Below are 57,671 nucleotides of genomic sequence, written 5' to 3'. Positions count from 1 at the left end.
GGATATTGCGTGTATGCCCCAACAAATTTGCCACTAGAGTGTTATTCTCTACATCCCACAACTTTATAATGTTATCTAAACCTGCGGAAACTAAGAATTTATCACCGAAAGCCAATGTAGTTATTTCTCGGTCGTGCCCCTCAAAAACGGCTATCTTCTTGTTGTTGAAAGTGCTCCATACATGAATGGAATTGTACTGTGCTACGGCCAAGTTTTGGCCATTTTTGGAAAAAGCCATGCTACACACAATATTGTCTGTTTCGAATGTGGATGTTGTATTTCCAGATACATCCATCAGGCGAACGGTTTTGTGTTGTGCCATAGCAATACTTTTTGCATTAGGGGCGATTGTGATTGCACTATGGTCGACAGCAGGCAGCGATTTTTCTTTTCGCAACTTGTTCCACATCGCGATTGAGCCGTCATTGGCAACCGAAAAGAAAGTGTTGTTTTCACCACAAAACACTTTTTGTATATTTGCATCGTGTGCTTTTAGGGTCATGACTTTTTTACTAATGCGCGCATCCCACAGTCTTACACTATGAGTACTTGTTCCCGAAGCGAGCAATGTTCCATCTGGGCTAAATGCGATACTTGTTACTGGTGCTTCATCCATGACCACTGCAACTAGACGTTGAGTGTTCACATCCCACATCTTGATACTTTTGTCTTTACCACCACACGCCAATATTTTACTGTCGGGACTAAAGGCCAAACACAATACGTTCTCGGAGTTTGCGCTAAAATCAGCAATTTTTTGACCTGTCAGTGGATTCCAAATGAAAACTTTTCCCTCGCTATCTGCGGAGACAAGCCATTTTCCGTCAGCACTATATACAAGAGCATGTATATAACCAGAATGGCCCCACAAGGTCGCAATTTCATGTCCGTTTTTCGTATTCCATAGACGAATAGTTTTGTCCATACTCGCGGAAGCCAATGCATGGCCACTGGGATCAAATCTTACATGATGTATAGGAGCACTATGCCCTTTTAGGGCTGCCATTATAGAACCCAGTACAACATCCCGTATTTTTATGGTGTTAGAACTCGCGTAAGCTAGCATTTCTCCATCGCGACTAAACTCCACAGCGTTTATTTTACCGCTTTGCGAAGATCTATTGCGCAAAGTACATTTTTGTTCGCCGATCTCCCATAGATCAAGTGCGTTCTTTTTTCCTACAGCTAAAAGACGTCCATCATAACTACAAGTTGATACTAGCATTTGCGAATCGATCAACAGTTGTTGTAAATTTCTTTTTGGCGTGAAGTTCTGTCTTTGTATTGTGCCGTTTGCTGCTTGAAATAGAAAGTGTTCTCCGCTCGGAACAAAATTTATATAGGTGATACCATCAGTGCTAGGGTTATTCATTTGGTAAGTCGTAATATTCCATAATTTGATGTTCCCTTGTTCGCTGGCGGAAATTAATTTGCCACCATCTGCGGAAAAATTCGTACTAAGCACTTTACTGTAGTGTCCATACATAGTTTTTATACTAATACCATTTGTTATATCCCAGAGCTTGACAGAATAATCATCACTTCCTGAAACAAAAGTTTTGCCATCAGGACTGTATGCTATACTGTTTACGGCACTGTGTTCGGTACACGATAGAATTTCTTTACCGGTTTTGGCGTTCCAAATTTTGATAGAGCGGTCATCACTTCCTGAAACAAAAGTTTTGCCATCCGGACTGTATGCGACGCTGTTCACCGCCCCACGGTGCGCGATACATGAGCGTATTTCTTCTCCTGTTGCAGCATCCCAAATTTTGATAGAGTGATCATCGCTTCCTGAAATAAGCATCTTGCCATCTGGACTATACGCAACACTATTCACTGCCGCACTGTGCGCTATACACGAAAGTATTTCTTCTCCTGTTGCAGCATCCCAAATTTTGATAGAATGGTCGTCGCTTCCCGAAACAAACGTTTTGCCATCCGGACTGTATGCGACGCTATTCACCGCCCCATGGTGTGAGGTACACGTGAAAATTTCATGGTTCGTTTTTATATCCCAAAGTTTGATAGAACGGTCGTCACTTCCCGAAACAAACGTTTTGTTATCTGGGCTATAAACAACGCTGTTCACCACTGCACTGTGTCCAGTAAATGTTTGTAAACGTCTTTGATCTTGAAAGCCTAAGCTATTAATATTCCACAGTTTTATCGTTGCATCTTCTCCTCCGGAGAGAAACGTATTTCCGTATCTTCCAAAGCAAGTAGCTAAGATGCTGCCTTTGTGTCGAAACGCCTCGTATTGCGTATTTTCATCTATATAGCTACCACTTTCTTCCACAGTTCCATGAGACATTTTAATATCTAGATCGACGGGAATTTGCATCATAAGCTGTAAATTCGGGCCACGAGCAATTAAGTTTTGTGCTGTACGCCATGACGGTGTATTTTTCTTCAATAGGGGACGCTGATTATTTTTAGAACGGATGGTTCGCGCAGCGAGAAGCTTTGATTCAAAAAATCTTTTTTCCTTTGCCAAGCTTTGCGACTTTTCAAGAAGAGCTTTTCCCATTTCATGGTTTTTATCCGCTTGCCGTTCGTCTTCTTCAATTAATTTAATACCTGTGGTCAATAGCCATTCACATGTTTCTCTTGTCAACTCCAGATTTTCAATAGTTAGATTTCCACGCGTATTTTCAATGGATGTACGTCGTGCTTTGACTTTTACAGGAAGAAACCGCCCTCTGCTAATCTTTGTCCATTTTTGTAGTAGCGCTTCGTTATACTCATGTATTGCCAACAAAGATTGTTTGGTGCTATATTTGGGTAACTTTCCTAAACAACGTGCGGCAGCAGATTTTAAAAACTCTGAGCTACTTTGTGCCCCTAGGAGCTTTGTCATAGGCACAACTACTTTGCTAAATTCCTCTATTTGATTTCCATGGATACTAGCCCAATCCGCCAAAACTTCGCAAGCCGCTAACCGAGGACTGCTCTGCATATCTTCCAATAGTTGAGTAAGATGAACGATGACACTACGCATGAAAAAAGCTTGTTCTTGAGAAGAACTAGCCTCGATAAAATCTCGCAAGGCGTAGCATGCCGACATCCGTAACTGTTCGTAAACTTTTCCCTCTTGATATAGTGGAGCTATCAGCTTTGGATTTATTACTTTGTAAGCGGGAATAAACAAAAAATCCCCCTCCCCCCCTAAGTTCGCATAACGCGGTACTTGTGATGCCGCCACATCTTCATCATTTACAAGTACATCCGCCATGTAATAACCAAGCTGTGAGGTAAGAATTATGCCATCACTTCTTCCAATAAATCCATATAGCGCTTGCAAGAGAACAGCGGTAAATGGTGAGTGTCCACGACTATTTTTAAACTTTTGGGCATACTCGGTCGAAGCTTGTATTTTATCCGCAACGGCCTCGTCACTAGAACCACTGGTAATTACTTGAAATACACGGCGTTTGAATAGACGACTAAGGTTATTGCCTCCCGGGGAAAAAAAAGACTTATTAGTTAAGTGAGAAAAACTGGGACGATACTTTGCCTCGAACATAGACCCGCTAAAACAACTATCTAGTATCATCAAAGTATGGCGTGCGGACATTGACTCCAACTCTTGGGCTATTTTTGAGAGAGAAAACATCGTTGTTGTTGAATCTTTGCTATCAGCAGCGACCAAATACCCAGGAATTCCATGTCCCGCGTAATAGAACAATAAGGCATCACCAGGTTGTACTTTTCTCTTAAGTTTTTGCAATTCATCAACTATTACTTGTCTGTTTATACGCGGCAAGACTTTGCGTTTTACATTTCCCAAAAAAACACGCGGCGGTTGATCGACCAACAAGACGATATTATCAAACTTATAGCGTAAATCGAGAACAGATGCCACTTCTGCGGCATCAAAATTAGGTGCTGTAAGATTGGTAAAGTTATCGTAGCGGTTAATACCCAAAACCAAGGCGTGATATTTATTATATTTTAGACGTGTTCCAAAATCATGACTGTGTCCCAAAATACTTATTCCACCTAAATTTTTGGTGTACTTAACTATATGGTGTTTATCTTTTGCTTTTCGGTGTGGCACATGCTGCATGTTATGTTGTGCTGTCGCAAAAGTTAAGACGAGCCAAAAAAGAATAATCGCTCTCACTGTGACCTCTCTGTAAAATTTTGAGGGATATAATGCCGAGATATACATACAAAAGAATAAAAATAACAAAAAGCAAGATATATCATCTTCACAAGAAAATATTAGAGTAAATCCGGCACGAACAACTTATCCGTAAGTAAATACAATTTTATTTAAGAGAAAAACAAATGCATTTAAACTCTAGGAAATTTATAAAAGGGTATGGTTAACAGCTTTCCGGCTTCGCCAAAAGTCCTCAATAGAAAGCAATAATAAGTAACAGCACACACAATACCAACCAGGAAAGTACGCGAGTAGAAGGATAAGCATTCCACAATGAAATAGGATATTCTGTTCTATTTCGAGAACCACCTTACACAGCCACACGCAAGAAATGACAACTAACACGGTGTAAGACATATCGATGTAATATCGGAGAAGAAAAGATGCAGAGCCGTAAGATACTATGTGTAACAAAAACAACACGATTGTGAAGAGTAAAGACTTCTTTTTTGAGATAGAATACTTTTTTTGATACCACTTACACAGCATAAATCCATAAACAAAACACATAATAATAAATGCAGCCGCGGCAGGTGTTATTCCTCGAGAAAAAATCAAAATAAAATCTCGAACGTACGAAAATATAAAATACACCAATAAATACCTATAAAACGCATATTTGTGATCGAAGGGTATTCGCAAAAAGTAAAAATAAATTTTTTCCCAAAATAGATTACAACAAATGATAGCTGGTAGTATAAATTTTGACGTCATCGTGAGAGAAAACATAAACCACCAAGCCAAATACGGGAGTGTTTGTTGCATGGAAACTTGCATTCGCTGGAAAAACTTAGCTTGTGGCAACCACAACCACGAATAACAAAGCATCACCGTAAAATAAAGTAAGTATGACCAATACGGGTTCCATTTTGAGTACATCGTAATGCTAAACATTACGATCGTCAGAAAAGCGGCTACTACGGTATTTCGCAATGGAGCACTGTTTTCGATTTTTCGCGCAATGAGTTTTTCAATACGGTAACATATCACAAAAAACAAGACGAACATTGGCAAGTAATTTATTCCCATTGGCAACAATAGCAACAATAGAGCCAGAGTAAACCAATGACCATGGTTTCTTTTATTTAACGCCATTTGCTGATGAATCTTTTCTTCTAATCGTTTGGGAGACACAACACTGCGATCAATTTCTTTTAACTGCAACTGGGCAAGTTTTACGTCTCCCATATCGAACGCCGTTTGTGCATAACGAAGATACGTATTCTGTAATTCTTGATAAGCGTCTTTGTTACCGTCCCATATCCTTAGAGAATTTTTATAAAGAGAAATGACTTTCTGGAAATTTTCGTAAATGGATTTGGAAGTATTTGTACGGTAATTGGTAAACTCTCTCCATAGGTGAAGGAATTTGCTCAAAAACGCCGTTATGATTGGTAAATAACGTGCGACTACTGTAGCCTGCGTTTTATTGTAGGATAGAACGTCTATTTTTCGCGCTTTTTGTACCAGCGCAAAACTCTCTTGGTGACGTAAAAACATTTCAATATCGTCCTTGAAGTCTGTTACATTTTGATAACGCTGAGAAATGTCTTTATGCAATGCTTTTTTACAAATCGTTTGCAGATATGGCGCAAGTGATTTGTCTATTTCGGAAAATATTCCTTCCTTTGCTTGACAAATAATACTCCAAAGATTACTTCCATTACGAAGCGGTTTTTGATGTAAAATTTGGTATAAAATACCTCCTAAAAGATACGTGTCCGTTGCCGGACAAATATCTAACCCACTACCCGTCGCCAATTCTGGAGGCATGTATGTAGGTGTTCCCAACGGTTTATTGATATCCCCCTTATAAATGGCATGTTCATTCTCTTCCATGCTAACGGCGATCCCCCAATCCATCACCAGGACTTCGTTAAAGTCTCCCAACATAACATTTTCAGGCTTGAGGTCGCAGTGGATAATGTTTTTGCTATGAGCATACTCTACAGCCTTACATACATTTAATAAAATTTGTAAGTTTTTGTTTAAATCCATATCCTCTGTTTTAGAATAAATAGATTCGCGCCATGGTATTCCATTGACAAGTTTCATTGCAAAAAAGATATTACCATTCATATCTTTTTTCAGCTGGTATATAGGGACAATATTCGGATGATCAAGGTAAGCTGTAACCAAAGCTTCGGCAACAAACTGTTTTCCCTGCCGCGCATCCAAGATTTTTTTTAGCGCTACTTCGCGATGTAGTTTTCTCTGAAAAGCTTTATAAATGATCCCCATGCCACCGCGATTGATCTCTTGAATATTATTGTAATCCACATCATGAATGTCGCATGCATTTACGATGGTTTTACGACTATAAGTTTGCCCGTCTGAAAATGTTTGTGTCTGATGAGAAAAATTTTTGTCTATGTCTGTGGGCTTATATGTTTTTTTTATCTCGCAGTTACTTAAATTGTCACCAACAGTTTTTGTCCACAATTCTCTAAACTCAGTTTCATTCATTATTTTATCCATGCATCAAAGCTATTATGAAATAGTAAAACAGAAATAAAAAACTGTATAAAAAATTCGGTAGGCAGTGCGAAAATACGTACTCAACGTCTCTTCGGAAAGACTTCTGTTTCCTGTTGACAAAATATAGAAACATTGGATACACAATAATAAATACAATAAATACACAATTGGAAATTATCCCAAAAAATCGATATAAATGAATAGATCTTGGCATATATAGTTCCGCATAAAGAAACGGTATGCCTATTAGTAAGGTAAAAAAAATACTGGTATTTAAAATCTTGCGATTAAGAGGTCTGTATTTATGCATGTTTGCCAATGTATATGGAACTAGTATAGAAACGAGGAGCAACAACATCGGAATCGTATTTGTCATTGCTAAAATGATAAACATTATCGTAATTCTTCGGATTGTTTTTTTCACTTTTTGGATATTTCGCAGTTTTTCCCGCAGTTCATCATAGTTCGAGGTTTCGCTATCTAATTTTGCAAGTTGATCTGCTGCGAGATGAAGGTCATTATTGTACAAAGCAACTGTTGCATAACGCGAATAGCTGTTTTGCATCTCGATATACGCCCGAGAATTCTCTGGCCACATATCGAGAGCACTTTGCAACTTTTCAATGGCTTGTGGAATCTTTTGGTAACTACGCTGTACCAAATTCTCATCGAGACCTCCCATTTCGGTATCGCTTTCTATCCGAAAATAACACTGTTGTAAAATATTTATCGCACTCTCTGTTTGAAGGATACTCTCGTGATGCACCAGAAAAGACTGTAGGTTTTGTTGAAACTCCTGAACGTTTTGGTAGCGATCTTCTGGATTTTTACAGAGAGCTTTCATACAAATATTTTTAAGTTCTTGAGGCAGATCTTCATTAAAAGTCGCCATCTTTCCCTGTTTTGCTGCAAGAAGAGTTAACCAAGTGCTTTTTTCCATATGTGGTGGTCTTTGGTGTAAAATTTCGTATAGAATACCACCTAGTAAATAAATATCTGTTGCTGGACAAATCTTGTCCCCCTGACCTTCAGCAAGTTCTGGTGGAATATAACATGGAGTTCCCATCGGAGACTTGACATGCGATTTGTGAAGAGCCCATGCCGTTTTTGATTCACTTATATTGACAGCAATTCCCCAATCCATTAATAAAACTTCGCCAAAATCTCCAATCATCACATTTTCAGGTTTTAAATCGCAGTGTACAATATTTTTGCTATGAGCGTAAGCAACAGCGTTACAAAGATCAATGAGAATTTGTAAATGCCTTTCGATATGTTTGTAACAAAAGGCTTTTTGATTTTCCTTGTACAATAACTCTCGCCAAGAAACTCCTTCAACGAGCTTCATTGCGATAAACATCTCACCTTGTTCATCATAGTCCAAATCGTATACACTAACAATATTTGGATGTTCAAGATAGGCTGTTACCAACGCTTCGGCCATAAACTTTTCTTGCTGTGCCTTACCAAGTACCTTTTTAATTGCAACATCGCGATTGAGTATCGTCTGACATGCCTTGAAAATAACTCCCATTCCCCCTTGATTGATTTTTTCTAAATCATCATACTCTTTATTTTTGTTCGCGGACGGCTCATCTACATTCAAAGATTTTTGCGACGCAATAGTTGCATTCTCTGAGAAGGTGCTCGTTGAGGCCTGCGTTTCTTCTTGTGAAAATGTCTCTGGCGCCAGGGTTTCTCCCTCAGAGAACGTACTTTCCGAGTGTAACGTTGCTTCTTGTGAAAAAGTATGTTTTAGCGTCGAAAAATTACTATATGTTTCTTGTGGTGGTCTATACGTATGGTAAATTTCTTTTACGTCTTCCAAATTGTCATCGTTGGCTAATTTTTGCCATATATATCTAAAATTGTCTTTCATACAAATTTCCTTGTATTTACTTTTCTGGCCACCTATCAAATTTCTACCCAATTCAAGCACTTTCTGACAAAACAAAATCGACAAGAGTAGAAAGGTAAATGGTAGCAAAAACACATAAAACAAAATCACACCACACATTTTGGTAAAAGCTTTGATAAAATTATCTACTTTTTGTTCTATTTCGATTTAATGCAACTTTTGGTATAGTACTTTTTCGCTGCTCGGATCAACTTTTTTCAGCGCATCAATATGTATTTGTGCGTCGTATTGAAAAATAAACAATGCACGATGGGAGTAGTTATGAAAAAGTTTATATTCCGATGTTCAGGGTGTCGTAGCCTCATTCGTGCTACAGGCATTTTTAAAGGAAATTGTCCCAAGTGTGACAAACCTTTTACCTTAAAAACAACAAAAACAACAAAGAAAAAGCGTAGCCCAAAATCGACAGTGATTTCGACTATTGCAGTTCTTTTTGTCATTAACTTTGTTATTTTTTGGTTACACTCAAATAGTATTTTTATTGGCATTCTAATTGGTTTATATATGACCGCACAAATAACAGAACCACTTCTACCTTACATAATAGCTTACACAATGTAAAATTTTTCTACAAGAAACGAGAAATTTTATCATGTCCCTTCGAAAAAAGAGTAGGTGTTAAGTTAATAAGTACGATAGTATAGAGCTTACAATTGCGGTACAGTTGTGCTACGAACTGTGACATTAAATTACTATAGCAGTCCGGAAAATAATGACTAACTGCTGGGGGAATCTATCATGGATATATCTTTTCCATTTTCATTTGTATAGAAAAAATAAAAAGTCTTGTAAAATTCTTCCGCTTGGGTGAGATCTTCAAAAACAAGGGTTTGTTTTATTTTCTCTTTGTTAACTTGAACCTCAATCACTATTTCTGCGTTATTTCCTAATAATTCTTTTCGAGGAGTGTTTATTTTGGCAAATGAAGCCAATGGGACGGTTATTTCGGAGTTACTATTTCGTAAAATCTTACTTGCGCTTAACGCAAAACTAACAAATAAAAAAATCCAAAAACTTCCAATAGATTCACTGAGAAATAAGGAAAAACTTGCAAGCAGAATTAGAAAGTCTAGTAACAAAAATGATCTACTTTGCAATAATTTTTGTCCTTGTATTACTACTCCCTCATCGAGAAAAGTAAAATTTATCTTTCCGAAAAAACCATATAGTTTATAACGGGCAAATTGTAATGAGAGACGATCTTCGTCTGGTATTTTTGCAGTAAACTTATTAGCATAATTGCATGAACCTAGCTTTGAAAGTTTTTTGTTCTCTAATTCTGTGGAAAAGAGATTCTCCTCATTCCTGTTATTAGCAATATCTTCATCGATTTTTAGAAAAAATTCCTCCATACTTTGTAATTCATTCAGTAAAAAGTCACCTTTAGCTATTGTTTTTGCATAAATAGTTAACTTATATGAGTTGATTGCAAATTCACTGTAAAAAGCCCCAATATTTTTCACCCCTTTCCTTTGAACTTCATTGAGAGAATCTTCCAAAAGTACTTCAAAAAAAAAGTCTTGTTGTTTATTATGATTTAATGATATTCGTTTTACAAAAGAAGGAGGAAAGCTAATGGGTAGATATGCTAAAAGATATAGTTTATCACGAGGAATAATTTTAGTTTTTTTTCCTTTTTTTATCTTTATGCTGTGAATTGGAGCAAGAAGCGGAACACTAAGCATACAAGTCACGACAAAAAAAATAAATAAAAGTATTCTCATTAAATAGGAAATATCGTTGATTTGGCAAACAAAAATAAAGTAGCATGCCCATAGAATAAAAAGAGCAAAGTTTGCAACCCAACGTTGAAGTTCACTATGTACCGCGTATTCTAGAGATTCAATTTTAGATATATTTCTTGATAGTTTTTGGTATTGCTTTATCTGAGGATAAGAAAATCCCTCTCTTTCTACTTGAATATGAAAGCCGGTATTAGCATGTAGTTCAGCGGTTTGTTCTTCAAGTCTTTGTTTATAAAAACTCGATGAAAATCTTGCCTCGTGAAACCAAAAAACGCCTTTATTTTTTTTTATAGCACAAAAATCGAATACAACCTCATCCTCTGTTGCATCAACTAGTTTTATTTCAATATGAGAAATATCAAAATAAGGAATAACGTATCTATTATCGGGTACTTTGTTATGACGAAAAATAATTTGCTGTTTAGTATTGTCAAAAGTAACATTTTTTATAGTATTTTTCGAAGTAACAAGCAAAGTTTTTGCAAAACAGAAAACACAAGCGAAGAAAAATGTACACCTAAAAAGTGGATTTTGCCATTCTTGGGATACTAAGAACAGAAAAAGTAAGGAAAGAAAACCTAATATTGCCTTTTTGATAAACATTTTACAATCATCAAGTAGCGAATAAGTTCCCATAGAATAGTGAAGCTCTGACTTTGAATTCATTTTCCCTCCGTATTAGTGTACAGTTAACAATGTATTTCACAGTAAAAATAAGCAAATGATCCTAACTTTTTTATCTCTTCTAATTCCATAATAACAGATTAATATCGGAAGGTCGCAACTTCTTAATTATTTTTTCTGATTAACCAGTCAAACACTTACATATACTAAAACAGCGAACGTCCACTAATTACCGTCAATCAATTTTGCATATTGATATACCCAGTTTGGTGTAAAGATACCAAACCGTTTAGCCATTGCTGTATTGATGTACAACTCGCCCTTGCCAATGTCTCTCAATGGGAGCTTTTGCGCAACGATTGATTCGGTACTCAATTGCATATTTCACAGCAGCTTTGCCTTGCTCAGTACCGGTGTCACAACACCCAATATCACACCGTGTTCTAAAAATTGGTGTAGACTCCGTGTATTTTTGTGGTTGCGATGAATACATGACGGAAAACAAAAGTTTCTCATTTTAGCATCGAACGGTTTTTATCGTTTTTGTAGAATATAAAATGATCTACATCTACAAAATTATCTACATATAATTTTACAAAATAGTGGGAGAGTGTAGAATGAAAAGATGTGTATTCATTTTTATTACGGCAATGCTCATTTGCATTTCTTGTCAGGATAACAAGCCACAAACAAATGTAGTACAGGATATCAACTGTGCCGGCAATTACAAATCCACCTGCAAATCAACAAGTGGCGAATACGTCTAAAAAAGCGTTGGCAGCGCAACTTATTGAATTTTATAAGAGCAGACTTCCGAAACAAAACTATGCTGTTGCTATTGACAATATTGTGCAAAAAGGCACGAATACCCCGGCAGAGTTTTCTGAATTTTTACATGTGCAAATCTCAAAGGAGATGAGCAACCACTCTTTTATAAAAGAATATCCACGTAGACAGTATCAACAGAGAATTATAGAGGAACAACCGTTACGAAAAACGACAAATATTTAACGGTTGCGAATGATCTACAAACACAAGTTTGAGACGTTGTCTCTGAAAAATTGCTGTATGACTTTCCTGAGGCCTGGTCGCATATTAGCGAGGATGGCAATTTACTTTTGAGCTATTCTTCTGGTGTTGAGATGTTGAATTTGGAATGGACCAGTTTGCGGTACGCTACAATCGCCCATTGCGAATATGGGACTGGGTTCAAAAGACATGATCCATTTTTACAAAGCACAATATCACAAACGATTGCGGAAAATGGGACTTAGCGTTGACGAGCTAAATTTAGATTTACATTATCCGCATTGTGAGATTATTTCTATCGAGAAACAGGAAGATTTTATAACCCTAAAAATAAAAATGTAAAGTTACCAGATTTATATCAACGATGTTCCGGTGTTTGGTGCCAAAGGAAAAGCGATTTACGGGAAAAAAATGCTTGCCACGGAAAAAATAGAGTTGGCAAATGGCTCTAACAAAATAGTTGCAAAATATAGCCCCCCGTAGAAAGCTATTTCTCATGGATACCTGTGAGTCTGGGGAGGTAGATGAAGAGACAACACAGGACTATTTTACCATGGCAAATACACGAGGAATCTATGCTCGTACGACACGAGGATTGAAGAAAAAAATGACAAAGAATAAACCCAAAGTAGCGCAAGTTATACAATATAGGCCTTTTATTTACAATCGCAACCGTTATATTTTTAATAATTTAACGCGCAGATCTGGAGCTGTTGTTTTTTCATCGTGTCGCGGAGGAGAGTTTTCGTACGAAAGTAACGCCATTGAAAACGGTTTTTTTACCGAAAAGATTATAAATGCCTTATCAGATCTCTCTGGCACAGATAAAAATCGCGACTACATGATTTCTATCGCCGAGTTACAAACGCGCATTGAGTCTAGGGTAGCAGAACAAACTTCTGACAAACAACATCCCACAATCGATCGCAATAATCTCCATCAACAGATATTGTTACCAGGATTACATGAATAATCGCTTTGTAAAGACGAGCTCTAACTTTTTAGTTCCGAGTGGTAGGGCAACTAGATCCTCAAGGATAAATCTCGAATTTGTGAGTAAATATGAAGCTTTTAAATAAAAGATACAAAATACAAAAAGTTTTCGGGCAAGGCGGAATGGGAAGAGTTTATCTTGCTGAAGATATTCAAACGCAGGAAATGGTTGCGGTAAAAGAGTGTATTGTACATGGCAAAGACCCCGAACAGACTATACGGCGAATTCAACGTGAATATTTCTTCTTAACCAAACTAGAGCATCCTAATCTAGTGAAGGCGCTAGATATTTTTTGCTGGCGAAATAACTATTATCTTGTGATGGAGTGCATCGCAGGAATTACTTTGTCGCAATTTATTCGAGAGAAACCAAATTCAATTGACTTTACAAAACAGCTCGAAATAGCCAAGCAGTTATGTAGCGTTGTTGCGGCGATCAATCAACAAGGGGTTATTCACCGTGACCTCAAGCCGTCTAATATTATTTTGCAAGGTGACAATTTGACACCAAGGCTTTTAGATTTAGGCATTGCAAAGTCGATCAACAGAGAACTTGCAACAATCACCAATATGGAAAGTATTGTGGGTACACCATCGTATATGAGTCCGGAGCAAATAGATCATCGTTTAAAAGTAGAGAAAAACACCGATGTGTTTTGTCTGGGTGTGGTGCTCTATCAATTTTTTTCGTGGTTACCACAGTCTCCTTTTTATGCGGGAAGTGCAATTGCTACGTTAGACAAAATTGTGCATTTAGAGCTACCACCTCTATTTTCGGATACTTCGGACATACAGTATCTGCGTGTTTCGGGAATGATTTCCCTCGCGCTGCGTAAATCTTGTGAGGATCGTCTCGATTCTGCCGATACTATGTTGGAAATGCTTCGTGGTTCTGCTGAAATAGATGGTGAACAAACAAAGGATGAGCCTGTTGTGGCGAAAAACTATATGGGGGTTATCGTTGCCTTGATTGTTTTCGTCATTTCCTTTGGCCTGTATCATTATTTTTATCAAGTGTATCCGACTGTACAGCATAACAAGTTGTATGAGGCGCAATACAAAAAAGCCATTATCTACGAAGAGCAAAAAGATTTTGCAAAAGCCATCGAAGAGTACACGAAACTACTAGAGATGAAGTCCTCTTCGCATGTGTATAAAAAAATCGGTGATTGCTATTTGGAGAGTAGAAATTATGCTCGAGCAATAGAGAACTGGCAATCTGCTCTAAGTTTAGAAACAAATCTGGCGATGAAAGAAGACTTAGAAATAGCTACAGAAGTTGCATTTTTTGTCATCTATAAAGATTCGCAGAAAACTTCTTATAATGATATTCAAAAAGCGAGAAAATTGTTTGACCAAGCGATTGATTACGGTACACAAAAAAAATATGGTGAGTCCCTTGCTCTTTTACAAGAGGTCGTTTCTTTATACCCGAAAGCTATAGATACTTATTATGCAAAAGCTCAATTGCATTATCGTCTGCGCCAATATAAACAAGCCATTATTAGCATCAAAAATTTTATACAATTAAAACCTCAAGATGACCGTAATGCATATGGTTTACAAGGTCTTTGCTATTTTTCACTTGCTAGGTACACGCAAGCGTTGAGCTATTACAATAAAGCGATTGAGGCAAACCCCGATCGTGCAGAAAATTATAATAATCGCGGTTATTTGTACGCTACTCTTGGGCAATATGAGAAAGCGTTGGTTGATTGCCATAAGGCAATATACATAGATTCCGCACAACAACAATTTCATAATAGCTTGGCTTTTATTTATAATAACCTGGGCTTTTACGAAAGAGCGACACAGGAAGTAGAGATAAGTCTTAAAATAAATCCGAACAATGCGATCGCATACCTGCATAAAGCTGTTAGTAACTATCAACTAGGTAAGCGTAATAAAGCGCTAGAGTATTTCCAGCGAGCAGCGAAATCAATGTCTCATAGCGAATTGCAAAAACGTTACAAAGTTCATAAAAATAGTAAGCTGAATGACAGTAACGAACGGATGTGGCGTTTTTTCCCGAGATCAGAGGTTGATGGATATAGCGAAAAAAATTTTGAAAGATAAATCATAAACCAGCTTCGAAATTTTCTTGTTGCTGATGGTACGGCTGTACATTGACAACACCACAAAGAATAGGATGTGTAATGAGAAATATAATTATAATTATTGGCGTTTGTTTTTTGCTAGCATGTTCTAATAAAACGCCAAAAGATACAACAGATATTGTGCAAACGCCCTCTGTAGGAAAGGAATCTTCACCAAATGTTGTAACAAAAGAGGTCGAAGATGAAATGTTGCCAGAAAACAAAATGGAAGGTGATGTGCCTAGTTCAGATCAAATAAATTTGTCAGAACAAAAGACTCCAAGGCAACAAGAAGATGAAAATAAAGTACCTGATAATTTACAAAATGCAACTGTTGTTGAAGAGATTTTAAAGGAAGACCAAAGCTCAAATTCTATAAGTGATGATAACACTGATAACAATTTACCACAGCCTGATGATGCTTTAGAGGATAATGATGCGTTAGAAGAAACACAATTGAATGAAAGCAATGTAGAGGAATTTTCGGAAGATGAAACCAATCTAGGGGAACTTTCGAAAAATGAAACAAGTCTAGAAGACGAAGTTTTAGCTAGTGATGAAGATTTGGCAGAAAATACAACGGTTGAAAATCCTATATCGGGTAACGATCCTGATTTTAGTGGCAACAACAACGAGCTGGAAGAAGATACTTCTGACCAAGCCGAAGAAAAAGACGAGACCCCTGCTGTCGATGTTCCCCAAGAGAATGCGTATGTAAGATGGACAAACAAGTATGGCAAACTTCTACAAGGAAATGTTGCAGAAGGTAGAGCACAAAATATACGTACTGTACTTGTTGACTACCAACGTATTAGTTCTGATCCTTCTTTGGATGAACTTTATCGTGAATTGGGTGCTCTACCGTCTTTTTCTAATGAAGAACAAGATATGCGTTTGGCGATGTGGATTAATGCTTATAACTTTTTGACAATATTTCGTGTGGCGAAGAATCCAGCGATCAAAACGTTTAACGATTTGCAACAAGGAGAAAAAAATGTGTGGAAACAACCAGCAGGGAAAGTTGCTGGAAATACATATACATTGGATGAAATTGAGCATGAAGTTATTCGTAAAAAATTTCAGGAACCACGTATCCATTTTGCCTTAGTGTGTGCAGCACTTGGTTGTCCTGATCTGCGTAATGAGCCATACACAAGTAAAAAGCTAGAGAAGCAACTACAAGAGCAGTTGATTCGATATTTACAGAATGACAAAAAGGGGATGCGCGTAGCAAACAATACTGTTTATTTGTCTCAAATATTTTCGTGGTTTAAAGAGGATTTTGCTGGCGATGATAAACAGTGGCTGATGAACGAAGGATTGTTAACAAAAAATGCGCGCCAATATCAAGTAGAGTACATCGACTATAATTGGGCATTAAACAACAGTTTGTTTGATGATCGGTTTATCCAAGAATATATCGCTGATCAGGATAAATCTTTGCTGTCTATTATCACTCACAAAGCCGGTGTGGCTGCGTATCTGGCACATGATCATATGATTTATGCCACCGCATTTGAATCTACTCTAAAATGTAATCCTAATTTTGTAAATAGCGTACAATTCTCCGTAAAAATCCCAGTGGATAAACTGTACAATGACTTGTTCAGCTTGCAAAAAACTTGGTATCCACGTCTGAAAACATTGGCTGTTCAAACGTCGAGTTTCTCAGAAGTTTCTAAGTCTGATCGTGAGAAGATTCGCACAAATATGTTATCTAGTTCTCAGTTAGATTCTAAAAAATATGCGGCCGTTACTGCGAAGGTACAAAAAATTGTTCTAAAGAACAGTGATGTCGGAAGCGTAAAGTTCCCATTTTTAGCCCGGGTGGCCGTAACAATTAAAGACAAAACTGTCGTACGTGATATGCCAACACGAATCTATTTTGAAAAAGGTGCTTTACGTATTGAGACAGTAGGCAAATTAAAATTTACTGATTTTGGAATTACCCCGTATTCAGCATTTTTTGGTGCGATTAAGAATGGAGATGAATTTCACTTATATGTAAATTTGAGAAGTAAGTAAATAGACAGTCCTAGCCAATAAATCTATGACCTAAAACAATCTACGCCAAAACCCGTATCAATTCCCATCAATTAATTTCGCATATTGGCAAACTTGACTCCGCCATCGCCTTGTAGGCTATATATTTCAAGTGCTATAGCGCATCTGCATTTCAACCAATTCAACCACGAGGCGAAAACGTGACAAAGAGGTTTTTTTGCGATATAGCAAAATACGGCAAAGTATATCGAATTCTAGGGCGTGTCATCATTCAAAGTATGAACTAGTTTTTCGAGCCCGAAGTTTTTATTTCAATTTTGACTTTGATCAAACGAGTAAGCATTGCAAAAAATCGCAAAAGAAATTCACAATTTAGAATATTTTCGGAAACGGGCTCGGGCTCGCAAGCGGGCTCGAAGCTATATGTACTATCATAATATTAAACAGTTTTACCAAAGATTAATTGAATGCACTGAATGATGACAGGCCCTAGATATTTAATGGCTATATTTTTTCGCTCTTTTGTTTACGATTTTGTAGATAATCTTCTATCTCGGAAGTGGTCATTTTCTCAATAATGTGGAATTCTCGTGGTAATTTTTTGAGCATATCTTTTACTTCTTGCTTTGTCTTTTGAGCTTTCTCTCGTTTTTCGATGAGTGTTTTGTTTTTGTCCATGTTAACGTCCTTCGCTTAATTGTTGTAAAACCAACTTTACAATTTCCATTGTTTCGTTCTGTTCATCCCAAAGCATTTCTAATTCACCACGTAAAACATTCATATCTTGACGCAACGTTTGATTCAGTTTGCAATTCATTCATACGCTTTTCAAGTTCTAACATACGCTGCAATATTTGTTCGTCCATAAAGGTTTCCTTACATTATACAACGAATTGCGCAGAAAGTAGCAACTGGTTCTGTAAAAAAGCAATAAAAGGTCTTTGTCTAAGATATGTCACAATTTTAACTGTAGTAGAAGCAGGAAACATGACAAAGAGGTTTTTGCGATAAGGCAAAGTCTCTATTTTGACGTAGGGGCTGTCATCAATTTAAAAAATATTTCCTTTGCGGTGTCTCTAAAACAACCTAAAAACAAGCGTTTGAGAGTAGTTTCAGAGAACCACCTGCTGAAGCTAGCTTCAGTTTTATTGAGACGAAACTACCACGAAGTGTCATTCCCGCGTAAGCGGGAAACCAGCAATGAAAAGCTAACTTGTAAGCGTCTGGGTCCCTGATCAAGTCAGGGATGACAGCCCGCGGTAGTTTTGTAGTTCCAGAGAACACCCATAGAAGGTTTCTTGTTACCAAACAAGCAAAATTCGCGAGGCGAAAACGTGACAAAAATCACCAAAAATCCCCCAAAAACATCAAATGTATTGGAAGCCAATAAAAACAGAACCCAAAACAACCTACGCCAAAACCCGTACTAATTTCCGTCAATCAATTTGGCGTATTGATAAACCCAATTCGGTATCTTTACGCCAAATTGTTTCGCTGTTGCCGTGTTGATGTACAACTCGCCTTTACCGATGTCTGTCAACGGAAGTTTCTCTGCGTCAATCGATTCGGTCAACAGCTTAATTGCGTACTTCGCAGCTGTTTTACCTTGCTTGCTTCCGGTATCGACAACACCCAATAACGCACCGTCTTCAATGTTAAATCCCAACGCGCCAATAGGTGGCTTGCTGATGTTTTTGAGTATCCATTTCATCACGGCCTTTGCGGGAACGAGCTTGCCTTCTTTGTCCTTTAGGTTTAAATAAATAGGTACCAAAACAAAGTCAATGTCATCTTCATATAGCTTCAAAAAGCTTTTCCATTCCTCAAAACTCGATGATCGCAAGGTAGCTTTTTTGTCGTAGTTCGGAAAATCTTGGTCGATATCTTTCGCGACGATCTTCGCAGATACACTGTCTTCGACAACTACAATGTAGTTTTTCGCCTTGGGCAAGAAATACGGTAGCATGTTGAAGGTTTGGTCTATCAGCAACTTCTCTTTCACCCCAGTGACATTTTTTTGAGGGAAGTTGTACTGTTTGGGGTCGTTGTTTACGCCGCAGAATACAAACTGTATGTCGGTATCGAAAAATGCGGGTATGACCTTTCCCGAGGCGTTGTCATCGGCGGTGATTACCAGGTGTGGTTTGTATTTTTTTATTTTGGCGATAGCCTTTTTTACCTGCTCCTGAATTTGCTGTGGAGAGCTGAGTTTTTTTGTGTTCATGTAGTGTTCATCTATTTTTAGGTGTTTGTCTACATTTACGAAATGGTCTTCGAATGACTTTATGATGGAGTCTTTGATTTGCGTATCCCAGACGAGATCTTGCTCGTAACTGAAAAGTAGTAACACACGTTTGGTACTGCTGTGGGGGAAGAATAGTAGTACGCTCATCATACTCGTTAAGATTAAGATTACTGTAGTTAAAGCGTAAATAATCGCAAGGTTTTTGTTGTGCCGCAGCCATTTGGCAAGCTTTAGAGGCAGGAATCTTTGGCGGGCGTTTACGGGATTTCCTTTTAGGAAACTTTTTAGATCATCGGCAAGGGCTCCGGCATTTTCGTAGCGTTGTTGCGGGTCTTTGGCGATTGCTTTTAAACAAATTGCTTCCAAGTCTTTGGGTACTTTGCGATTCCATTCTCTGGGGCGTTTGGGTTCTTCTTGCAGTATGCGGTAGATCATGGTGACGGAGTTTTCGGATTCGAAGGGCACTTTGCCGGTGAGTATCTTGTAGAGAACAGCGCCTAAGGCGTAGATGTCGCTAGTTGTTTGTACTTTGCCTTCGACTTGTTCGGGGGGCATGTAGCCTACGGTTCCCATGATGACACCTGTTTGTGAAAATTTTGTGGCGTCACCTTCTAGTTCTTTTGCTAGGCCAAAGTCCATTAGGCATGGTTCACCGTAGCGGTCGATCATTATGTTGCCGGGTTTTATATCGCGGTGGATGATGCCTTTTACATGGGCGTAGTAGACGGCGCGGGATATTTTTTCCATGATTTTTATGCCGTCGCGCATGCTTAGTTTTTTTGTTTTTAATAGTTCGCTTAGGGATTCACCTTCGATGAAGTCCATGGTGTAGAAGACTTGGCCGTCGTCTTGTTTTTCGATTTCGTGTAGTTTGATGATGTTTTTGTGGTCTAGTTTTGCGGTGCTTTGTGCTTCGCGTAGAAATCTGGATATACTTAGGTTGGAGTTGGATTTTAACAGCAACTTTAGGGCAACTTTACGTCGAAGAACAGGGTCGTATACTTCGTATACTTTTCCCATACCTCCACTACCTATTTCACGTACTAAACGGTAACGACCTATGTGCTTTGCTGTCATAACCTTTACTCCATGTAAACTCGTATGTGGTTCCTGAAACGTGGTGTTTTACTTACGTTTACAAGTCAACTTTGTGTTGTGGATTCCTGCGTACGCAGGAATGACACGTGGGGGAAATTTCGTTAATCAAACTGAAGTTACTTCAGGGGCTGTCCCCCCTCGGTAATAGAATCTCTTACCTAAGTAAGGGGGACGTTTTTTCGTAATGATTTGGTTTATTCTTGCTTCTCTAGTTCAGCGATCTTTTGCTTGAGCGCTTCGTTCTCTTGTTGTGCGTTTGTTAGTCTTTGTTCCATCTCGCTTATTTTCTCTGCGGCTTTGACTATGTCGTTTTCCATGTCGCTGGCTTGTTTTTGTGCTTGTTGTTCTTTTACTTTTAGTTCTTCTAGTTGTTTTTGCAAATCGGCAATAGCTTCTTGTGCTTTTTCTTGCTCTTGTTTCGCTGTGGCTAGTTGTGTTTTTGCTACGTCGGCTTCGTTGGAGCCTTGCGCTTTTGCGTCAGAGAGTTGTTGTTGTAGACTTTTTACCTGATCGTTGAGGTCTTCTAGGTTTTGTTGTGCTAGTTTTAGGGTTAGGTTTTCTCGTGTCAGGCTTTTTATCTTTTGTTCTAGCTTCTTTTTCTCGTTGGAGACTTCTACCACCTTGGCTTCTACGTTTTTGATTTTGCCGTTTAGGTCGTCGGCGTTTTGTTGGTTGAGCTTTAGCGCTTGGTTCTCGATATTTAGATTGTTGAACTTGCGTTGTAGGCTGTCTTTTGCTTTGACTACGTCGTCATAAATTTTTTGTTTTTGTTGTAGACTTGTGTTTAGGGTGGTTAGCGTGTCTACTTGTTGTTGTAGTTCTTGTTTTGCGGTTTCTAATTCGCGTAGTTTTGCGTTTTGTTCTTCGGGAAGGTTGCTGGTTAGCGCATTGTTTTGCTTGGTAAGCTCTTGCACTTGGCCTTGTAGGTCTGTTTTGGATTGTTCTAGTTGTTTTAATTGTGTTTCTAGTCTTTTGATGGTTTGGTCGGCGTTGTCTTGTGAGTCGGCTAGAAGTCTTAGGGCGTTGTTTTCTTTTTCTAGAACGGAAATTCTCTTTTGTAGGCTTTCACTAGAACTTTTATTTGCTTTGTGGTCTTTGTTTTCGCGTTGCAGGGTGTTGATGCGAACTTGTTGCGCTTTTTCCATTAGTTTTAGGGCTTTGATTTCTTGTTGCAGTTCGCTGATCTGTTGTGTGGCGTTTTTGTTGTTTTGAATTTGTTGCTGTAGTTGTTGTTGTTCTTTTTTTAGGGTGTCTAGCTTTTGTAGACTGCTGGCGAGTTTGTTGCTTAGGTCTTGTTTTTCGCGTAGTGTTTTTTTGTATTTGTCTTGTGCGACTTTTACGTCTTTGCTGTTGTCTAGAGATAGAGAGGACAGCTTGTCGTCTATGGCCACTAGTCTTTTGAGAAGGTCTTTCTCGAAGTTGCTGCTCACTGCTTTTGTGGGCTGTTTTTGTGTGGTTGTGTTGTTTTCTGTTTTATCGGTATTGTTCGCTGCTGTGTTGTTCTCGGTGTTGTTTTTTGCGGTGGTGTTATTCTCGGTGTTGTTTTCGGTATTTTGCGTGTTGTTTTCGGTGTTATTTTCGGTATTGTTGTCCACAATTTGATTATTGTTTGTTGGTACCAGTTCGCCTTTTACGAAAGGCAGAGTTAGGACCATGCATAGGATTCCTACCACACATGAGGAGCATAGGGCGATGTAGTCTTTGTCGTATTTTGCGGAGTCGGGCCATTTGCTGAATTGTAGTAGCATTTTTAGTGGTATTAGTAGCACCAGGGTTACGGTCATGGCAAAAAACGGGTTGCCGTAGGCTGGTATGGCGAAGGCCGCTAGAAAACAGGGTACTGCTAGAAATATCACTCTTTTGGATTTGGCGGTGAAGTGAAACCACGCTTTTATCTGTTGTTCATCCCAGTGGGGAACACGGATGATTTTTGGATCTTCGGCGGTGAGAGTTGCGGTGATGTTCCACAACACGACGAGTCCGATTCCTAGTAGGAATATTTGCCAATTGAATATAAAAATGGCAGCGGCTCCTGCTGCGACTAGCACGACGAGAGAAACCCATTCTGCGGGTAAAATTTTATGTTTTTGAGATGGTAGTTGTGCATCTAAAGCATTAAATTTTTCTAAGACATTTGTCAATGCAGATTTTTCACCTTCTTCGGGTGATGGATTGTTTTGGTTTGACTGTGTCATAATAATCCCTTTTACTTAAAAAACGTTGAGAGAATCCATGGAAAGGCAACTAGGGAGCCTATGGCGCTGCCTATGTTAGAAAATACAACCACTAGTAAAATGCGCGAGGCGGAGTTTTTCCAAAAGCCTTTGGCGGAGCTGATATCTTGGGGTAGACTTTCTAAGTCGGCGACTGTTGGTCGTTTTAGCCATGCCTGTACTAAGCCAGAAACCCAACCGGCAGCGATTAGGGGGTTGAGGCTGGTTAGGGGGGCGGCGACGAATGCCGAGATAATGGTTAGTGGGTGTCCTAGGGCAATGGCGGCTCCTATGGCAGAGAGTACACCGTTTACGACAACCCATATGTATACAGCGTCTTTAAACTTTTCGGTGTCGGCATAGGTGAAGAAGTAGATGAAGACTCCGATGATGGCTAGGGGGATAAACCATTTGGCAAACGTGGTGGCCCATGAGGTTTTTGGGATTTCACGGTAGGGATCTAGGGCGATGTCTTCTTGGATTTTTTTGGTGATCCCGGGAACGTGACCGGCGCCTACTACGGCAACGACTTTGTCGCCTTCGCAGTTGCGTATTTTTTGCGAGAGATAAATGTCTCTTTCGTCGATTAGTACGCGTTTTATGGTGGGAAATTCTTTGGAAAAAGCTTCTAGTACGTTTTCGATATTTCCCTTTTCTTTCATTTCATTGATGGTTTTTTCGTCGATGGTTTCGCTGACAAACAAACTTGCCCCCATCTGCGTCATGATTTTGAGTTTGTCGCGAAAGCGTAGGTTTCCCCATACTCTTTTCATGGTGATTTGGATATCGCGGTCGGCAAGAACTAGAGTGATTTTGTGTTCGTCTGCTAGGTCGCAGCCTGCCATCATCTCGGCACCTGGTTTTACGCCTAGTTCTTCCCCTATTTGTTTGTAAAAAGAGGTCATGACTAGCTGTGCTAGAAGTAATAAGGCTTTTTTTTCCTTGATGATTTGGAAAACGTCCATGTTTTTCCAATTTTCCGGATTGCGCAGTGTTTTAAAGCGCGCATCGCATAGTTCGACGCAAATGGTGTCGGGAGAGAGTTGTTCTACACTTTGGTGAACATCTTCTACGCTTTCTTTAGAAACGTGTGCTGTTCCTAAAAGATAAATATCTCGATCTCCCAACGTAACATGGGTGATGGAGTCAGGGAGTTTTGTATCATTTGTCATGTTTTATTCCACAATAATTTGAATTTTACTTGCTCTAACGGATTTGAGCGGTCATAAAGAGTGAAACCACAGAGTACACAGAGAAAGTTTTTTTATCTCTGAAGTACGTCAAAAAAGTTAGAATGGGACGACCGCCTCTAAAGATAGCTTTATGGAAACGGAACTTTCCCCGGGGGTGTCATTCCTGCGAAAGCAGGAATCCACAATATAAAGTTCACTTGTAAACGCCTGGATCCCTGATCAAGTCAGGGATGACAATCGGATTTTATTAAAAGCTGTCTTTTAAACCGCGAATCTTGCCAAATACTTCGGCGTTGGTCGCATTTTCCATATTTAAATGTTCGCGTATCAATTTATCACTGCAACGCATAAAGGGATTTACTTGTTTTTCCAGACCGATGGTTGTCGGAATGGTGGCCTCGTTATTGCTGCGTTTTTCACTTACCGTTTTTTCAAAGGCGATCAGATCCGCATTTTCGCGGTCTACGCTACGCGCAAAACGCACGTTGCTTGCGGTGTATTCGTGACCACAATATACTTCTACGTCGTCGGGTAGAGCGGCGATCTTGTCAAAAGAGTCCGACATTTGTTGTGGGGAGCCTTCGAATAGGCGGCCACAACCGGCGGCAAAAACCGTGTCGCCGCAGAAGAGTTTTTTGTCTGCGGCAAAGTAATAGCTTATGTGCCCTAGGGTATGTCCTGGGGTTGCGATGACTTGTGCTTTTGCGCTACCTACTGTCACAACATCACCCTCTTCTAGGGTGTGGTCGATGTCGGGAATTTTGTTTTTGTCTTTTAGTGCCCCGTAAATTTTACAACCACTTTTTTTCTTAAGCTCGGCGTTACCGGCGATGTGATCTCCGTGATGATGTGTGCATAGTATGGACGTTAGTTTTAAATTGTGCTGTTGCAAATAGTCCCATACCGGTTGCGCTACTCCGGGATCTACCACGGCAACTTCATTGTCACTTACCAGAATATATGTATAGTTATCACCGAGAATGGGCAACATATGAACAGAAAGTCCCATAGTATTTCCTTTAATTAAAATTGGGAACAAACGAATGTAGAGTGTTTATCCACGTCGGCCAATTGGCTTTGTATTGACGTTCATTGCCAAAAACAACCATGGCAAAATTGCGTCCGCCTCTTAGGACGGTTAGCATTAAGATATATTTGGTTCCCGAATCTGATTCGCATTTGATCAGGCTCTCGGTAAAGAGGCTTCTACCCATAAAAACTTTGCGATCTTCGCGAGATTCTATTTTGGAAAAGGGAAATGTGCTCGATCCTAACTTTTCTAGAAGTGACGAAATTAGGGCGTTGTTATTCGAAAATTTATTTGTCGATGTCCAGGCACCGATGGTACCACCTTTTCCTTTGTACGCGGTAGAGAACGGAGAAATGTCTGTGCGCTCCCAGTTACGTGGGTACGCATGTGAGTAGTAAATTTCGCGACACAGTACGCTGGCAATCGGTGCGATGGGTTTTACTTTGTCCGAAACCTCTTCTGTACTTTTGGGAATCTTTTGTATCGAGATATTGGGTTTGGAAATGCGTTTTCTCACAAAGTCTCTTTGTGACTTGTTGATGGAGTACACAATGGTACCACTTTTGTCATAGTACAAAACACGTCTATTGGCAACGGCTCCGGATTCTTTTGTTTCGGCGACAAAGTACAATTTATCGCTTCGCGAATTGGGTATTCTGGCTTTGGGCAAAACTTCCACTAGTAATTTGAGAACGGTGATTTCGCGTATGGGAACAGGAATCACTTGAATGTAAAATTTCTTGCCCTGCGTAAAAATATCCGGATGATTGTAAATACGCCCTGATAGCGGAAAGTAAACGTTTCCCTGTGGGCGATTCATCGTGTTGGTATTTTTGTTTTTTCCCACCACCACCTGGACATTGATTTTGTCTTTGGCCAACTGCAAACTGATTTTTTGTTTGTTGTTGTGGTTGTATAGAATTTGCTTGTACGCGTTACCGTCTTTTAATAAAACGCGGTGTTCGTAAAGCAAAATACAGGTGTTGGTACTTTTATCTGCCAATAGGTAGTAGCTCTCGGTAATTTGTTCCTGATTTTTCTTTTTTTTGAAAACGCATTTTTTGTATATAGGGCTTCCAATATCTTCGCGAAACCAAATGGTCGTTTCGGCTTGTAGAACAACGGTGAGAAATAATAAAATGACTATTTGCCACTTCATCCTACAGTCCTTCCTTATCATAAGAATTTTCGATTTCTTTGACCTTGGCTTCTAGCCGATCAATGGTTTTGCGCAGGCGTTTTACTTCGCTTTTTTCTGGTATATTTAGTTTATTTAAGACAGTCGAATATAGTAATTCAAGATGTTTTTCCAATTTCTCAATGGTCGAAGGCGCGTTATTTGTCAAATCTTGTTGTAGGGCATCACCTTCTTCTTGGGTAATTTCTCCCGAAGAGACAAGTTGTTTTACCTTGCCGCGCACTTCTTCTTCAATGAAGTAAGTGGTTTCTCCGATAGACTGCACAATTTTACTCGCATAGGAATACATGTTCCCCTTGCCTTTGCGAATAATTTGTGTGAACAGTGACGGAGAGAATTGATTTTCTTTTTTGGCCTGCTCCGCAATAATTTGCGATAAAACGCCGGTGGTGATATCTTGGTTACTGTCGTTGTCAAGGATACTGACAGATTCACCTTGTTTGATCAGAGCCTCGATATTTTCGAGCGTAACGTATTTTTTGTCGATTGTATCGTACAATTTGCGATTGGCGTAGCGCTTAATTAACCTCATTATGTTCTCCCTATAGACGGTAAACAAAACAGCGTATTCTTAAATTTTAGGTTTTTCATGAAGTTTCAAACGTGCGGTTTTATTTTCTGGAAATAACAACTCTAAGTACTTCGCAAGTTTACTATTCGAAACCTGACAACGATGGTCATGCAAAAATTTATCTATACTCTCTCCCATTTTCTTTGCCGATTGAAACCGCTCTTTTGGTGACAACGAAATGGCTTTCATAATGATATTACTCAATTCAGGCGGAATTGCCGTATTAACTTCGTGCAGTGGTGTGACAGGCACTCTCATTGCTTCGATAAGCTCAATATCATCTCTCACATTAAACACCATTTGACCGGTGAAAAGTTCGTAGGCAACAATTCCCAGAGAATAGATGTCGCTACGTGGATCTGTCCCTTCGAATTGTGCTTGTTCTGGAGACATATAGGGATATTTTCCCATAATCACCAGCCGTTCGTCGGGCGTTTTCATGGTCATCGCTTTGGCAATACCAAAGTCCGTGAGTTTCGCAATTCCACCCGTGGTGAGAATTACATTAGATGGCGAGATATCGCGGTGTACTATTTTTAAACGTTTGCCATGATGATCGCGTTTGCGATGAGCGTAATCCAAACCACGACATATTTGGCTGACAATGTATGCGGTAATATCAACGGGAATCGTGTTTTTCATAAAGTTATGGCGTTTGAGTAAATTTTCAAGGTTCACTCCTTCGACATACTCCATGATTAAGTAGTAAAAATTATCTACTTTTTCAAAATGATATACCTGTACAATATTTGCGTGAATCAAATTGGCAACAAGTTTTGCCTCGCCAATGAACATGTCAAGTGTTTCCATGTCACTGAGTAGCGAAGAACGTATTGTTTTGATTGCCACGGTTTTTGAGAATCCACGCGCCCCTAGTTGCTCAGCAAGATAAATATTTCCCATACCACCACTGGCTATTTTTTTGATGATTTTATAATGAGATAAATACTTTAAATCTTCCATAATATTAACCCTAGTAGTAGGCAAAATTTTTGGGGAATTCAATAATTGTTCAAGAGATAAATGACCGCCCAACAGTTCGCTGTTGTTTTATTTAAATGAAACCTCAAACTTGCCGTTGCAAGTGTACAATTTGGTCGTGTAATTTTTTTGAAGTGTTACTACACGGTCAAAATTACAAAACCATTTTGTTATTGTAGTTCCAGATAATCCAGGAAGGAATACTGTCTCTCAAACTTCGCTATGATATTTATACAACGAGTATTATAGACATTTTACCAAATATTCTATGTGGTCGTCTAGTAAGGGATGTTCAAAAAAGTAACTTTACTGCTATGTCGATGAGTTTTATCGCTACGCCACTACGACAAAATATATTATCGGAACAAGTAGCGGTATTGTGAGATAATTTGTACTATTTGTAAAATGACGACTTGTGAGAAAAGGTGTTTGTGGACGTATCGTGCGATACGTCCTTGCAGTTGACTACATACAAACTATGCTTTTTGAGCATCTTCTTCTGTTGCAATCCACTGAGAAATTACTGCGTTGTAAGAAAAGAAATCTTCGTCTTTGAAGAAAATTTTCAATTCGCGTTCTGCAGCACTTTTGTCTTCAGAACTGTGTATTAAGTTGTAGCTGGTAGATACACCATAATCTCCACGGATCGTACCTGGCTCCGCTTTCATTCCGAAAGTAGCTCCTGTCATTTTGCGGCAAATACCAACAGCTCCCGCACCTTCCATTGCAATCGCAATAATCGGGTGAGAGGTCATGAATTCACTCAAAGACGGGAAGAAAGGCTTGTCGACTAAGTCTTTATAGTGTTCTTTCGCCATGTCTTCGGTCATCTGCATCATTTTTAATCCTGCGATTTTCATTCCCTTATTTTCAAATCGCTGTAATATAGTTCCCACTAATTGTCTTTGAATAGCATCTGGTTTAATTAGAATTAGAGTTCTTTCCATTTTTAACCTTTCTAAATATCATGTTTGAGATTGTGGAGACTGTTAAGTTTTGTTTCGTCACGTCTTTATAAAGATTAACTTTCGAGTCTCGCAAAGTGTTGTTTCGCCAACAAAGATACATTTTGCAATAGCACAGCTGTCGTTACCAAACCAACACCACCGGGGACAGGGGTTAACCATGATGCGACATTCATCGCCGAATCGTAGTGCACATCCCCAACAATCAAACGCGATTTTTTTCCGTTTTGTTCTTTTTCTACCAGGTTAATACCCACATCAATAACAACAGCACCTTCTTTTAGCATTTCACCGTGAATTAGGTTTGCTTTTCCGGCAGCAACAATAACCACGTCTGCTCGTTTGGTGTGCAGGGCTAAGTTTTGTGTTGCGATGTGACAGCAGGTAGGTGTTGGAGACTTGTTCGTCGATTCAAGCAACATAAGAAGCAAAGGTTGTCCAATAATAGGACTTCGTGAAATAACAACAACTTCTTTTCCGGCAAGGTCGTAATCAATGCTCTTAATAAGAAGCATCACCGCTTTGGGTGTGCAAGGAACGATAGAGGAATTATCATAGAATAGTTTTCCCATATTTGTCGGAGAGATACCTTCGACATCTTTTAGATGTGAGATACTTGCTATTAAGCTATTTTTGTCAATATGATCGGGGACAGGTACAAAAACCATAATACCCGTGACATTTGGGTCGTTGTTTAATTTGACGATATAGTCGATGGCTTCTTCCTGAGAAGTCGAAGCGGGAAACTTAACCAATTCAAATAAAATACCCACCGCTTTGCAAGCAGACTCCTGAATTTTGGCGTACGATAATGCTCCGCTATCAGAACCTATAAGAAGCGATACAAGTCTAGGAGGAGAAGGAAAACAGGAAATATCTTTTTTGACCTGTTGCATAATACTAGCGGACAAAAATTTACCTTCCAACTGTTTTGCTACCATTCCTTTGTTTCCTTCCACACTTTAAATTTACGTAATTTTTCAGGTAACTGTCAAAGCATACAAATGCTCATCAAGCCATTTAGGTCATGTCTACCTCATCATCGTACACTCAAACTACGCGAAACAAATTGCAAATGAAAATAAGTAACGCTTAGTGTTTGTGAGGGCTTGACAGCGAATGAAGTTTGATGACATGCTCTAATGGTAAACTTCAAAGTATAACCTTACTTTCCCACATTGCAAGTGAATTTGACAAGTTTTTGTCGTGACAAACCAAACAAAATAAGTTAATATCCGTCACCTTATCCACGAAATAAATAATCAAGGCTTTCTTTGCCTTTGAAATAATAGTAAAATATTTGCTATACAACTGTAATATTGTATACATTTTTGCTGCGCATTCTATTACTACTACCCAAAAATTCCACTAGGAGTACAACATGTATTTTTTAGATATTATTTGGAATGTAGACCCCATTATTTTTCAAGCTGGTCCATTTCAAATACGCTACTATGGTCTTTTATTTGCCTCGGGCATTTTTATTGGTTATTTGCATTGGCGGCAGCAAATGATGACGCGTTTGGGTTATGAAGAAGATGTGGCCGAAGATTTTGTTATGTGGGGTTTTTTCGCCATACTCATCGGAGCGCGTTTAGGGCACTGTCTGTTTTATGATCCCGTATACTTCTTATCGAACCCTCTCGAAATTTTAAAAATATACAAAGGGGGATTGGCAAGCCATGGGGCGACACTGGCACTGATTTTAGTCCTATTTCGCCATCATAGGGTCTACAAAATACCATTTCGCGATGTTCTCGATTCGCTGACACTTTCTGCGGGAATTTGTGGTATCACGATTCGCCTTGGTAATTTTATGAATAGCGAGTTAGTCGGTCGTGTTACCGATGCTCCTTGGGGAATAAAGTTTCCCATACATGCCGAAATGATGAACGTTCCTTTAGAAGCGCGCCATCCTTCGCAGCTATACGAAGTACTTTTGGGGGTGATCGTATACATAACCTTACTTTTGATAGACCAACGTTACAAAAACAAGGGCAAACGTCCTCGTGGTTTACTCATCAGTGCCTTCTTTCTCGTGTACTTTATTGGACGCTTTATTGTCGAGTATTTTAAAGAGTACCAGGTTCTTACCTCGGGGTTAACCATGGGACAATGGTTGAGCGTACCGTTTGTGATTGCCGGTTTATACATGTTGCTAAACGTAATCACCGCTCCAGAATACGCAGAGAAAAAACTTCCCAAAGAGGAAAAGAAAGAACAAAAAGACACCAAAGACAACAGCAAAAAAAAGAAAAACAAAAACAAAAATAAAAAGAAGAACAAATCGTAGAGAACAAAATTAGGGTGTGTTGTAGCATACCCTATCACTATTTATAGAAAGTCACAAAATGCCTGCTACATTAGATCTATATAAAATGTATGAGACTTTAACAACCGAAGAACAGCAGATTTGGCAAGCGGCGCAGAATTTTGTCGACAAAGAGTTTATGCCAATCATTTCTGCACACCATCGCGACGCCACATTTCCCGTTGAGCTTATTCCCAAATTGGGAAAGCTGGGCTTTTTAGGCTCGCAACTTCCTGAAGAATATGGTTGTGCGGGAATCAACAACCGCGCCTATGGACTTATCATGCAAGAACTCGAACGCGGAGACAGTGCTTTACGCAGTGTTGCCAGTGTCCAAGGTGCACTTGTCATGTACCCCATTTGGCGTTATGGTTCGCAGCAACAAAAAGAGCACTGGCTTCCGCAACTTGCTGCGGGGGAAAAAGTAGGTTGTTTTGGTTTAACGGAGCCTGACTTTGGTTCGAATCCTGCGGGAATGCTCACCAACGCCAAGCCGCACAAAGATGGTTTTTTGCTCAACGGTAGCAAAATGTGGATCACCAACGGTAACATTGCCGATGTTGCGGTGGTATGGGCAAAATTAGATGGAAAAGTCCATGGATTTCTCGTTCCCAAGGATACTCCGGGGTTTACCGCTACCGAGATCAAGGGCAAATTTTCTCTTCGCGCCTCGATCACCTCGGAATTGAGCTTCAATGATTGCTTTATCCCTAAGGAAAATATGCTGCCGGAAGCGCAAGGTTTAAAAGCTCCGCTGTCGTGTTTGTCGCAAGCAAGATATGGAATTGCTTGGGGAGCGATCGGTTCCGCTTTAGCGACCTACCACTGCGCACTGGACTATTCCAAAACGCGTATCCAATTCGACAAACCCATCGCTAGCTTCCAATTGATCCAGCAGCAACTTGTGGAAATGGCTTCTGACATTACGCACGCGCAGCTCCTTGCATTTCGTCTTGCCGAACTCAAAGACCAAAAGCAAGTTCGTCCGGCGATGATTTCTCTTGCAAAGCGCAATAATGTTCGCATGGCCCTTAACACCGCCCGCACCGCACGTAACATACTTGCGGCAAACGGTATTGTCGACGAATATCCCATTATGCGTCATATGATGAATCTAGAGACTGTGATTACCTACGAAGGAACTCACGAAGTACACACATTAATTTTAGGGCAACATCTCACAGGAGTAAGTGCTTTTGAGTAAGCGTATCAGTAAACAAACGCTAAAAAAATTATTGGCGTGGTTTTGGGAAGTTCGCGAAGAGTATTTTTTCCGTGAAGAACGCAATCCATACCGCGTGTGGGTGTCCGAAGTCGTTTTGCAACAAACGCGTATACAGGCGGCTCTCAAACCGTTACAGCGTTTTTTTCACCACTTTCCCGATGTGGCATCGTTGGCAAATGCCTCAGAAGAGAAAGTGGTGTATGAATTTCGCGGTCTGGGATACTATTCACGTGCGCGAAATTTACGCAAAGGTGCTTTGTATTTAACGGAAAACTTCTCTGGAAAACTTCCCAAAACCTATGATGAATTGCTACAAGTACCGTCTATAGGCCCCTACACAGCAGCGGCAATTGCATCCATTTGTTTTGATTTGCCACACCCTGTGTGCGATGGCAACGTAAAGCGCGTTTTGCTACGTGTGAATAAATGGCCTTTAGTTCCTCGTGATCCGCAAACGGACAAAAAGTGTATACAGCAATTGCAAAAATTATACAAAGGTTTACCTGCCGGAGATACCAACGAAGCCATCATGGAGTTGGGTCAAAAAATCTGTACGCGCAGTAAACCAAAATGTGGCGATTGTCCAATCAGTGAGTACTGCAAGGCTTATGCTGAGGATGTGGTCAATGACTATCCCATGAAAGCGCAAAAGCCGCCCAAGGTAGATGTCAATTGGCATATCTTTATTGTCAAAAGAGGGGAAGACATTCTACTGCAACGCTGGAATGACTTTTACTTTTTAAAAAAGCAAGTGGCATTTCCTTCGTTACTGGAGTTTCCGCAAGACGGTATGCAAAAGTGTTCGTGGAGTGACAGCAAACACTCGGTATCGCAGTTGATCAAGAAATACGAGGCGCAACCACTAAAAACGCTGAAGCACGGTATTACCAAGCATCGTATTTCCATTTTCCCGCATGTCATTTCTAGTAAAACATGGGAAAAGAATACCAACAAAAATACATTGCTGTGGACTCCGCAACAACAAGTACCGGAATATTTGGTTTCTTCAGCACTGAATAAAATTTGGAAGTCTTTTGCAAATTCGGAGAATTTACATGACGAAAATACTTGATCGCTATGTCATCTCTTCCATGCTATTGTCTTTTTGTATTTGTATGATGACGATTATGTGCTTTTTTATCGTCGTAGATTTATTTGAAAATTTTCATCGATTTTCCACATATGTAGAAAGAACCAACGAAGCGGCGCAGGAGACAGGAAAACAGCAACAAAGTCTCATATCGATCATTGTCAGCCACTACATGTACTTGTCTCCGATGATTTTGTACTATTTCACCCCGCTAATTACAGTGATTGCAACGGTATTTACCTTATTGCGCATGATGCGCAGTAGGGAACTCGTTATCTTGCAAACAACGAGTCTTTCCAACTATCGTATCGCGCTTCCCTTTGTGGTGTTCGCGATCCTTATTGCCGGGGGAATGGTCTACACCCAAGAATATTTGCTCCCCGCAATCGGCGATGAAATCATCTCGACAAACAAAATTCGCAAAGGGCGAAGAGTTCGTTCTGCTTCTCAATACAAAGACAATAAACAGCGCGTGTTTTACATTGCGATTATCAATCCTCTCACGCAAAAAATATACGATGTTCGCGTCACGCAGTTCCAAAAAGAAAACTATATTCCCGAAAAAGTCATCGAAGCGAAAATCGGACAGTGGGAAAACGATACCCTGGTATTGTACAAAGGAACGATCGTCAACTATGAAACAAATGAAGAGTCGATCATCACCAAAGATGGATACAAACTAGACACCGATTTAACTCTCTATAAATTGCTCACCCCGGATAAAAATCTCGATGTTTTGCGTTACGCACAACTCAGAGATCTTTACAAATCCTATCGAAACCCCGGAGCACTGGTGACCATGTACAATCGTTGGACAACACCGATTAGTATTATTTTTTTAGTGCTACTAACCGTCGCCGTCATCCTGCACAGTGCCATTGAAAATTTCCCACAGAAAATCATTGTGTGCATCATATTAACGCTGATATTTTACTGCATTAATTTTTTGTGTTTGGGTATGGGGAAAAAAGAGCTGCTCACCCCGTTATTTGCCGCGAGTTTTCCCATCATATTGCTAGGTTCTGCTGGCGTAGCAACCATTATCACTGCCAATTAAATTCGCAGCAGAGAAGGGTATTTTTATGAAGGAAAGTATATGAAATCACTCATGTCATTTGTCATGTTATCCCTTGTAGTTACCAGTTTGTGTGGCCAAGAGTTTACGCGTCAGGACTATTTACGAGGAAGTATCACCGCCGCGCGAAAGTGGTGGGATGTACAGCATTATCATTTACAAATAGTCGTTGATCCCGAAAAGAAGTATATCTCTGGTTCAAATCTCATGCGTTACAAAGTTTTGTCTCCGTACCACGAACTGCAAATAGAAATGCAGCAACCGATGAAAATAACACGCGTCTTACAAGACGGAGAGGAACTGAGTATACGTCAAGAGGGATTTTCGCATTTTATTGCGCTAAAAAAACCACAAACTGTCGATGCGGTGAATGAGATTTTGATCGAATATTCGGGCTATCCCCAAGAGAGTAAGATGCCACCGTGGGAGGGCGGAATCACCTGGGGCAGAGATCTCAACGGCAAGCACTTTGTCGCGAGTTCATGCCAAACCGAAGGACCGAGTTTGTGGTGGCCGAACAAAGATCATCCTTACGACGAGGCCGAGAGTTTGGCGATGAGCGTTACCGTACCGGATGATCTAATGAACGTCTCCAACGGCCGTTTGCAAAAAATCGATCACGACAAAAAAGCCAAAACCAAGACCTTTCATTGGGTTGTCCAGAATCCGATCAATAGTTATGGCGTCAATATCAATATTGGCGACTATGTGCATTTCCACGAAAAGTACAACGGAGAAAAAGGACAACTTGATTGCGATTATTATGTACTTTCCTATAACTTAGAAAAAGCCAAAGAGCACTTTAAAGATGTGCCGCGAATGTTAGAGGCATTTGAACACTGGTTTGGACCATATCCTTTCTATGAAGATGGCTATAAATTGGTAGAGGTTCCGTATCTGGGAATGGAACACCAAAGTTCGGTCACCTATGGCAATGGCTACCTAAAGGGCTACAAAGGCAGAGATTTTAGCGGATCTGGCTGGGGATTGAAGTTCGACTTTATCATCATACATGAAAGTGGCCATGAGTGGTTTGCCAATAATATCACTTCGCAAGATGTCGCGGATTTGTGGATTCACGAAAGTTTTACCAACTATTCGGAAAGCCTATTTGTCGACTATCATTATGGCAAAAAAGCTGGTAGCGAATATGTAATTGGCTCACGAACCAGAATTCGCAATCAAAAAACCATCATCGGTCCATACAATGTTTATAAAACCGGTGATGACATTTACTTCAAGGGAGCAAATTTCTTGCATACCATTCGCCAAATCATCGATGACGACAAGGTATGGCGTGAGATCTTGCGCGGGCTCAATCGCGATTTTTATCACCAAACGGTTCGCACCGAGCAAATAGAAGACTATATCAACAAGCGCACCAAAATGGATTTACGCTATATTTTTGATCAATACCTACGCGATATACGCATTCCTAATTTCGAATACTATGTTCGCGATGGAAGACTATTCTATCGTTGGGCAAATACCATTGCCATGTTCAATATGCCACTGCGTGTTTCTTTCGGTGATGGAAAATCACTATGGTTAGATCCCATCACCTCATGGCGTAGTATGGCATTGCCAAAGTCATTTCGCCAGCTAAAGGCCGATAAAAACTTTTACATTTCCACGCAAAATATTTTAGAAGATAACTAAACTCATAAGGGTTGTTTTTTTGTAAAATACATAGAAAAAAGAGATAAGACAACCAGTAATTACAACTCATTCAGGTTGTCATCCCTGGCTTGACCAGGGATCCAGACGTTTTCAAGTCGACTTTGAGTCATGGATTCCTGCTTTCGCAGGAATGACACCTGGGATAACTAGGAGAGACCATGAACGAAAACGGTTGGAATAAATGGGGATGGTTTGGAGGGGTGATTGGGAGTAGTCTATGGATGTACCTTCTCGCCGCGGAAATGCTGTGGAGTGGCCAGACATACTTGCACCCTATTATTGGATTTAACATCGCTCTTTGTGTAACAGCTCTGGGAATTTTACTATGGCGTTGGCGTACCAATCTTTCGGTTAGCCAAGCGATGCGCTTGTTTGTGTTGGCTCTTTTTCCGGCGACATTGTGTTTGCTGGTACTCAGAAGTACTAGTGAACTGGGTATTCTCCACCAGTATTATTGGTCGATGTTGTTTGCGTTTTCCTTTTTATTTGTGCAATTTGCCTATGTCGGAAACTACGGTCCTTTTGCCAAAAAACGCGAGCTATTGTGCAAATTCACCGATGAGCCCTTAGACAAAGACGCACGTTGTGAAAATCAGATGATTGCCATCCAGCAAACCCAACAACACAAAAAAACCTTCTCCTTATTTCACTACGATTGTGCGACATCACTTGCCGACAGTATGATCATTTACGAAGCTTATATCAAAAGCGAAAACGTCGAAGAAGCATACCTGGAAATGTGGGCCGTGTTTGACAACGGCCAAAAATATTTTTCACGCGGTGTGAATAGTCCCATTCGCGGAACGCAGGATTGGCAAAGATTTTCCATTCCGTTTTTCCTTAGCCGCAAACAAAGTCCGAGTGCGATCGAATTGAATATTGTCATTTCCGGCATAGGTAATATCTATATCAAAGACATCGCCTTGCACTGTCGTCGTGCGCTGCGCTCATAAGGGTACTTTTTTATGGCGTACTTCGATCGCGAAAAACGCGAAATATGGGTTCGTATTGCTTATTGTGGACCCGCGTCATCGGGAAAGACGACCAATTTACAATCATTATATGACCATACACCGATAGAAGAACGTACGGATTGGCATGATGTGCATGGCGTACCAAGTGTATGCGTTCGTTATCCGATGGAGATCATAGAGGCCATCCACGCCATGGACATCATCGACACCAAGTTACAACTTTTCGTTTTGCAACCAGATATGGAAGAATCTCTGCGAAAGAAAGTCTTGCAAACAGTAGATGGTGTCATATTTGTCGCAGACAGCCGTAAAAGTCAACTACGAAAAAATTTCGCAGCGTTACAAAAGTTAGAACAGGAACTGGACCTCTACGGAGAAGACATTCTCGATATTTTGAAGGTCATCCAGTGGAATAAGCGAGACCTCAAAGACGCTTGTGAAATAGAGGAACTGCAAAGAGCGATCAACTATTATGGTTTTTATTCAACGCTTGCCAACGCCACAACGGCATACGGTGTTTTTGATACGATGAAAATGTGTTTAAAGCGCCTATATGGAAAAATCATGAACGAAGTGCGACGCGATATACGCGATCAACAGCAAGGAAAAACACTACAACAAATAGATCAACAAACACGATACGAAGGGTGTACGTTTCATCTTGAAAACAAAGTAAGATTTGAAAATGGCGAATTTCACAACTGTAGTTTCTACGGCAATAAAGCACAGATCGCGTTTTTCGGACGTTGCGAACTCACCAATTGCGACTTCTCGGGAGACTACGAAGTGAATTTTCGGCAAGAAAGATTGCTATGCGCCCCACCATGGATGTTTGATGCCACTTTTCTCAATAGTATGGTCTTGTCGCACAACAGAATTAGGGATATTCCCATTGAGATAGGTAGATTACGCAACCTTACCCACCTAGACCTCAGTAAAAACTTTCTGTGTCATCTACCCGCCTCTATAAAAAGATTACAAAATCTCCAGTTTATGAACCTGACAGAAAACAGCATAGATAAACAACATAAAAACTGGCTTACTTCACAGTTACCTAACTGTGAAATTCATTTTTAGTTGGTTTCCAACACTAGGAGTTATCTATGAAGATCTCATGTTTATTTATGTTGCTGTTGTTACCTCTTTGTGCACAAAATCTCAAAGTAAAGGTAGATCCGCGCGTAGAATTGTGCTCCATCGTATGTCATCTTGCCGATTATCCGGAATACAACCGTGTGTTTCACAAAACATATGCCGCGAAGGTGAACGACTATTTTAAAAATTTTCGCAACCACAGCGCCATACAACTCGCGCGACAATTGCGTCAAAATTTTGGGATTTCCTACAACGCGCCTATGGATATCGCGGCACATATGAATATGGATTTTACCGTTTCAAATACCACTTTGCCCAACGCGCAAATGGACAAACGCTGGAATAGTAAAATCATTCATACCTTCACAAAAGCACTCCAAGAATTTGCGCAACACACAAATTTCACGAAGTTTTTCCAAAAAAACCAAGGTCTATACTCCAAAGTTTGCGCACGATTACAACAAACACTCGACACTTACTGTAAACACAACTGGGTGACGGAGTTTTTTGCCACCAAAGCCACGCCATTTCACGTTGTGGTCAATATTATTGGTGGGCCAATGAACTATGCCACGCGTTACAAAGACAAAACAACTCTACATGTATACAGTATCATGGGAGTGTGGAACATCGACAAAAACGGCGACGCGATCTTTCCTGCCACGGTGGTACCGTTTATTATCCATGAATTTTGTCACACATATGTAAATCCCTTGGTCGACGAACATCAAAAACAATTGCAAAAACCCGCGCAAAAGTTATTCAGTTACACAGCACAAGCCATGCGTCGTCAAGCATACAGTGAATGGCAATACATGATCTATGAATCTATTGTACGCGCGTGTGTGATTCGTTATGTTCACGACAATAGTGGCAACGCACAACTGCTCATTCACCAGGAAAGAAACAGAGGTTTTCTATGGATAGAAGATCTAGTCACCCTTCTCCACAAATACGACCGAAAACAGTACCAAAATTTTGCGCAATTTTTCCCGCAAATCGTGGCCTTTTTTCACAAATGGTCACTGAAAATAGATGAACTGCAACAAAAAACCCCTAAAATCATTCGTACTTCTCCTGTAAATGGTAGCAAAGACGTTTCTGCCACTTTAGACAAAATAGTCATTGTCTTCGATCGGCCCATGCGCAATTTTTCATGGTCGGTTATGAAAACCACACTTCCCTTTCCTCCACTCACAGGTAATGTCTATTACAATGAAAACCATACGATTTTCACCATGCCCGTTCAACTGCAAAGTGGTCAGAAATACGGTTTCGCCCTAAATTCTCAAGGACAACGGGGCTTCATTAGTAAAGAAGGTGTACCTCTTGCTCCCATATTTTTCACTTTTTCGACAAAGTAGATCGCAGCGATATACACGAAATTTTTTGAACAAAAAAATTTTTTCGCCTTGACCCTGACGTTACGTCATAGCGTATAGTTCGTTTGTGGAGGAAAAAATATGTTTTATAAAGTAAAAGAAGTGGCGGAGATAACAGGAGTCACCGTACGAACCTTACACCATTACGATCGCATTGGTCTGTTGACACCCGCACAAACTTCGCAAGCAGGATATAGACTTTACAGCGAAGACAATCTCGAAAAATTGCAACAAATTCTGTTTTTTCGCGAAATAGATTTTCGTTTACAAGAGATCAAAGATATTTTGCATTCTCCGAATTTTGATCGCGAACAAGCGTTAAAGATGCACAAAAATTTTCTCCTGCAAAAGAAAAAGCGCCTGGAGAAAATACTGGGTACCATAGAGCAAACGCTATCGGCGATTCACAACAATACCAAGTTAGAAAAACAAGATCTTTTTGGAGGTTTAGAAATGGAGACTATTCGTAAACACAAAGCGCTATACGCCAAAGAGGTGAAAAAAAGATGGGGAAAAACGAACGCTTACAAAGACAGCGAACGCAAAACTTCGCAATACACAGCGCAAGACTGGCAAAATATCCAAGAGCAAATGTCGGGAATTTATCAAAAGGTAATCGCTCATATGCCGCAAGGTGCGAAAGACAACAATGTACAAGAGGCCGTTGCCGCGCTACGGGAAAGTTTCTGTCAGTACTTTTACAACTGCACTCCGGAAATCTTTCGTGGATTGGGAGAAATGTATATAAGTGACCCACGCTTCACCGCGTATTTTGAAGATATGCAAAGCGGGCTAGCGCAGTTCTTGTACGAAGCCATTGTCGTATACTGTGATGATTTGAATGAAGTGTAAAGTCATGTAATTCTCTTAAAACAAAGCTTTTACATTCAAGTGTTGCACCGATTTTTCGTGACCGTGACCGTGACCTTGACCGTAGTCGTGATCGTTACCGTAGTCCGTAGTCGTAATCGTTACCGTAGTCCGTAGTCGTAATCGTTACCGTAGTCCGTAGTCGTAATCGTTACCGTAGTCGTAACCGATTTTTTCGGTCAAGGTCACGGTCCAATGCCATTGACTTAAGAGGTAAGTGTAAAACCCAAAAAGGTTTACAATACTTGTCATCCCGTACCCAAAAAACAAAGTTTTTTGGAAAGATACGGGATCCAGCAATATAAAGTCGACTTCTGTTCGTGGATCCCTGATCAAGTCAGGGATGAACGCCCGCTGAGGTAAGCCTCAGTTTTATTGAGCCGGAACTACCACAAGGTGTCATTCCTGCGAACGCAGGAATCCAGCAATGTAAAGTTGACTTGTAAACGCCTGGATCCCTTATCAAGTAAGGGATGACACCCTGAGGGAACTTCTAGTTCCAGAGAACACGGTAAGGTAAGCTTATCATTAAAAAGTATTTACGCTTAAGTCAATGGCATTGAAGGTCACGGTCACGGCGACGATTATGGCTACGGTGACGATTACGATTTTCATAATTCACATCAACGTCAGAGTCAGCGGCGATTAGCCGCTGGAGAGGGCATCGCACACTAGCATATATCTATACGACCACCGTTCTACTCACTTTCCATTATCGGTAAATTTGTTTACAAATGGAATGGCATGGTAATTATGGCAAGATGTACAATTTTCCCCCACAACATTGTGATTATGGCATTTGCTACATAAATCTTTCTCTATAAATTGAAATTCATTCATGAATTTTTTGGGGTCTTTATTCTCATAAGACATGTCATAGGTAGATTTATCAAAATCTTTTTTGTTCAAAATATGACATGAAGAACAATCCATTTGCGCCAAAATGTGTGGTCGATGTGAAAAACGTGTAAATTTTGGTGAATACTTCGGCAAGCTGGATTTCCAATTGATTTTCAACACGGAATTGCGATCTTCCGATTTCTCCACACTGTGGCACTTCAAACAGCGATTTAATGCGTTCATCACATAGTGAGTATTGCCGTCAAAGTTGTTTCCGGGACCTACTTTATCCATGTTATAAGTTTTTGCCATTAAATCTAACCATGCCTTCATCATCGAATCGCGGTGTTTTCTGGGGCGATATCTCAAGGTATAATCACTAAAGTACCAGCCGGTGGGTAGCTCTTTCTCTTCAAACTCAAAAGCGCGAAATCGTTCTTTGTGTTTCGGATGAATTGGCGGAAGAATACGAGATCGAATGACTTGCAGCATATTGGACGCATCAGGAAATAAATCATGCAAAAGTTCATCACTCATTGACACTTTAAGAACTTTCTGCAAACGCTTTTTTAAAGCCGAATTATCTTCGTCCGCAATTTCGTCGCAAAGACGTTTGATCATCATGACATATGCATTTATTGCCTGTATTTCATTCCTGTCTTCCTCCTCCGGAGACTCGGCAATAAGATCGAAAAGATATGTCTCTAAATATTCATTGATGTCGTTGTTGTCAAGTTCTTTGTCTTTTGACAACAACAGACGCATAAAATCGGTAGCCTCTCCCATTTCCTCTTCATCTATAGACGGCCATTTTTTAAATTTGGGACGCATTTTAAGCTCTTTGGAGTACGCGTAAAAATCTTCGATGAGAAAGCCGGGAAAGCGTATCACATCAATATCTTGTTCGTACTTTAAAATGTCATTGTCGTGACACTGTGCGCACGTTTGCTCAAACGTTTTTGTCTTCATCAACTGTCCGTCATTGTTAAGTACATGGCATGCATTGCACTTGTCAGGTATGTTTTCTACCCCCTCGTCTTTTTTATGTGTAAAATAGTCTTCAAAATGCGTTGCGTGATCAAACATAATGTTTGTGCGTCGTTTATAAGGATATCGCGCGAATTCAGGATGAGCTGAAGAAAAGTTTGCGAATTTTTGTTGGTGGCACGTTTGGCATTTGCGGTCATTTAACTTGGTTAGGTCAAAATTACGTCCTTGATGTTCCTGATGACATGTGGCGCACGCCGCTTGGGGGAAATCATTCGCTCTTTGCGCAAAAGGACCGTAATTGCGTTTCGCAATCGTGCGAAAGTACTCATTTGGCAGTCCGTGAACATTTAGTTTCGTCCCGCGATCGGCTTGTTCGTGGCACACAATACACTGTAATGCGTCGCCCCGTGGATTCTTTTGTTGGGTGTGACACGCATGACAACTTTGCTCACCATTGTGAATCGCCGCATGTGCAGAGGTTAATTGCCCTAACTGCGAAAAGTGAAAACCTATTGCAATAATCATTACAATGATCGCAATACCAATAGAAGATATTTTCATTGTGTTGTTTCCCTCTCTAGAAAATATTTGTTCCTGTTTTTTTATGCGAAAATATCAAATCGTTTTTTGATGACATAGAGGTTAAGATTAGCTTTTTGTAATTTTATATAGTAATCATTCTAAAAGATTTTTACAATCACTGTTTATGCCTGGTGCTCTTAGTAAAAACACTCAAAAGTGATATGATAAAGTTCAGGAGATAAAAAATAATTATGGAAAGATAAAGAATCGGAAAGCATACCAAGCAAAAAGATTTACGATAAATTTGTTTTATAGAGGCAATGATGAATGACTTTACAGACTTCAAAAAATGGCAATTACAAGACGGTAGTGTGCTAGATACGCGTCAAATTTTCGCAAAGATCCTGGCAAATGAAATAGACACATCGGTTATGTGCCGCAGTGAAAAAGATGATTGGCAACCGTTGAAGGTGAGGTTTTCGATTATTGGTCGCTACGGCATATTAAAAGAGCTCGGACAGGGTGCTTTTGGTAAGGTTTATCTGGCCTTTGATGCTAGACAGACCAAAAGTGGTAAAACGGGTCGACTGGTGGCCATAAAAAGACCGACAAAGAATGTACTGGATCAATATGCACGCCAAGCCGGAAAACACGGAACAGAGGGACAAATGTTTTCACGGATGGCCATTGGACAAGCGTTTTCGCAAGAAGCACTGCTAACTGCACGATTGGCGTTAAATCCCTATGTTGTCAAAGTTCTAGATCATGATGTATCTGTACCGTACATGGTGTTGGAATTTTGCAATGGTGGTTCTTTGGCAGAGCGAATGACGAAACCATATACGACCGAAGACGTTTATAAATGGGCGTATGAAATTGCCAGTGCATTGTTGGCTGCCCACAGCCTAACACCTGACAATATGATCCATCGCGATTTAAAACCACAAAACATTTTACTCAGTGATGGCGTGATTAAGGTTTCTGATTTTGGAACCGCGAAAATGACATATGAGTCCGAGTCATTGCGTTCACTAGAGGGAGGTTACACACCTAAATATGCTGCTCCTGAAGCCTTAAATGGCAAGGCCTATCCCGCGACAGATATGTGGTCTTTTGCAGTCATATTGTACCGTTTAATTAGTGGTCATTTTCCGTTTACCGGGGACAGTATGGTGCAGTTGATGAAACGAATCAGCTGTGATGAAGCGGTATCCTTATTCGAAACACGTAAATTAAATGTTGCGGATGGTGTTTGCCAGTTAGTGGATGCTTGCCTACAAAAAGATCCTGCGCAACGACCGTCGTCCAAGAAATGCGCGGATTTTTTCGCGAATTATATCGGAGCGAACAAATCTACTCCTGGTTCACAATCGGCAACCGCAAGTGAACGCCATGTGAGACGCGCAAAGCCTAAATTTCCACATAAAGAAACATCGAGGCCGCGACGTAAGCGCCCGGCATCATCCCCCAAAAAACCTTCGCGTAATTTGGCTCTAATTGCTTTATCAATTGCAATGATCGTCGCGACCATCATTCTTTATTCATGGTTGACGCGAACACCACCGCAGAGTACCGACAGCAAAACAGCTTTACAAAAACCCGTACAACAAATAGAAGGTTTTGATTTTTTAGAGGAAAAAAGTTATTCCGCCGGTGGTCAAACTCATGTGGTGCACGAGTATCGTCATCAGAAAACAAATATGATATTCGTGTTACTTCCCGGTGGCGTTTTTACCATGGGAGACAATAAACATAAGCCTACACGCAAAGTAGAGCTAGGATCTTTTTTGATGTCCAAATATGAAGTCACGCAAGAGGTTTACCAACGCTTCATGGGGCATAATTTCTCTAATTTTAAAGGCACGAACAAACCTGTAGAAAAAGTTACCTGGCATCAGGCAAAAGAATTTTGCAAAAAAACCCAACTGTCTTTACCAACAGAGGCACAATGGGAATATGCCTGTCGCGCGGGAACGACGACAACCTACTATTGGGGAAAAGCCGATGCGAACGAGTATTGTTGGTATGACGCGAACTCTAACCAGCAAACACATAAAGTGGGACAAAAAAAACCGAACGCTTTTGGCTTATTTGATATGAACGGTAACGTATGGGAGTGGTGTAACGATTGGTTAGGAGACTATCCCGCGAAATATGAAATAGATCCCACAGGTAGTAGAAATGGCTCTTCACGTATATATCGCGGAGGTGGTTATCGCAATGGACGCGGCGAAGAGTATTATGAAGTACGCGGTTTAGAATATATTACAGTGGCTTACCGCGGTGCAAATCCACCAAGCAATTTTTATGAAAATCTTGGTTTTCGCGTTTGCAAACTAGTTTCTCCTGCACAGCGTTTTGTGATGATTGCAGGAGGGGTTATTTGGGATAAAAAGACCAATCTACAATGGTATGTTTCCTCTGGCGATAGAAATTTTTCTGGTGCAAAACGTTTTATTAATGATTTACCAGGTGGTGGTTGGCGTTTACCAACAGTCGAAGAGTTTCGAACCATCAGTAAAGATTCCAAGAGTCGTCCGGGAAAGAAAGAACCATTTGCTATATTTAACGCGAGTGCCAGACTACCATGGATTGAAAAGGGCGGTGTTCCGCACTTTTTGGATCTAGGAAATTTTACTGTTGGCAGAGCCAATGCTGAAGCAAATCACCAAACGTTTGCGGTACGCAACAAACCGCCACGGTAGGACACCTTTTGAGATACAAATTAGTGCTCCGCGTTAGGTTGTAGGTAGACATATCTACCAAGCTAAATCTTTCGTTTTGACGCCCACATCGCTTGTAAGGCGATGTGGGCATTCCAATAAATCCTATTCACTTGTGTACATTCTCTAACAAAATCGGATAAGAATCACCGATACTCCAGTACGCCAAATCACTCCATTCACCATCGCTTTGCTTCGTACGACGTAGAGTAATACTATACACTAAAGTCTTGTTGTTATGAGTTTTGCACATCCACGCTTCTATGTAGCGATATGTTCCATAAACCCAGCGGTGATGACGCCATCGCGCCTCTGTTTTTTCACTCCAATCACTGCGAATTACGACGCGTTCTATGCGATGTCCTGGAAATTGCTTCGTGCATATTTGTGAAATTTGTTCCGCTATACCGGACCATTTCATTCCCGCGTATTTCGTAGCGGGGATTTTAGCATTTTGTAAACGCAGTCGTTCGTCAGAAATGACTTGGTCTTGTAATTTAGCCGCGAGTTTTTGTAGTTGAAAGGCCTGTTCTTGGTACTTGGCAACTAAGTCTAAATGCGCTTTAAAATGCGCGTTATTACTAGACAAAACCTTGATAATTGCCAGACGTTTTTCGATATTTGTTGCTTGTTCTTTTATACTGCCCGCATACGATTTTTTTTGCCATGATACGCGTGATTTTTCGACCAATTTCTTGTAGTTATCTGCGCTGGACAAGAATATTTGTATGTCGTTAAAATGTTCGGCGCTAACGGCATTTACACGGTTTTGCCAATCTTGCGAAAGCCCTTCGATTAGACGACAATAGGTTTCAATATCACCTCCCACTCCCAAACCAGAGAGCGCTTGCGGGGAAACTTGTTGGCGAATATGGGCGACTATTTCCCGCGCGTCTATCAAACTGCGGTTCATGTTGTCTGTTACTTCGCGTACATAGTCGACATCCTGTTTACTGGCAGATAAATAACTCGCAGAAGACCATGCTTTCTTTAAAAGATTGTGATATTGCTCCACTACCTTTCGTAGCTTTTGCAAATCTTGTTGTTCTCCTTTGTAGTTGTTTGTCGCGGTTGTCTGACTTTTGATTGCAGGAGGGGCTTGCAATGTCTGCATCTTGCGATAAATGTCTTCCATCTTATGTTTTGTTTTTTGTAATTTTGGGTGATTTTTGTCGATACGTCCTTTGTTCCACTCGAACATTTGTTTCCAATGTTTTTCGGCTTCGGTTACGTATTTTTTCATGTAGCGCAATTTGTATTTATTGTCGTAGCTAGAACTTAGGTTATAAGAGTTTTGTGCTTTTTGGATATACTTCTCTACTTTTTCTAGTTTTATCCTTACCATTAGGTGTAAATCTTGTGCGTGTAAAGCGCACGCCAGCATAAAACAAAAGACGGGTATTTTCATTTTCATCTTGTCATTTCCTTAACTATGTGCAAAAATTTTTGAAATTTTGTAAAACATGTTGGTTCACTACAAGGTTTTCTCAACTACGGTTGAGTAGAAATTTTTATAGAGTTTGTTGAGATGAAAAAAATACCCAAAAGAATACATTTTTCGACACCCATTATAGGTAGTTCTATACCGCAAGGCCTAGATATAGAAGAGCTTTTCGTTTGTATTTGGCCACAACAAGTCAACATAGCAGAGCGTGTGGATTTGATTGTCGTTTGCGATGAGGAAAATGAAAAAGGCATACAGGTAAAGTTTCATGATCCACCTGCGCGGGAGCAAACTCTACTTTTTGATAAAAAAGCCGATTTCTTGCGTGTGAATCAAGAGCCATTACTAGGTGTCAGCAAAGGTGGTTTTTTTAAGTGTCGTTCTTGTGAAAAAGACACAACTTTGTTCGTTGGGGATTACAAAAAACAACAAAAGTTCAAAGAAATGTTGTGCAAAATCGCGCTTTCTCCCAACACTATGGAAAAGTTAGATGATTATCTAAAAGAGACATTTTCTGCGATTAACTATAAACAAAGCTATTCTTTTGCCGTGTATGTAAAGGCTGATTTTACCTTCGAGGAAGATTGTTACTTTATTGATCGCCAATTGCTACCAACTCCTGATTTACCTGTGTATGGAGTCATGGCATTTGTTCCTGCGAAAAAAAGTCCTCCCAAAAAAGGAACAAAGGTTTGGAACCCCAAGTGGGTAGAAGACATTGGCGAAGAACACAATATCGAAATTGTCGAAGATTATAACGAAGAGACCTTTAACAAGATGCTCGATATCACGATCGAAAAATTTCTAACGCCTATGTTGCAGGCATCTTCCTCTAGCTCTTACGTCAAAGATGTGTTGGATGCCGAAAATTTGCCTAGCGACAGTGAAACATGTCAAAAAGTATTGGATAGATTACTAGGTTTTATCCTTGCCAAAGGAAGTGAAAGTGAACATTGAGAAGATTTTAAGTGCTGATTGTCGTCATTTTGAAGCAAAGATGTTTGTGTTCTCTATTGTCGAAGAGTGGACGCCCGTGAATAGACACCAGAAGATTCTTCAACATTTTTGTGCGCAACTACCTACATCATATGAAACACAATACTACCAAACTTTATTTCATCTTCTCACATGTCCATTTTGTTTAGCCAGAAGTCCCATTCTTCGCGAAAACACAACTCCCGATCTTTGGCGAATTTCGCAATGTGATTTTACACTTCCTCCAGATAGTCCTTCCTACCAAAAATTGCTTTACGAAAAACTTTATATGCGTTCGGGTATTCCTTTTATCTTTCGCCGCGGAGCTTGGGAAGAGCGCCAAATTCCTCAAATAAAGGCCGCTGGAATTTCTCAAGGATTTCCTTCTCAAATAAATTTACCACCGTTTCTATTAGAAAAATACGGAGAGATTTCTTTTAAGTTTACGATGACAAAACAAGGTCATATGGAAATTTCGCTAGAAGGAGGGAGTTTTGCGCTACGCAGTCGTATTCATATTGAGTTGGTGTATCAGGATCACCGTCGGGAAGTTTTATATGGCAAGGATGTCGCCATGGCCGGCGCTTGGAAAATTGAGCTAGAGAAAGTGGCGAGAATATCTTCTGTTATTATAGATTTTGAAGAGAGATAACAACATGTTGGAAATAGGTTTTCCCATTGATACAGGAAGTGATGAGCATCTTTATGTTGTGATGGTCACTTTACAAAAAGCGACTCATCATAGTTGTAAAGACGGTGGCATTTCAGCGCTTCGCGAAAATTCCGGTGCTTTTTATGTATTTGAACGCCTTTCTCCCGAAATGCAAAATCAATATAGTTTTCAGTTTGAGATACTCCCTCACCCAGGACCTGAGAGCACTCCCAAGAATATGTGTGACGTTGGGTATTCCGATGCACTTTGCTGTTTGTTGGCCACTTTTTTGTACAAAGCGCCTACAACAATTACAGGAAAAATTTTTGTCTCTTGCGCACTTGTGCCTCAAGAAAAGCAATTTGCTTTGCAAAATGTGATTTTAGAAAAAGTCACCAACGAGGACGAAACGTTATCCAAACAATCTCTGTATCACAAATGGTTGGCCGCTGTAAAAAATAACGCGCTGGCACTGGTCCTCCACAAATGTGATGCACAGCTTCTTTACCAAGAATTGTGTGATAGAGACATTGCCGCAATAAAGATACCTCTATCGCAAAAAGTATTCGCTAAGATCACAACACAAAAGCACGACAAACCCGTGATTATATCCTGCAATCGTAACGACTACACATTACTGAAGCAATCACTGCAAAACTCCAAACGGCCGAAACGACAAAACATTGCCATTCTTGTATTGTTTTTGTTACTCGCACCTTTGTTATGGATGGCAAACAAACGAAGTAACCACTTTGAGATTCCAGCGCAATTTACTTTTGTAAAAAGTACAACCTATACATGCGGTGAGGTCAAACACCAAATCGCAGAGTACGAACATCAACCAACAGGACTACAGTTTGTTCTCATTCCAGGTGGCAGTTTTATGATGGGAAGCGAAACAGGGTACAGCAATGAAGCTCCGCAACACTATGTGGAAGTTACCCCTTTTCTCATGTCCAAATACGAAGTAACGCAGCAAGTGTGGGAAAAGTTTATGGTCAATCGAGCACGAGATAAAAATCCACTGTTTCCCATCAACCAAGTTTCGTGGGACGATGCGCGAAAGTTTTGTGACACCGTCGGCTTGGATTTGCCAACAGCAAAGCAGTGGGAATATGCCTGTCGCGGAGGTACACAGACTTCTTTTTATTGGGGAGAAGATCCGCACAATATAAACGATTATGTGTGGTATAATATCTTACATACCATCAAGGGAAAACCCCAACAAGTACTCCATAAGGTTGGTCAAAAAAAACCAAATGCTTATGGCCTTTACGATATGTTGGGGAATGTTCAGGAATGGTGCCAGACAGAGTACTATCACTACTCGGGAAAGCCAGACACCGCTCCCAAGTTTGGCGACGGATCGTATCGCGAAATTCGCGGCGGAAGTTGGCGGAATGACAAAGTGAAAGATTGTCGTGTTTCGATGAGAATGAGGCGTTGGTCTTCGACTACCGACGAGGTAACGGGTTTTCGCGTAGTGTTTCCATTGACAAAATTATAAAATACACATTAGCCGCTCGAAAAATCAACACATACCTAAGCAGCTTTCACAAATTAATGTTCCATAGCACTCGCTTATAGGTCACATTCGCGAAGATTTACTTTCGCGAACGTGGCATTTTTCACTATTTATCTTCGACAATAACTCCACTAAATTCAGAGTCTAGTTTGTTCACTTTTTGACGCCATTCGTACTCTTTACTCTTCTTAGAGTACAAAAATTTTGCCTTCCCTTCATTTTTCATTCCTGGTTTTACTTGTAAATGCGTCAAGGCAAGATTTTCTTCGCTGTTAATAAACAGTAAATAATCCTTGTCTCCGTGAATTTTAATCTGTAATTTGTGATTTTGCCAATTACTGTCTGAGGTGTCGAAATTCAACATGGCAAAGCTTTTTGTATCACCATAGATAAAATGCTTGTTGGCCACACCGCTGGAAACAACTTCGTAGATAGGGTATGAGCCATTGTATTTGATTTTGTGTTTGGTGATAAAAGAATTGTGGACATCACCGCTGCAATAAATGACTCCCCCAATGTTGTTTTCCATAATGGTTTGAAATAATTTCGCACGTTCTTCTTCGTAGGCATACCAACCGTCGAAAGGATTTTCGGCAAGCACACTACCCGAAATAAGAACTTTAAACGAAGAGGTATTATTCATTTCGTCTTGTTTTTGCTGTGCTTTTAGCTCATTAGTGATCCATTCCAATTGCTTAGCGCCCAACATTGTTTTGCCAGAAAAAGGTTTGCTGCGGTAGTAACGGCCATCTAAAACAAAAAAATGTACATTTCCCCATGTGAAACGATAGAAAGTACCCAGAATGTCTTTGGTACCGTGTCCTGGATTTGTCCACCATACTTCACGGAAAGAAGCCAACGAATGTTCTTTACCTATCGCAGAGCCATCGGAATTATTTGGACCATAATCATGGTCATCCCACAATGTGGCCACGGGAGATTGCGCCAAAAATTTGCGGAAATTGGCCACGCTACGTTGCTGAATATGATACTTCCACAACTCTCCATGATCGGTAGTGTCTGCGTAAACGCTGTCGCCGAGTATCATCGAAAAGTCGGGCTTTTGCGCGAGAACATCATTCCAAGCGGTTTGGATAGAGTCATGCTTGTATTTTACGCAGGAAACCATTGCCACACCAAAAGGCTTCACGTTGTTTGAAGTAGGAGGAGTCGTAAAACTTCCTTGGATAGGTTCGCTTGCCGACTTACCATCGATTTTCACTTCGTACATATATTTCGTCGCAGGTTTTAGCTCTGTCAAGGTAGAGATATAAGGGGCTGGTGTTGTATAAAACTTAGGACGTGATAATCTTTGCATTGTTACTTGGCGAACACTATCACTATTTTCTTCACGGTAGTCTATCTGTAAAGCTCTCTTCGTCGCATTTTCACCGACGTGAATGGATACCTTGCACGAAAACAAGTCTCCATCAACCGCCATTGGCAAAGGAATACCTACAACGGGTCCACTGATCACAAGCTCTTGCTTTGCGTCACCAAAAATCAAAACACTACTCATCAGAATGCACAGCAGCGTCCTCATCTTTATTCTCCTTTTTTTTGTATAGTAATTGTAACCAAACATATTTATTTGTGAGTATTGCTTTATGAAAAATATAATTATACATTATAATAAAAATGACTACAATGAAACAGTGTACATTTTAAATCCTTATTACTCAATAATTTGCGTAGGAAAATTTTCTCCAGGAGTCCAACATGACAAAAGCAAAATATACAGAAGGTATGTTTCTCGCGACAAAAGACAAAGGTGAGGTTTCTTTTTTGTTGTGTGTACCCAAAGACGCCATCGCAATGATTGTTTTGGGACACGGTGCAGGAGCTGGTATGCGTCATAAACACATGGAGGACATTGCCCAGAGTCTTGAGAGTAACAAAATCGCCACATTTCGCTACCAATTTCCTTTTATGGAGCGCGGCGGTGGGCGCGACGCACAAAGTGTTTCTTTGGCAACCGTACAGGCAGCAATCGACAAAGCGCGAAGTTTACAAAAAAATCTTCCCTTATTTGCCGGTGGCCACTCTTTTGGTGGAAGAATGACATCTCTATACTGTGCAGAAAAAAGTATCGAGGATCTTTGTGGCCTAATATTTTTTTCATTTCCTCTACATCCTTCTGGAAAGCCAGACACGAAAAGAGCACAGCATTTTGCCCAAATACAAAAACCGATGTTATTTCTTTCCGGAACACGCGACAAACTCGCACAACTAGATCTATTGCAATCCGTTTGTGCTGAACACGCGCAATATATCTCTCTGCATCTTTTAGATACGGCAGACCACAGTTTTAAAATATTAAAACGCTCGCGTAAAAGTGAAAAAAATATTTACGATGAGGCGGCGGAGACGGCATTTGAGTTTATCCAATCACTATGTTAGTATAGAATTTACAAATTCCACAACAGGCTGTGGTTTTATCAAAATAAAACCACTTCAAATTTGCAGTTGCAAGTGTACAATTTGGTCGTGTAATATTTTGAAGTACTACGACTTACGATCAAAATTACAAAACCATTTTGTTATGTAGTTCCAAAGAACTAAAAATTTTCGTGTGCAATCAGGAGAGAGAGATGGATAACTCAGGTAAACCGCAAGGCATTGGCAAAGACGATAAAACGCTGTCCATTACACAAAAAGCCCTCTTGAAAACAGAAAAAACGCAACACCGCAATCGCGGCAATGGTAATGAGACATTTGGACAAAGTAATGCGCATTTAAAAGCTGGGAAAGATGATAAAACTAGAATTCTCAGCGAAACGAATGACCTATTAAAAGAAACACAGAAAAGGCCGATCACAGCACACCGCATAGGACGTTACCAAATCATGCGCAAGTTGGGCGAAGGAAATTTTGGGCAGGTATTTTTAGTTCGAGACCTGGAATGGGACCGTGAACTTGCCTTAAAAGTTCTCTCGGCAGGGACAATGGCAAATGATCTCACCATTAAACGCTTTTATCGCGAAGCACAGGCAATTTCGCAATTAAACCACCCAAATATTGTTGGTATTTACGAAGTGGGAAGAGACAAAAACAATCACTTTTACACCATGGACTACATCGGTGGCTGGTCTTTGGCAGATGTACTCGACAAAGAGAAACGCATCAACTCACGCAAAGCCGCGCGCATTATGACTAAAGTAGCCCAGGCAGTGCACTATGCCCACGAACACAATATTATTCACCGCGACATCAAACCAGACAATATCATGCTCAACCAAATATCCGAACCCTTTTTAACGGACTTTGGTTTGGCCAAAGCCATTCGCGGAGGAACACGGCTTTCCAAAACAGGACAAATCAATGGGACACCGGCGTACATGGCTCCTGAACAAATTTCAGGGAAAAATAGCCGTATTGACGAAAAAGCGGATATATACAGTTTAGGGGCCACACTATATGAAATGATTACCGGACAAGTTCCTTTTCCCGGCAACAACACTATGGACGTTCTATATCGCGTAACAAACGTTCAGCCAACACACCCACGAGAAATCAATAAGAATATTCCGCAAGACTTAGAGAATATCGCCCTAAAGTGTCTACAGAAAAAGAAAAAAGATCGCTACAGTAGTGCTTTAGAGATGGCGCAAGATTTAGAACGCTATCTCGAAGGAGCGGCAATTAAAGCAAGTGTAAAAACCTCGCGAACAAAATGGATCCGTCAAAATAAACAGGTATCTATCGCTAGTTTTTTTGCCATTACCATTGTCTCTATGTTAGTTTATATATGGCATCAAAGCTCACTCATTACAAAAATAGAAAAAGAAAAGCGCGATGCCCTAGCAAAAATAGAAAAAATAACCCTTGCCAAAAAAACGGCTGATGAGGAAAGAAAAAAGGCCGATGAGAAAAGGGAAAAGGCCGAAAAAAAAGCTTTAGTTATCGAACAAAGGGATCGAGACAGAGCCGCCATGGAAAATAAGCTACTTGCCAAGTCACGCAAGGAACTAAAAGAGGCTCAAAACAAAATAAAAGAACTCAAGACAAAAGACGGAAACACAAAGCAACCGTTTGGGCAAAATTGGGGGCAAAATTGGCAAGAAAATATGAGGAAATGGCAAAATCGGAGGGGTGGCAACGATTATTCTGATATTCGTATGAAGGTATGGTCTCTTCCTTACCACATTCAATCGGGGGTTTTACCAGAAGAGATGGACTCGATTAAAGAAATCGATTTTCTTTTCGGCAACCTCATGATTATCGCTTCTAGAGATAGTAGACCATATGTTGTGTGGGGCAAAGCATATTTATTATTTTTCCAAAAAGAACAAAACGAGAAGCACCTACAAACGGCCATCGACAAATTTCGCCAAGCTGTCAAACTCAACCCAAAAGCACACGAAGCGATACTTATGGGCTACCAGAGTGCCCTTTTGCTCAGCGATCAAACAAAATCACGCGCTACAGTAAAAGAGTTTGTGAAACATTTCCCCAAACAAGGAAAAAACGCTTACTTTTTTCTCTTCAAAGCGTTGCAATATAAAATGCTTGGGCAAGAAGAAAACAACGAAAAATACTATGAAGAAAGTTTGAAATATTTAAACAAGGTCATAAAAAAACAGCCAGCGTTAAAAACAGCTCACATAGAAAAAAGCTTTGTATTGCGGAAATTAGGTCGCTATTACATTGCCCAAAAATCGATTGTGTCAAACGATGTATACGGTTTACTGGAAATGGTACTCATTTATTTACAAAGAGCGATGATTTCCCCCCAAGAGGCAAAACAAAACATAAAAAAAGCCAAAGGTTGGTTTGATATTGCGCTTGCGAAAAACGCCATTGTCACCAAAATATACCTAAATAGATCGCAAGCTTTTCAACAATGGAAACAAAAATACAACGAATATGCCACGCATTTCAACATTAAATAATGTTAGCAAGGACCAAGCTATGTTTCCACAAACTGTATTACCACCACATTTGGCAAAACTAGACGAGGAACTTTTCGATATCGAACGCATGGATCGCAAAATAGATATTGCGTTACAGGAAAGTCCCTCGCTACTCTCTTGCAAAAGAGACAGATTTTTCGATATCGTGCCCGTTGGTTTTAATTATGTGATGCTCAACTGTATTTCCCCTAAGTGGGCAGAAGATCTTCTCATGATAAAGGTAAAACTTAAGATACTTTTTCAAATATACTATGAACTCGCTGATCTGTCTCACTCATCACAGCATTCACAAACAACTTGCTTACTAGAAGAATTGTATAAGTTACCTTTGCAGTCTAAACACTTAAATTTTGAAAAACTGTCCAAAGAACAAGCAGAGACTTTACATTTTTGCACCAACTTGTGGCACGACGTTATCAACTTTATACCTCAATTACCTTACTATCACTTATTCAAAAAGTTTTTCTTTTTCGATATTCAACAGTTTTATATTGCCAATCGTTACTGGCAACTCATTCGCAAATATCCGGAAATGTCCAATAAAGTAGAAAACCGTTCCTTTCTTTCACATCATATGGGAATCGTCATTAACGGAATGATTGATTTCATGGGAACAACGGAAGGACGTTTTGATGAACTTGGCGCGATGAGAAATGTACTTTACAAGGCGCAAATTATCTGCCGCATTAGTCGCGTAATGAATACTCTTGAGCGTAGCATACGCAGTGGAGATATTAGCAATGAAGTGATCGCCATTGCCATAGAACATATGTTACTCCCCACGCAAATTCATAAAAAAACCAACGATGAACTCCAACAAATATTTGCCCCGGTGATTCAGAAAATACACTTAGATGTTGAAAAACTTTACCGAGAAATCACAACATCTTCCATTACCACTTTTTGCGTACATGAATTCGCCCGTGGTTTAAAAGCTCTTCATCATCTTTTCGATGGTTTTTATGATAATGGAGAAATTCATTACATCCACTGGGATGACATAGACAAAATAGATGTTGTCTAATCAACGCAGATTCGCTGCAAAATATTGTCCTTAACTACAAAAAAAATCGCTTGCGAAAGTTGAGCATGCCATGCCTTCTACATCAATCGTGTTTCCTCCTCATATACAAAAACTGAGTAAAGAGCAATTCGATCTGCAAAGAATTTCCAACAAAATTGCCGCTATTCTACAAAAGTACCCATTGTTTAAAGACCGTAATTCCACCCTATTTTTGCGTTTTCTTCCCATTGGTTACAGTTATGTGACCTTATCGTGTGTCTCTTCAGAGTATGTAGAGGATCTTATTGTTGCCAAAACAAAAATTGGCATGTGGATTACACTGTATGATGACCTTGCCGATAATCCCAAATACCGTAATTTTAAACTTCTGGAAGAGCTATACAAAATCCCTCACAACAGCGAGTATATTGAGTATGAAAAACTCAACGAAGAAGAACGACAAATTGTGGAGCTATCCTTAATGTTATGGGACGACATTTTCACTATGATCTCTACACTTCCTTACTATGAGAAATTCAAAGAATTTTTTGCATTTGATATTCAACAGTTTTACGTGGCGAACCGTTATAGTGAACTAGTCAGCGAGTATCCCAAAATGACAAACCAAACAGAGAACCGCATTTATTTATCGTATAACATGGGTATGGTCATTGTGGGAATGATGGATTTGATGGCAACATGGGATGGTGTGTTTGCAGAACTAGGAACAATGCGCAATATATTGTTTCAAGGGCAAGTCCTTGGGCGCATTAGCAACGTGCTCAATACTCTTGAACGCGAACTAAAAGAAGAAGATTTTACCAACGAAGTTATTAGCCTTGCCCTACAAAATATGGACCTTGTACTGGATGATTTTACGAAGCGCAGCAAGGAAGAATTGGAGAAAATATTGCATCCTTTGGCCCAAGAATTACTGGAGGAAAGAACAACGTTATACCAAGAAATACGCAATATTTCGTTGGAAACGTTTGATGTGGCAGTCTTTGTTTCAGGACTACAGTCCTTACATGAACTACACGAAAATATGCGCAGTCAAATATAGTATCATTCATCAATATTATTTACAAATCGCATAATGTTTATCTATCTTTAACAACATGCGTTGTAGGGGCGGACCTTGTGTCCGCCCGTTCTTCCAAATTCGCGACAGATAGACATTTCCAGCAATGCAAATAAATAAGCCTTTGCATAAATATAGTATAGAATATGCTAAAAGCTATGGAAATTTTCGGATCATGGTATGTGTTATTGAAAGTCAATAGAGAAAAATTGCCTCTTTTGACTTTCAATGAATGTTCTTAGTACATTAGAGGTTATTTTTACGCCTTAAGCCAAATAACATCGCAAATCCAAGCAAGATAGCCATGTAGGTAGATGGTTCTGGAACGGTTGACACAGCGGTAAAAGATGTAACAGTAAGTTCTAAGCGATCATTACCATTGATAATTGCCCCTCCATTATCAAAAGAGACAAAATTTGCATTTAAAACATTAGGATCAATTAAGGTACTTAAGTCATGCGTTCCGCCAAAAAAACCAGCGATAAAGTTGAACTGGTTGCCATCGTTTAAGGAAACTCCCTGGTCAGATGCAACAACACCTACTTGAGTTTCGATTCCGTTAGGCGCACCGGGATTGAAAAATTGGAAAAGCTCAACCCCGGTAGCACTGGCGTTATAGCCAGAAGTAGAAATGGTAAATGTAGATGCAGGATCTGCAAAATCAAAACGTCCGTTGTCCACAACCCCATTTGTGGGGAAATCACCCGTCAAAACTAGAGTCATTTGGTTACCGGCACTCGCTGTCCCAAATG

Annotated in this window: 41 protein-coding genes (2 of these 41 cut by a window edge); 22 read left to right on the top strand and 19 right to left on the bottom strand. The window is 40.0% G+C overall.

Annotated features, from left to right (window positions below):
- The 3 genes from UABAM_RS22300 to UABAM_RS22290 form a co-directional block, all read right to left on the bottom strand.
- Positions 1 to 4,126, bottom strand: the 5' portion of a protein-coding gene (locus tag UABAM_RS22300) for a HEAT repeat domain-containing protein (RefSeq protein ID WP_173013495.1). Its footprint begins 4,586 nt before the window's first position; only the first 4,126 of its 8,712 coding nucleotides appear in the window; it begins with the start codon at positions 4,124 to 4,126; the stop codon falls past the left edge of the window.
- Between the two features lie 189 nt (positions 4,127 to 4,315).
- The gene (locus tag UABAM_RS22295; protein ID WP_173013494.1) at positions 4,316 to 6,634 is read right to left on the bottom strand and encodes a serine/threonine-protein kinase; all 2,319 of its coding nucleotides are present in this window, start codon (positions 6,632 to 6,634) and stop codon (positions 4,316 to 4,318) included.
- A gap of 4 nt (positions 6,635 to 6,638) precedes the next feature.
- Positions 6,639 to 8,525, bottom strand: a complete 1,887-nt coding sequence (locus UABAM_RS22290; RefSeq protein WP_173013493.1) for a protein kinase domain-containing protein — start codon at positions 8,523 to 8,525, stop codon at positions 6,639 to 6,641.
- A gap of 300 nt (positions 8,526 to 8,825) precedes the next feature.
- Here UABAM_RS22290 and UABAM_RS22285 point away from each other — a divergent pair, with 300 nt between their 5' ends.
- Positions 8,826 to 9,125, top strand: a complete 300-nt coding sequence (locus tag UABAM_RS22285; RefSeq protein ID WP_151970203.1) for a hypothetical protein — start codon at positions 8,826 to 8,828, stop codon at positions 9,123 to 9,125.
- A gap of 155 nt (positions 9,126 to 9,280) precedes the next feature.
- Here the strand turns inward: UABAM_RS22285 and UABAM_RS22280 are convergent, their stop codons facing one another.
- On the bottom strand, positions 9,281 to 10,975 hold the full coding sequence (locus UABAM_RS22280; RefSeq protein ID WP_151970202.1) for a hypothetical protein: 1,695 nt from the start codon (positions 10,973 to 10,975) through the stop codon (positions 9,281 to 9,283).
- A 672-nt stretch (positions 10,976 to 11,647) separates the two neighbouring features.
- Between UABAM_RS22280 and UABAM_RS22275 the strand changes: the two genes are divergently transcribed.
- The 4 genes from UABAM_RS22275 to UABAM_RS22260 all read left to right on the top strand — a co-directional run bounded on the left by UABAM_RS22275 (position 11,648) and on the right by UABAM_RS22260 (position 17,076).
- A complete protein-coding gene (locus UABAM_RS22275; RefSeq protein WP_151970201.1) occupies positions 11,648 to 11,944 on the top strand; it encodes a hypothetical protein in 297 nt (98 codons plus the stop codon).
- A 478-nt stretch (positions 11,945 to 12,422) separates the two neighbouring features.
- Positions 12,423 to 12,935, top strand: coding sequence for a caspase family protein (locus UABAM_RS22270; protein WP_368239128.1), 513 nt, complete (start codon positions 12,423 to 12,425; stop codon positions 12,933 to 12,935).
- A gap of 89 nt (positions 12,936 to 13,024) precedes the next feature.
- On the top strand, positions 13,025 to 15,031 hold the full coding sequence (locus UABAM_RS22265; protein ID WP_151970199.1) for a serine/threonine-protein kinase: 2,007 nt from the start codon (positions 13,025 to 13,027) through the stop codon (positions 15,029 to 15,031).
- A gap of 80 nt (positions 15,032 to 15,111) precedes the next feature.
- Positions 15,112 to 17,076 carry a DUF547 domain-containing protein gene (locus UABAM_RS22260; protein WP_151970198.1) on the top strand — a complete coding sequence of 655 codons (1,965 nt, stop codon included), beginning with the start codon at positions 15,112 to 15,114 and terminating at the stop codon, positions 17,074 to 17,076.
- Positions 17,077 to 17,559: 483 nt separating this feature from the next.
- Here UABAM_RS22260 and UABAM_RS33510 read toward each other — a convergent pair whose 3' ends face one another.
- From UABAM_RS33510 to UABAM_RS22215, 11 genes are all read right to left on the bottom strand, one after another.
- Positions 17,560 to 17,733 carry a hypothetical protein gene (locus UABAM_RS33510; RefSeq protein WP_173013492.1) on the bottom strand — a complete coding sequence of 58 codons (174 nt, stop codon included), beginning with the start codon at positions 17,731 to 17,733 and terminating at the stop codon, positions 17,560 to 17,562.
- Position 17,734: 1 nt separating this feature from the next.
- Positions 17,735 to 17,872, bottom strand: a complete 138-nt coding sequence (locus UABAM_RS33505; protein ID WP_173013491.1) for a hypothetical protein — start codon at positions 17,870 to 17,872, stop codon at positions 17,735 to 17,737.
- A 609-nt stretch (positions 17,873 to 18,481) separates the two neighbouring features.
- Positions 18,482 to 20,377: a bifunctional serine/threonine-protein kinase/ABC transporter substrate-binding protein gene (locus UABAM_RS22255; protein WP_151970197.1), complete on the bottom strand. Its 1,896-nt coding sequence runs from the start codon at positions 20,375 to 20,377 to the stop codon at positions 18,482 to 18,484.
- Positions 20,378 to 20,592: 215 nt separating this feature from the next.
- Positions 20,593 to 22,593, bottom strand: a complete 2,001-nt coding sequence (locus UABAM_RS22250) for a coiled-coil domain-containing protein (RefSeq protein ID WP_151970196.1) — start codon at positions 22,591 to 22,593, stop codon at positions 20,593 to 20,595.
- An 11-nt stretch (positions 22,594 to 22,604) separates the two neighbouring features.
- Positions 22,605 to 23,783 (bottom strand): TraB/GumN family protein, encoded by a 1,179-nt coding sequence (locus UABAM_RS22245; RefSeq protein ID WP_151970195.1) that lies wholly within the window; start codon positions 23,781 to 23,783, stop codon positions 22,605 to 22,607.
- A 268-nt stretch (positions 23,784 to 24,051) separates the two neighbouring features.
- Entirely contained in the window at positions 24,052 to 24,813 is a 762-nt protein-coding gene (gene gloB / locus UABAM_RS22240; RefSeq protein ID WP_151970194.1) for a hydroxyacylglutathione hydrolase, read from the bottom strand.
- A gap of 10 nt (positions 24,814 to 24,823) precedes the next feature.
- Complete coding sequence (locus UABAM_RS22235; protein ID WP_151970193.1) at positions 24,824 to 25,993, bottom strand: hypothetical protein; 1,170 nt, start codon at positions 25,991 to 25,993, stop codon at positions 24,824 to 24,826.
- A 1-nt stretch (position 25,994) separates the two neighbouring features.
- On the bottom strand, positions 25,995 to 26,564 hold the full coding sequence (locus UABAM_RS22230) for a polyhydroxyalkanoate synthesis regulator DNA-binding domain-containing protein (RefSeq protein WP_151970192.1): 570 nt from the start codon (positions 26,562 to 26,564) through the stop codon (positions 25,995 to 25,997).
- Between the two features lie 39 nt (positions 26,565 to 26,603).
- Positions 26,604 to 27,566, bottom strand: a complete 963-nt coding sequence (locus UABAM_RS22225; RefSeq protein ID WP_151970191.1) for a serine/threonine protein kinase — start codon at positions 27,564 to 27,566, stop codon at positions 26,604 to 26,606.
- A 494-nt stretch (positions 27,567 to 28,060) separates the two neighbouring features.
- Positions 28,061 to 28,531 carry a nucleoside-diphosphate kinase gene (gene ndk / locus UABAM_RS22220; protein WP_151970190.1) on the bottom strand — a complete coding sequence of 157 codons (471 nt, stop codon included), beginning with the start codon at positions 28,529 to 28,531 and terminating at the stop codon, positions 28,061 to 28,063.
- Positions 28,532 to 28,605: 74 nt separating this feature from the next.
- On the bottom strand, positions 28,606 to 29,490 hold the full coding sequence (locus tag UABAM_RS22215; protein ID WP_151970189.1) for a bifunctional 5,10-methylenetetrahydrofolate dehydrogenase/5,10-methenyltetrahydrofolate cyclohydrolase: 885 nt from the start codon (positions 29,488 to 29,490) through the stop codon (positions 28,606 to 28,608).
- A 440-nt stretch (positions 29,491 to 29,930) separates the two neighbouring features.
- Between UABAM_RS22215 and lgt the strand changes: the two genes are divergently transcribed.
- From lgt to UABAM_RS22170, 9 genes are all read left to right on the top strand, one after another.
- Entirely contained in the window at positions 29,931 to 30,842 is a 912-nt protein-coding gene (gene lgt, locus UABAM_RS22210; RefSeq protein WP_151970188.1) for a prolipoprotein diacylglyceryl transferase, read from the top strand.
- 58 nt (positions 30,843 to 30,900) lie between these two features.
- Positions 30,901 to 32,064, top strand: a complete 1,164-nt coding sequence (locus UABAM_RS22205; RefSeq protein WP_151970187.1) for an acyl-CoA dehydrogenase family protein — start codon at positions 30,901 to 30,903, stop codon at positions 32,062 to 32,064.
- A complete protein-coding gene (locus UABAM_RS22200) occupies positions 32,057 to 33,157 on the top strand; it encodes an A/G-specific adenine glycosylase (RefSeq protein ID WP_173013490.1) in 1,101 nt (366 codons plus the stop codon). The genes UABAM_RS22205 and UABAM_RS22200 overlap by 8 nt, the downstream gene beginning before the upstream one ends.
- Positions 33,141 to 34,232, top strand: coding sequence for an LptF/LptG family permease (locus UABAM_RS22195; RefSeq protein WP_151970185.1), 1,092 nt, complete (start codon positions 33,141 to 33,143; stop codon positions 34,230 to 34,232). The genes UABAM_RS22200 and UABAM_RS22195 overlap by 17 nt, the downstream gene beginning before the upstream one ends.
- 39 nt (positions 34,233 to 34,271) lie before the next feature.
- Entirely contained in the window at positions 34,272 to 35,909 is a 1,638-nt protein-coding gene (locus UABAM_RS22190; RefSeq protein WP_151970184.1) for a M1 family metallopeptidase, read from the top strand.
- A 179-nt stretch (positions 35,910 to 36,088) separates the two neighbouring features.
- Positions 36,089 to 36,883 (top strand): hypothetical protein, encoded by a 795-nt coding sequence (locus UABAM_RS22185; RefSeq protein WP_151970183.1) that lies wholly within the window; start codon positions 36,089 to 36,091, stop codon positions 36,881 to 36,883.
- 12 nt (positions 36,884 to 36,895) lie between these two features.
- Positions 36,896 to 37,981, top strand: coding sequence for a GTPase domain-containing protein (locus UABAM_RS22180; protein ID WP_151970182.1), 1,086 nt, complete (start codon positions 36,896 to 36,898; stop codon positions 37,979 to 37,981).
- A gap of 26 nt (positions 37,982 to 38,007) precedes the next feature.
- Positions 38,008 to 39,363: a DUF4932 domain-containing protein gene (locus UABAM_RS22175; protein WP_151970181.1), complete on the top strand. Its 1,356-nt coding sequence runs from the start codon at positions 38,008 to 38,010 to the stop codon at positions 39,361 to 39,363.
- 99 nt (positions 39,364 to 39,462) lie between these two features.
- Positions 39,463 to 40,233, top strand: a complete 771-nt coding sequence (locus tag UABAM_RS22170; protein WP_151970180.1) for a MerR family transcriptional regulator — start codon at positions 39,463 to 39,465, stop codon at positions 40,231 to 40,233.
- Positions 40,234 to 40,953: 720 nt separating this feature from the next.
- Here UABAM_RS22170 and UABAM_RS22165 read toward each other — a convergent pair.
- Positions 40,954 to 42,642 (bottom strand): hypothetical protein, encoded by a 1,689-nt coding sequence (locus UABAM_RS22165; protein WP_151970179.1) that lies wholly within the window; start codon positions 42,640 to 42,642, stop codon positions 40,954 to 40,956.
- 284 nt (positions 42,643 to 42,926) lie between these two features.
- On the opposite strand from UABAM_RS22165, the gene UABAM_RS22160 reads away from it, so the two are divergent.
- Complete coding sequence (locus UABAM_RS22160) at positions 42,927 to 45,308, top strand: bifunctional serine/threonine-protein kinase/formylglycine-generating enzyme family protein (protein ID WP_173013489.1); 2,382 nt, start codon at positions 42,927 to 42,929, stop codon at positions 45,306 to 45,308.
- Positions 45,309 to 45,435: 127 nt separating this feature from the next.
- On the opposite strand, the gene UABAM_RS22155 is transcribed toward UABAM_RS22160, so the two are convergent.
- The gene (locus UABAM_RS22155) at positions 45,436 to 46,740 is read right to left on the bottom strand and encodes a hypothetical protein (RefSeq protein ID WP_151970177.1); all 1,305 of its coding nucleotides are present in this window, start codon (positions 46,738 to 46,740) and stop codon (positions 45,436 to 45,438) included.
- A 114-nt stretch (positions 46,741 to 46,854) separates the two neighbouring features.
- On the opposite strand from UABAM_RS22155, the gene UABAM_RS22150 reads away from it, so the two are divergent.
- The 3 genes from UABAM_RS22150 to UABAM_RS22140 are packed head-to-tail and all read left to right on the top strand — an operon-like array spanning position 46,855 to position 49,904.
- Positions 46,855 to 47,727: a hypothetical protein gene (locus tag UABAM_RS22150; RefSeq protein WP_151970176.1), complete on the top strand. Its 873-nt coding sequence runs from the start codon at positions 46,855 to 46,857 to the stop codon at positions 47,725 to 47,727.
- On the top strand, positions 47,717 to 48,397 hold the full coding sequence (locus tag UABAM_RS22145; RefSeq protein ID WP_151970175.1) for a hypothetical protein: 681 nt from the start codon (positions 47,717 to 47,719) through the stop codon (positions 48,395 to 48,397). The genes UABAM_RS22150 and UABAM_RS22145 overlap by 11 nt, the downstream gene beginning before the upstream one ends.
- Before the next feature lie 4 nt (positions 48,398 to 48,401).
- On the top strand, positions 48,402 to 49,904 hold the full coding sequence (locus UABAM_RS22140; RefSeq protein WP_151970174.1) for a formylglycine-generating enzyme family protein: 1,503 nt from the start codon (positions 48,402 to 48,404) through the stop codon (positions 49,902 to 49,904).
- 124 nt (positions 49,905 to 50,028) lie between these two features.
- On the opposite strand, the gene UABAM_RS22135 is transcribed toward UABAM_RS22140, so the two are convergent.
- A complete protein-coding gene (locus tag UABAM_RS22135) occupies positions 50,029 to 51,465 on the bottom strand; it encodes an alkaline phosphatase D family protein (protein ID WP_173013488.1) in 1,437 nt (478 codons plus the stop codon).
- Between the two features lie 176 nt (positions 51,466 to 51,641).
- On the opposite strand from UABAM_RS22135, the gene UABAM_RS22130 reads away from it, so the two are divergent.
- The 4 genes from UABAM_RS22130 to UABAM_RS22115 all read left to right on the top strand — a co-directional run bounded on the left by UABAM_RS22130 (position 51,642) and on the right by UABAM_RS22115 (position 56,901).
- Positions 51,642 to 52,322: an alpha/beta hydrolase family protein gene (locus UABAM_RS22130; RefSeq protein ID WP_151970172.1), complete on the top strand. Its 681-nt coding sequence runs from the start codon at positions 51,642 to 51,644 to the stop codon at positions 52,320 to 52,322.
- Between the two features lie 191 nt (positions 52,323 to 52,513).
- On the top strand, positions 52,514 to 54,814 hold the full coding sequence (locus UABAM_RS22125) for a serine/threonine protein kinase (RefSeq protein WP_151970171.1): 2,301 nt from the start codon (positions 52,514 to 52,516) through the stop codon (positions 54,812 to 54,814).
- Between the two features lie 19 nt (positions 54,815 to 54,833).
- Complete coding sequence (locus tag UABAM_RS22120) at positions 54,834 to 55,859, top strand: hypothetical protein (protein ID WP_151970170.1); 1,026 nt, start codon at positions 54,834 to 54,836, stop codon at positions 55,857 to 55,859.
- Between the two features lie 70 nt (positions 55,860 to 55,929).
- Entirely contained in the window at positions 55,930 to 56,901 is a 972-nt protein-coding gene (locus tag UABAM_RS22115; protein WP_151970169.1) for an isoprenoid biosynthesis enzyme family protein, read from the top strand.
- Positions 56,902 to 57,165: 264 nt separating this feature from the next.
- Here UABAM_RS22115 and UABAM_RS22110 read toward each other — a convergent pair whose 3' ends face one another.
- Positions 57,166 to 57,671, bottom strand: partial view of a PEP-CTERM sorting domain-containing protein gene (locus tag UABAM_RS22110; RefSeq protein ID WP_151970168.1) — the 3' portion only. The gene runs 106 nt beyond the window's last position; only the last 506 of its 612 coding nucleotides appear in the window; its start codon lies off the right edge, out of view; it ends in the stop codon at positions 57,166 to 57,168.

The sequence above is a fragment of the Candidatus Uabimicrobium amorphum genome, from assembly GCF_009002475.1.
Lineage (GTDB): Bacteria > Planctomycetota > Uabimicrobiia > Uabimicrobiales > Uabimicrobiaceae > Uabimicrobium > Uabimicrobium amorphum.
This window is presented reverse-complemented; position numbering and strand designations above follow the sequence as displayed.

Excerpts from the sequence above, each read along its gene's own strand:
- UABAM_RS22125 (WP_151970171.1), top strand. The coding sequence starts at position 52,514 with ATGGATAACTCAGGTAAACCGCAAGGCATTGGCAAAGACGATAAAACG.
- UABAM_RS22235 (WP_151970193.1), bottom strand. The coding sequence starts at position 25,993 with ATGAAGTGGCAAATAGTCATTTTATTATTTCTCACCGTTGTTCTACAA.
- UABAM_RS22215 (WP_151970189.1), bottom strand. The coding sequence starts at position 29,490 with ATGGTAGCAAAACAGTTGGAAGGTAAATTTTTGTCCGCTAGTATTATG.
- UABAM_RS22130 (WP_151970172.1), top strand. The coding sequence starts at position 51,642 with ATGACAAAAGCAAAATATACAGAAGGTATGTTTCTCGCGACAAAAGAC.
- UABAM_RS33505 (WP_173013491.1), bottom strand. The coding sequence starts at position 17,872 with ATGAATTGCAAACTGAATCAAACGTTGCGTCAAGATATGAATGTTTTA.
- UABAM_RS22230 (WP_151970192.1), bottom strand. The coding sequence starts at position 26,564 with ATGAGGTTAATTAAGCGCTACGCCAATCGCAAATTGTACGATACAATC.
- UABAM_RS22285 (WP_151970203.1), top strand. The coding sequence starts at position 8,826 with ATGAAAAAGTTTATATTCCGATGTTCAGGGTGTCGTAGCCTCATTCGT.
- UABAM_RS33510 (WP_173013492.1), bottom strand. The coding sequence starts at position 17,733 with ATGGACAAAAACAAAACACTCATCGAAAAACGAGAGAAAGCTCAAAAG.
- UABAM_RS22160 (WP_173013489.1), top strand. The coding sequence starts at position 42,927 with ATGAATGACTTTACAGACTTCAAAAAATGGCAATTACAAGACGGTAGT.
- UABAM_RS22165 (WP_151970179.1), bottom strand. The coding sequence starts at position 42,642 with ATGAAAATATCTTCTATTGGTATTGCGATCATTGTAATGATTATTGCA.
- UABAM_RS22150 (WP_151970176.1), top strand. The coding sequence starts at position 46,855 with ATGAAAAAAATACCCAAAAGAATACATTTTTCGACACCCATTATAGGT.
- UABAM_RS22190 (WP_151970184.1), top strand. The coding sequence starts at position 34,272 with ATGAAATCACTCATGTCATTTGTCATGTTATCCCTTGTAGTTACCAGT.
- gloB (WP_151970194.1), bottom strand. The coding sequence starts at position 24,813 with ATGGGACTTTCTGTTCATATGTTGCCCATTCTCGGTGATAACTATACA.
- UABAM_RS22245 (WP_151970195.1), bottom strand. The coding sequence starts at position 23,783 with ATGACAAATGATACAAAACTCCCTGACTCCATCACCCATGTTACGTTG.
- UABAM_RS22205 (WP_151970187.1), top strand. The coding sequence starts at position 30,901 with ATGCCTGCTACATTAGATCTATATAAAATGTATGAGACTTTAACAACC.
- UABAM_RS22180 (WP_151970182.1), top strand. The coding sequence starts at position 36,896 with ATGGCGTACTTCGATCGCGAAAAACGCGAAATATGGGTTCGTATTGCT.
- UABAM_RS22225 (WP_151970191.1), bottom strand. The coding sequence starts at position 27,566 with ATGGAAGATTTAAAGTATTTATCTCATTATAAAATCATCAAAAAAATA.
- lgt (WP_151970188.1), top strand. The coding sequence starts at position 29,931 with ATGTATTTTTTAGATATTATTTGGAATGTAGACCCCATTATTTTTCAA.
- UABAM_RS22175 (WP_151970181.1), top strand. The coding sequence starts at position 38,008 with ATGAAGATCTCATGTTTATTTATGTTGCTGTTGTTACCTCTTTGTGCA.
- UABAM_RS22295 (WP_173013494.1), bottom strand. The coding sequence starts at position 6,634 with ATGAATGAAACTGAGTTTAGAGAATTGTGGACAAAAACTGTTGGTGAC.
- UABAM_RS22185 (WP_151970183.1), top strand. The coding sequence starts at position 36,089 with ATGAACGAAAACGGTTGGAATAAATGGGGATGGTTTGGAGGGGTGATT.
- ndk (WP_151970190.1), bottom strand. The coding sequence starts at position 28,531 with ATGGAAAGAACTCTAATTCTAATTAAACCAGATGCTATTCAAAGACAA.
- UABAM_RS22155 (WP_151970177.1), bottom strand. The coding sequence starts at position 46,740 with ATGAAAATGAAAATACCCGTCTTTTGTTTTATGCTGGCGTGCGCTTTA.
- UABAM_RS22195 (WP_151970185.1), top strand. The coding sequence starts at position 33,141 with ATGACGAAAATACTTGATCGCTATGTCATCTCTTCCATGCTATTGTCT.
- UABAM_RS22115 (WP_151970169.1), top strand. The coding sequence starts at position 55,930 with ATGCCTTCTACATCAATCGTGTTTCCTCCTCATATACAAAAACTGAGT.
- UABAM_RS22290 (WP_173013493.1), bottom strand. The coding sequence starts at position 8,525 with ATGAAAGACAATTTTAGATATATATGGCAAAAATTAGCCAACGATGAC.
- UABAM_RS22140 (WP_151970174.1), top strand. The coding sequence starts at position 48,402 with ATGTTGGAAATAGGTTTTCCCATTGATACAGGAAGTGATGAGCATCTT.
- UABAM_RS22255 (WP_151970197.1), bottom strand. The coding sequence starts at position 20,377 with ATGACAGCAAAGCACATAGGTCGTTACCGTTTAGTACGTGAAATAGGT.
- UABAM_RS22260 (WP_151970198.1), top strand. The coding sequence starts at position 15,112 with ATGAGAAATATAATTATAATTATTGGCGTTTGTTTTTTGCTAGCATGT.
- UABAM_RS22135 (WP_173013488.1), bottom strand. The coding sequence starts at position 51,465 with ATGAGGACGCTGCTGTGCATTCTGATGAGTAGTGTTTTGATTTTTGGT.
- UABAM_RS22170 (WP_151970180.1), top strand. The coding sequence starts at position 39,463 with ATGTTTTATAAAGTAAAAGAAGTGGCGGAGATAACAGGAGTCACCGTA.
- UABAM_RS22280 (WP_151970202.1), bottom strand. The coding sequence starts at position 10,975 with ATGAATTCAAAGTCAGAGCTTCACTATTCTATGGGAACTTATTCGCTA.
- UABAM_RS22250 (WP_151970196.1), bottom strand. The coding sequence starts at position 22,593 with ATGACACAGTCAAACCAAAACAATCCATCACCCGAAGAAGGTGAAAAA.
- UABAM_RS22265 (WP_151970199.1), top strand. The coding sequence starts at position 13,025 with ATGAAGCTTTTAAATAAAAGATACAAAATACAAAAAGTTTTCGGGCAA.
- UABAM_RS22120 (WP_151970170.1), top strand. The coding sequence starts at position 54,834 with ATGTTTCCACAAACTGTATTACCACCACATTTGGCAAAACTAGACGAG.